Source organism: Paractinoplanes deccanensis, assembly GCF_016862115.1.
In the GTDB taxonomy this organism is placed as follows: domain Bacteria; phylum Actinomycetota; class Actinomycetes; order Mycobacteriales; family Micromonosporaceae; genus Actinoplanes; species Actinoplanes deccanensis.
The window spans coordinates 57,356-103,193 of the sequence record NZ_BOMI01000117.1 but is presented as its reverse complement, the minus strand read 5'-3'; the positions used below and the strand labels follow the sequence as shown (position 1 = coordinate 103,193).

Genomic DNA, 45,838 nt, shown 5'->3' with positions numbered 1-45,838 from the left:
TTGATCGGGCGTCCCTGAGGACGCCCGATCGATGGCGAGTCACTGAGCGTCGGGCTCGCGGTCCGCCGGCCGCGGCTCGAAGGTCTCCTCCCCCATCACCCGCTCCTCGTCCAGGGCCGATGTCTGCACCACCAGGACGTCGCAGACCGCGTTGCGGACCACGCCGGCGGGGACCGAGCCGAGCAGGGCGCCGTGGGAGGCGCCGAGGCCGCGGTTGCCGACGACGATCAGGTTGGCGGGGTTGTTGCCGACCGTGTCGAGCAGGGCCTGGGCCGGGTCGCCCTCGACGAGGCGCTGTTCGATGTAGCGGGCGCGTTCGCGGGTCAGGCCGGTGACCGATTTGTCCAGGGCCTCGCGGGCGGTGTCCATGCCGTACAGGTCTCGGTGGACGCCCTCGGCCGGCTGCGCCGAGGCAGCGCCGGTGCGGTACGCGGTGACGACGATCAGCCGGGCCTGCGCGGCCTGGGCGACCTCGGCCGCGCGGTCCACCGCGTACAGGCTGGTGGGTGTGCCGTCGGAGCCGACGACCACGCGGTCATAGACAGTGATGCTGCGCTTGCCGCCCAGCGGCACGATCGGGGACTCGTCCTGCTCGTCCGGCGGGTTGACCCACAGCATGGCGATCGCGCCCAGGCCGAGCAGGGCGCCGGCGAGGGTGATGGCGTTGGCGCCGCTGCTGTCGAGCAGGTGCTCGTAGATCCAGCCGAAGGTGACCGTCTGCACCAGCATCGGGACGACGATCATCATGTTGAGGATGCCCATGTAGACGCCGGTGCGCTTGGCCGGGACCATGCTGGCGACCATCAGGTAGGGCACGCCGACCGCGCTGGCCCAGAAGATGCCGACGCCGATCATCGGGACGAGCGTGAGCCACTGGTTGTCGATGCGCGCGAGCCAGACGAGCGACAGGGCCGCGAGGCCGAGCGCGATCGCGTGCACCCGCTTCGCGCCGATCCGCTGGGCGAAGCCGACCAGGAACAGCGCGGAGATCATGGTGACGAAGTTGTAGGCGCCGTTCGCCAGGCCGCTCCACGCGATCGCGTCGTCCCACGCCTGACCGCCCGTCTCCGGGCTCGAGCCGAACACGGTCTCGCCCAGGCTGACGGCGAGGAACTGCCAGTAGATGAACATGGCGTACCACTGGAACGCGAAGACCACGCCGATCTTGTGCATGGCGACGGGCATGGCGCGTACGGCGTCGGCGATCTCCCGGACCGCAGGGCCCACACCCTTCGGGGCGGCCCGCATCTCGGCGATCTCCTCGTCCGTGGGCTTGAGCTCCTTCGTCCGGGCCATGGCCGTCAGCACGGTCAGCAGGATGCAGAACGTGCCGATCATGAAGCACGCGAACATCCAGTACGGCACCCCGTTGCCCGCCGTACCCTGCAACGGCTCGACCTTCTGCAGCGCGAACAGCGACACGTTGGCGAGCACCGCGCCCGCGCCGGTGAACATGCTCTGGGTCAGGAAGCCGCGCGCCAGCTGTGATTTCGGCAGCCGGTCGGAGATGAAGGCCCGGTACGGCTCCATCGAGGTGTTGTTGCCGGCGTCGAGCAGCCAGAAGCAGATCACGCCGAGCCACAGCACGCCCACGAACGGGAAGAGGAACAGGATGATCGCGCAGAGGATCGCGCCGGACACGATGAACGGCCGTCGCCGGCCCCAGCGCGGATGCCACGTGCGGTCGCTGATCGCGCCGATGAGCGGCTGGATGATCAGGCCGGTGACCGGGCCGGCAAGGTTGAGGATGGGCAGCTGCTCGGGGTCCGCCCCGATGAGCAGGAAGAGCGGGTTCACCGCCGACTGGGTGAGCCCGAAGCTGAACTGAACGCCGAAGAACCCGAGGTTCATCATCAGCAGGGCCGTGCCCGTCATCAGGGGCCGTCGCTCCGAGGACGGGGGTTGCGTCGCGACGGTGTCCGATGTCGTGGTGGTCATGGGCTCCACCCCTTCGACCGTGATCCAAGTCACACTTATTCGCCGAAGCTAAACCGGGTGTAGAGGGGTCGCAACTCGGAGTGTCGATGCGTTCGGCAGGAGTTCGAACCGACCGCCGCCGTTGACCCTCCACCGCGTACGGCCATGTAATGACCTCGGAGGTGACCGTGATGAGCGCATGGAAGACCGTCGTCGTCGGCGTCGACGGATCACCCGCCAGCCGCAAGGCGCTGGCGTGGGCCGCCGCCGAGGCCGCCGACCACGGGGCCGACCTGGTGGTGGTCAACGTCTGGGAGCACACCCTGCTGCCGCCCGCCGGCAGCGTCAGCGTGTCGGAGCGGTACGTGCCCGAGCCGACCCAGCGCACGTCCGACGACCTCGTCCAGGTGATCAAGGAAGAGCTCGGCGACGAGCCGCCGATCCTGGTGCGGCCGCACGTGAAGCAGGGCCGCCCCGCGAAGGTGCTCATCGACGAGTCGGCCGGCGCCGATCTGCTCGTCGTCGGCCACCGCGGCCACGGCGGCTTCGCCGGCCTGGTGCTCGGGTCGGTCAGCCAGCACGTCGCGTCGTACGCCAAATGCCCGGTGACGGTGGTGCGCTGAGCGGTGTATCTTCCTTCCACTTTTCCGGGGAGGAAGATCGATCGTGTCCACTGCGCTGCGCGCGGCCGTGTCGGTCGCCATGCCGGCCGGGTTCTCTGTGCTCGGCCTGGTGCAGCTCGCGGTGGCCGGCCTTCTGCTCTACGAGATCTGGGGCCACCTGCGCGGCTACGGCGCCGCCAAGCTGAGCCGGCTGGTGATCATCGGCGTCGGCGCCGTGGTGCTCGGGATCGGCAAGGCGCTGTTCGCCAGGCCCGGCGACCCGGAGGGCGTGCTCGTCACGCCCCAGCAGGCGCCGGACCTGTGGCGGCTGGCGGGCGCCATGGCCACCGCCGCGGGCACCCGCGCGCCCGACGAGATCCGGCCGATCCCCGAGGGCAACGCGGCGGTCACCGAGGACGCACGGCTGCTCGGCCTGGTCGCCGGCGGCAGGAGCTCGAGGCCGACCAGGTCTCGGTGCGCGTGGTGCCGGACACCGAGACGTCACGCTGGGACACCCACCCGGCCCCGGGCGAGCGCATCACCGCGATGCGCGCGCTGCCGCCCGTGCACCACCCCGCCGACGACCGCCCCGCCGGCGTCCTCGTGCCGCAGCTCGGCCAGGCCGGTCTGGCGCTGCAGCGCGAGGTCGTCGACTTCGGCAACCGCACCGTGCTGCCCTGGCCCGACTTCGCCGGCGTCATGGACGCGCTGATCACCCTGGCGGCGGTGCGCGGCGGGCAGGCGCGCCGGCAGCGCTCGTGCTCCGCCCCGGCCCGGGTGGTCGACGAGGCCGCTGCACGCCGAGCTCGCCTTGCACGGCGACGCGACGCTGGTGCTGACGGAGCGCTGGTCGAGCGACACGATCGGGGACAGCCGCGACACCCTCACCGAGATCCTGCGACAGTTCGACTGAAGGGGAGACCGCATGCGTACGGCCCTGACGGACCTGCTCGGCGTCGAGCACCCGATCGTCGGCTTCAACCGGTCGCCGGCGGTGGTCGCGGCGGTCACCAACGCCGGTGGTTTCGGGGTGCTCGCCGCCTCGGCCTACTCCCCCGCCGAGCTGGACGCCCAGCTGACGTGGATCGAGGAGCAGGTCGAGGGCAAGCCGTACGGTGTGGACCTGCTCGTGCCGTCGAAGTTCGTCGCCGGTGATCCCTCCCGGCTGGTGGAAAGCCTGCGGGCGCAGATCCCGCCGAGCCACATCGCGTTTGTCCACAGCTTGCTCGACAAATACGACATTCCCGTTTCACCCCAGGTCGTCGACCACAGCGAGGTGGCCGCGGCGATCACGCCGGCCGGGGCGCCCGCGCTGCTCGACGTCGCGTTCCGGCACCCGATCGCGCTGATCGCGAACGCGCTCGGCACGCCGCCGCCCGACCTGGTCACCCGGGCCAAGGAGGCGGGCGTCGTGGTGGCCTCGCTGGTGGGCAAGGCGCAGCACGCCGAACGGCAGATCGAGGCCGGCGTGGACGTGCTGGTCGCGCAGGGCACCGAGGCCGGCGGGCACACGGGCACGATCGCCACCATGGTCCTCACCCCCGAGATCGTCGACATCGCCGGCGACCGGCCGGTGCTCGCCGCGGGCGGCATCGCGGACGGCCGGCAGATGGCGGCGGCGCTCGCGCTGGGCGCCGCGGGCGTCTGGTGCGGCTCGGTGTGGCTGTCCAGCGCCGAGGACGTCGCCGTGCAGGCCATCAAGGACAAGTTCCTGGCGGCCACCAGCGGCGACACCGTGCGCTCACCCACCCGTACCGGCAAGCCCGCTCGTCAGCTGCGCACCGCCTGGCACGACGAATGGGACGCGCCCGGCAGCCCCGAGCCGTTGCCGCTGCCCCTGCAGCTGATGCTCGTCGAGGAGGCGTGGCAGCACATCGACGCCGCCGCGCAGGCCGGCCACGAGGGCGCGCTGAAGCTCGAGTCGTTCTTCGTGGGACAGGTCGTCGGCTCGTTCCGCGACATCCGCCCGGCCGGGGAGATCACCCGGCGGATGGCCGCCGACTGCGAGCGCCGCATCGCCGAGCTGGGAGGTCTCCTTGCCGCTTCCTGACAGCACGCCCGTCCTCGTCGGAGTGGGCCAGGTCTCGGAGCGCCCCGGCGAGCCGGGCTATCGCGGCCGGTCACCGGTGGAGCTGGCCGCGGACGCCGCGCGCGAGGCGCTGGACGACGCCGCGGTCTCCCCCGCCGAGATCGACACCATCGCGGCGGTACGGCAGTTCGAGAACTCGCTGCCGTTCTCGCAGGCGCCGCTCGGCCGCTCCGACAACTTCCCGCGCTCGGTGGCCGGCCGCATCGGCGCCGCCCCGTACCGCGCCGTGCTGGAGGTCGGCGGCGGCCAGGGCCCGCAGCACCTGGTCAACGAGTTCGCCGCGACGATCGCCGCCGGCGACGCGCGCGTGGTGCTGCTGACCGGCGCCGAGGCCATCTCCACCATCGAGCGGCTGGCCGCCTCGGACAACCCGCCCGACTTCACCGAGCACGCGCCCGGGTCGCTGGAGGACCGCGGGTTCGGCCTCGACGGCATCATCACCCCGGAGCATTTCCCGTACGGGCTGACGGACACTCCCGCGTACTACGCGCTCTTCGAGAACGCCCGCCGCGCGCGCCTCGGCCTGTCCCGCTCGGCGTACGCCGCCGCCATGGGCGAGCTCTTCGCGCCCTTCACCCGCGTGGCGGCCCGCCATCCGCACGCCGCCGCCCCGGTCGAGCGCAGCGCCGCCGAGCTGGTCACCGTCACCGCGGCGAACCGGCCGATCGCCGACCCGTACACCCGGTATCTCGTGGCCCGCGACAAGGTGAACCAGGGTGCCGCGCTGCTGATGATGTCGCTCGCGGCGGCGCGCCGTCTCGGCGTACCGAAACAGAAGTGGGTCTTTGTGGCGGGCCACGCCGACCTGCGCGAGCGCGACCTGCTCGACCGCGCCGACCTGTCGGCCTCGCCCGCCGCCGTGGCCGCCACCCGGCACGCCCTCGACCTGGCCGGCATCGACATGGCCGGGCTCGCCACCCTCGACCTGTACAGCTGCTTCCCGGCCCCGGTCTTCGCCGTCACCGACGCGTTCGGCCTGTCGCCCGCCGACCCGCGCGGGCTGACCGTGACCGGCGGCCTGCCCTTCTTCGGCGGCGCCGGCAACAACTACTCGATGCACGCGATCGCCACCACGGCCGAGCGGGTCCGCGCCGAGCCAGGCAGCTACGGCTTCGTCGGCGCCAACGGCGGCATGATGAGCAAGTACTCCACCGGCGTCTACACGACCAGGCCGGTGACGTGGCGCCCCGACGACAGCGTCAAGCTCCAGGCCGAGCTGGACGCCCGCCCCGCACCCGGCGTGGCGCCCTCCCCCGACGGCCCCGCGATCATCGAGACCTACACCGTCAAGCACAGCCGCGGCGGCGACCGCAAGGGCATCGTCATCGGCCGCCTGGCGGCGGACGGCCGGCGCTTCCTCGCCCACGGCGACGACCTGCTCGACCTGCTCACCGAGGGCGAGCCGATCGGCGCCCGCGTGACGGCCCGCACGGACGACGACGGCAACCACGTGTCCGCGAGTTCCTGAAGGAGCATTTTCGTGGAGTCACTCGGCGCCCGCTTCCTCGCGGAGCCCACCTGGGGCCCATGACAGTCAGGACTTGCGCAGCCACAGCTCCGGGCCGGCGCGGAGCAGCCCCCGTGCCTGCCATTCGAGGAGGATGAACTCCTCCAGCAACGTCGTGGCCTGTTGCATGATGGGCTCGTCGGTGTTCCGGTTGCGGGGCACCGAGGAGATGATGGAAAGCGCGGCGGCCCGGCAGTCGTGCAGGATCTCCACGTCGCGCTGGCCGAGGCGGTGCCACTCCTCCCAGGCGCGAGAGAGCCGCTTGGCCATGGTGGTGGCCCGGTTGCTCCAAACCTTGCCCTCCATCTGCGCGGAGACCTCGGCGTGGAACCGCGCCCGGTAGTCCTGCACGTTGCGGCTCAGCAGGGTGATCTGCTGGGCGATGTCCGACGGCGGCGAGCCGACCAGCAGCTGGCCGTCGCCGGTCTCCAGGCTGGCGCTGATCGGCGTCTCCTCGACCTCGTCGTCGGCGAAGAGCCGGTCGACGACCTCCAGCTGCCACATCTTGAGGGCGACGAACTCCCCTTCCGCGTACGCCAGCGTCAGCGCGCGCAGCAACCGGGTGGCCGTCCACGCGTTGCCGTAGAGGCCGACCGCACCGATGCGCGAATCGTCGCGCTCGTGGGTGGCGAAGGCCGACCGCAGCTCGAGCCAGGCCGACTCCACCTCGTCCTTCTTGCGTCCGGCCAGCTCCGGTGACCGGGCGATCTCGTGGAGGAAGGCGGACGCGTGGACGACTTCGAAGGGTGCGAAGCGCCGTAGGGCCGCCCAGTCGACCAGGCTCGCCCACCGCTTCAGCACCGCGATGTCCGAGCGGTCCAGCTCGCCGCCGCCCGCGCCGGAGGGCGTCACCGGCTCGTACGTCCAGCCCTCGCTGAAGCTGAGCCACACGCCGAACGCCTGCGCGTCCTGGTCGGTGACCCCGTTGACCGGCATCGCCGCGGCCGAGTCGAGCAGCTGGCCGGCCCAGTGCAGGGGGCGCCGGTCGCGGCCGTAGACGATTTCCGAGCGCACGAACAGCGCATACTCGGCGTTCGTGATCGGCTCCGTGACCACCATGCCGTCCGGGCCGGGGTGGACGCGGCGGACCCGCCGGCCCAGCAGGATCTCGCCGATCACCTGGGCGCGGTCGGGATCGTCCGAGCGCGACTCGTCCGACATGGTGCGCGTCAGCCGCTCGCGGATCTCCGGGTCGAGCTCCCGGGCGATCTCGGCGCTGTCGAGCGCCAGCAGCAGCGTGCGCGAGGAGGTGGACTGGGTCAGGCAGGCCGCCACGATCGGCCCGGCGTCGGCCTGGGCGCAGTAGAGCAGGATCACCTCGCGCCACCACGGGTCGGAGACCCTCTCGAGCAGGGTGTCGACCAGGCCCTTCTCGCGGATCCGGGCGGCCGCCAGGAACTCCTGGAAGGTCAGGTGGGCGAACGAGAAGGTGCCGTCCTCGCGCTGGAGGATCAGGCCGCTGCCCTGCTCGGTGTCGACGAGGAAGGCCTCCGCGCTCTCGCTGGGCGCCACCCGGGCCAGTTGCTCCGAGATGATCGTCGCCGCCTCGGCGAGCGAGACGTCGCGCAGGCGGCGGTGCATCATCTCCAGCGCCAGGTGGCGCAGCACGGCCTCACGCTGCACGTACGTGAGGTGGTTGTGCAGGCCCTTGGCCTCCTGCCGCTGGCCCAGGAAGACCTGGAAGATCTCGCGGTAGAGCTCGGCGCGCCCGCCCGGGAGCACCCCGCGGTAGTTGTGCACGTGGGCGATCATGGTGAGCAGCAGCGGGTTGGCGCCGAGGTCGTAGAGCAGCGGCGCGTTGCGCAGCCGCCGCAGCAGGTCCTGTGCGCGGTCCTCGGCGTCGCTCAGCACCACCTCGTCCCGCCGGCCGGTGCGCCGGACCTCGGTGGCCAAATACCACCGGCGCAGGAAGGTCTCGATCTGGCGGTCGGTGAACGGCCGGATCTGGACGACGTCGGCGGAGGGCAGCGGATTCGCGAGGTAGCCCGAGGGCCGTGAGGTGGCGATGAACCCGTTGGCGCCGTACTGCGCGATCTGCGCCTGGAGCCACTCGACCAGGACCTTGCGGTGCTCGGGGTCGGCGACCTCGTCGAGGCCGTCCAGCATCACCAGGCAGTTGCCCTTGCGCAGCTGCCGCTCGATCCACGCCGTGCCCGGGCGCACCTGTTTGGGCAGCGACTCGGCGACCACCTCGGCGAGCGGCGCGTCGTCGGTCCCCACGATGCGATGCACGCTGTCGCGCAGCAGGAGCAGGAACGGGATCTTGCGCCGCGCCGGGCCCGCCTCCTGGGCCCGCCGGGAGGCCAGCTTGAGGGTGAGGTGCTTGAGCAGGGTCGTCTTGCCGCTGCCGGGCGGCCCGACGATCACGAGCGTGCGCGGCGGCCAGCGGTCCAGGTAGTCCCAGACCGGGCCGCGGCTGGTCACCTGCAGCGGCAGGCTCTCGATCGGGCCGAGTAGGCCGGCGGTCGCCGCGTGCGCCGGGACGAAGACCAGGCCGACGTCGACGAAGATGCTCTGGATGTCGAGCGAGAACGGCCCGTGCGTGCCGAGGCCGCGCACGTCGACGTCGTAGTTGCGCGCCACCGCGAAGCGCAGGTAGGCACGCCGCACGCGCAGGCTCGGCAAGCCCCGTCCGGGGACGGGCACCGGAGTGGCCGGATCGGCGGCCCGTGCCGCGTCCCGCGTCGCCCACCAGCCCAGCGGGGCGGCCACCAGGGTCGCCGCCACCGTGGCCACGCCGACCGCCGACTGCGTGTCGAGCTGTGCCTTGGCGTCGCAGAGCAGCCACGCCAGCGCGAACGCCGCGGAGGCGGCGGCCGACGTGAGCAACCAACGCAGCGCGTGCACGCCACCTACTGGACCACAAGATCCGAAAACACGGAAAGCGCCGTCCACCGGAAGTGGATCAGCGAGGCGCCGGCGCCCGGCTCGGCAGCCGGCTGCCCCACGGCAGCAGGGCGATGCCGGCGAGCAGGATCAGCGCGAGCACGGCCAGCGCCGTGCGCGCCGAGGTGACGGCGGCCAGGGCGCCCGCGGCCGCGATGAACAGGGGCTGCACCACCCTGTTGGTGATCGACCACGCCATCACCACCCGCGACATGTGTGCGTCGCCGGTGGCGTTCATCCGGTAGGTCGCGAAGGTCGGGCTGAACATGCCGGCGAAGAACACCAGCAGGATCTCGGACGCCAGGATCAGCACCAGCCCGGCCGTGGACGGCGTCGCCAGCGGGAGCAGGCCCAGCCACAGGTTGCGGCCGACGCCGGCGGCCAGCAGCATCCGCGATGGGCCGAGGCGCCGGGTGAGCGGCTTCACCAGCAGCGAGCCGAGGATGCCGGCCACGCTCGCCACGCCGATGACCAGCCCGTACTGCCAGGGCGCGAAGCCGAGGTCGCGCAGCACCAGCACGGTCAGCAGCGGCGAGGCGGCCATGATGCAGCCGCCGAAGACCAGCGAGTTGCCGAACAGCGCGGCCAGACCCCGGTCGGCGAGGATGTGGCGCCAGCCCTCGGTGAGGTCGCGCAGCCAGCGGTGCTCGGCGGCGTGCTTCGGCGGCTCGGGCTCCGGCACCCGCATGCCGCGCAGGGTGAGCGCCGAGACGAGGAAGCTGAGCGCGTCGAGCGCCATCGTGGCCGTCGCGCCCAGCCACGAGACCACCACGCCGCCCGCGGCCGGCCCGACGGCGTTGGCCGTCCACAGTGTCGTCTCGAAGCGGCCGTTCGCCTCGGCGCGGTGCGCCTGCGGCACCAGCGAGCGCAGCTGGGCGACGCCGGCCGCGTCGAAGGCGAGCCTCGCGGCCATCTGCACCACCGCGACGGCGCAGAGCTGCGCGTACGTGAGGACGCCGAACAGGGCGGCCACCGGCACCGATCCGACCGCTGCCACCCGTACGAGATCGGCCGTCACCATCACCGGAAGCTTGCGCCGATGCTCGATGAAGGGCCCGAGCGGGAGCGCCACCACGGCACTGACCACACCGGCGAGCACCGTCAGCAGGGAGACCTGGAAGTCCGACGCGCCGAGCACGAGCACCGCGACGATCGGCAGGGCCGCGTAGCCGAACGCGCTGCCGAACTCGCCGGCGGCGTAGGCGGCCCACCGCCGCTGGAAGTCCCGGCGCCACTCCACGATCACGGGACAATACCGGACAGGGCCTGTTGCATATCGCGGCCCGTCGATATGGTCGGTCGCGTGAGACATCGCATCGTGGCTGCCCTCGCGTCCCTGCTGATCGTCCTCTCCCCCGCCGCCGTGGCGCGCGCGGCCGAGGACCCGCTGCTGGAACGGCTCACGGCGATCCCCGGGCTGACCGTCGTCTCACAGACGCAGGGCACCGGCTACCGGTTCTTCGTGATGACGTACCGGCAGCCGGCCGACCACCGCCACCCCGGGCAGGGCAGCTTCGAGCAGCGCCTCACCCTGCTGCACCGGTCGAGCGACGGCCCCGTGGTGCTCTTCACGAACGGGTACGGCCTGGCGGCGAACCCGCGGCCGTCGCAGACCGAGCCGGCGGCGCTGCTCAACGCCAACCAGGTGTCGGTCGAGCACCGCTTCTTCACGCCGTCGCGGCCCTCGCCCGCCGACTGGTCCGACCTGACCATCTGGCAGGAGGCCACCGACGAGCACCGCATCGTGACGGCGTTCAAGACGGTGTACGACGGCAACTGGATCCAGACCGGCGGCAGCAAGGGCGGCATGACGTCCGTCTACCATCGACGGTTCTACCCGCACGACGTGGACGGCGTGGTCGCGTACGTGGCGCCCAACGACGCCGTCAACCCGGCCGACACGGCGTACGACCGGTTCTTCGACAAGGTGGGGACGGCGTCCTGCCGTACGGCACTCGACGACGTGCAGGCCGAGGCCCTGCGCCGCCGCGACCGGCTCGTCGCGCGACTGGAGGCCGACGCGGCCGAGAACGGCTGGACGTTCACCCGCACCATCGGCACGGCCGACCGCTCGTTCGAGATGACCGTCCTCGACTCGGTGTGGGCGTTCTGGCAGTACAGCCTGGAGGCCGACTGCGCGACGGTGCCCACGGCGGCCACGGCGACGGACGAGCAGCTGTACGGCTGGATCGACAGCGTCGCCGGGTGGAGCTTCTACACCGACCAGGCGCTGGAGTACTACTGGCCGTACTACTACCAGGCGGCCACCCAGCTCGGCTGGCCCAGCCTGCGATTCGAGCACCTGCGCGGCCTGCGCGACTATCCGGGCCTCTACACCGCCAACTCGTCGCTGCCGGTGGAGCTGCGCCGACCGCACAACCCGCTGCCGATGATCGACGTCGACCTGTGGGTGCGCACGGCCGCCCAGCGCATGCTTTTCATCTACGGCGAGAACGACCCGTGGGGCGCCGAGCGCTTCGCTCCGAGCCGCCGCGACTCGGCCCTCTACGTGGCACCGGGCGCCAACCACGGCGCCAACATCGCCCGGCTGGCCCCGGACGACGCCGCGGAGGCCACGGCCATGCTGCGGCGCTGGGCGGGCGTGCCCGCGACCGCCGCGACGGCTCAACTGGCGGCGCCGCTGCCGATCGACGACATGCTGCCGGACCGCCACCGCCTCACGGCAGCGAAGTGACCGTACGCGTCGCCGTGTCGTAGCTGCGCGCGGCGACGAAGTGGCCCCTCTCCTCGGCGGGCTCCCGCAGCGCCTGCCGCACGGCGTCGTGCTGCTCCGGGCGTACGCGTAAAGCCAGGCTGACGTGCGGGAGCCACTCGTCCGGTGGGGGCCACGCGCCGGTCAGCGACTCCCAGACCCGGCCGTGCAGGTCCCGCAAGGCGTTCGTGGGCATCACTTCGCGCACCACCGCGCGCCCCAGGAACCGCACCGGACCGAGCGTCGCCTCCAGCGGCAGCGCCAGCGGGGCAAGGCCGTCCAGCGCCGGGGCCGTGGCCACGGTGAGATGCGGGCGGTTGGTGGGGTGCCCATGCGTGGCCAGGCTGGGCAGGCCCGCTTCGCGCAGACGATCCCACAGCAGCCGTACGCCGGACTCGAGCGCCGGATCGAGGAGGAGCTCGACGGTGTGCACGTGCTCTTTATAGTGGCCTGCCCGCTTTATAGTGGCCTGATGGCGCAGAGCAGGCCGACGCTGGCCGATGTCGCCCGCCGGGCGGGGGTGTCCAAGGCGGCCGTGTCCCGGGTCATCAACGACGCGCCCGGGGTCGCGCCGCAGACCCGCGAGCACGTACGGCACGTCATCGAGGCCCTGGGCTTCCGGCCCGACCCGGTCGCGCGGGCGCTCGCCTCCGGGCACGGCGAGGTCATCGAGCTGGTCGTGGTGGACGACCCGGCCATCTTCGGCACGAGCCCCTACTACGGCCGGGTCACCGCGGGCATCCTGCAAGAGCTGGCCGGCGGCCACGCCCAGCTGCGGGTGCACGTGGTCGACGAGGCGGGCGCACGAGCGCTGCCGGCCCGCATGGCCGACGCGGTGACCCTCGGGGTGCTGCTCATCAACGTGCCACCGGCGCTGGCGAGCGAGTTCCACGACCGCTGCGCCCAGGTGGTGGCGATGAGCCCGTCGGCGCCCGGCGTCCCGTACATAGGCTTGGAGAACGCCGAGGGCGCCCGCGCGGCCGTCGCCCACCTGCACGAGACCGGCCGCCGCACCATCGCCGCCCTGCACGGCCAGGCCGGCAACGCGTGCGCCGAGGCCCGCCGCGAGGGCTACAGCCGGGCGATACGCGAGTTCGGCCTGCCCGACATCTCCGCGACGGGCAAGTTCCGCCGCGAGGACGGCTACCGGCTCACCCAGCAGCTCCTGGCCACGCACCCCGACATCGACGCCGTCTTCGTCGGCTGCGACCTGATGGCCACCGGCGCCATGCAAGCCCTGGCCGACGCGGGCAGGCGCATCCCGGCCGACGTCGCGGTCGTGGGCTTCGACGACAGCGTCATAGCCGAGTGCGCCACCCCGCCGATGTCCTCGGTCCACCAGCCGGTCGAGGCCATGGCGGCCGCCGCGACCCGAGCGATGGTCCGGCGCCAGCTGGCACCGCATTGGCGCTGCGTCTTCCCGGCCGACCTGCGGGTGCGGCAGAGCTCCGCGGCCTCATCACAGGACCGGTAGGCGCTCCGAAGCCAGCTCTCCCGCCCGGCGGGCCGAGACCACGCCTGAGCATCCACTTCGACTGGCTCGACTGGAGAAACCCGTCCCGGACCGTGTAGGTACCCGCGGGCGCTGTTGTGCCCACGCGCCACCCCGGGGCTGTCGGCCGAGCAGAGCCGTCAGCCCGCGGGGCGCGGCCGGGCGGGAACGGTGAGGAAGGCGAGGCCGCCGGCCAGAACCACCAAACCCGCCCACGAGACGCCCGGCAGGCGCTCGCCCAGCAGGGCGACCCCGAGCAGCGCCGCGACCGCGGCCTCGGCCAGCGACAGCACCGTGGCGGTCTGGGCCGTCGTGTGCCGGAGCCCGTAGCCGAACAGGATGTATGCGGCGAAGGTAGGCACGAGCGCGAGATAGGCGGCCACCGTCGCACCGCGCGCGGTGAGCACCCACTGCGGGCCGCCGGCCAGCAGCGCCGGAAGGACGAGCAGAGCCGCCAGGCCGAACATCGAGCCCATCACCGTCCGCGACGCGTGGCCGCGGGCGATGAGATGGCCACCCACCATGGTGTACGCCGCATACGACAGACCCGCGATCAATGCCAGCCCCACGCCGAGAACGTCGACGGGCTCGGCCCCGCCGCCCAGTTCGGGCCCCAGCACGAGAGCGAAACACCCGGCGACAGCGGCAACGGTGCCGATCGTCCACCGCCGTGTGGGCCGATGGCCCTGCACCAGCCAGCCGAGCAGACCGGCGAATACAGGGGCGCTGCCGAGCGTGATGACGGTAGCCACCGCCACACCGGAGCGAGCCACTGCCGGGTAGAAGCTGAGCGGATAGCCCGCCACGGTGACCGCCCCGAGCAGAAGCAGCCTCCACTCCCGCCGCGGAAGCAGCCGGCCGATCGGCGAGCGCCGGGACAGGATCGCCGGGCGGAGGTTGGTGAGGAAGAGCAGGAGGCCGCCGAGGAGGAGGCCGGCCGCGCCGATGGCCGCGGCGGGAGCGGATGCGGGGGCGAAGGAGCCGGCCGTGCCGGTGGTGCCCCAGAGGACCGCGGCGGCGAGGACCGGGACGGGACCGGCCAATGGGCTGGTGCGGTGGTGGGTCAGGTCAGGAGAACGGCGCGTCGTGACAGACAAGATGGTGAACTTCCGTGTCGAATTCCGGATGAGGGCTGGATTCGATACGGGCGCACGGAACAAGAACCCGGGGCCGATGCTCGGACCGGCGGGGCCGCGGAACAGGTCGTCAGCGGGTGCGCCCGGTCAGGCGCGCACCGGCGGGGACACGACGTGCCAGTACTTGTTCACGCGGCGATGCTACCCCGGCAGGGTCAGCGGGCGGCCAGCACGTGGTCGCGGGCTCCCAGGATGTGGGCGACGATCACGCGGGCGAGGGCGTCGGCGTTGCCGGCGCGGATGGCGTCGACCATCTGGCGGTGCTCGGCGTCGATGCGGTGGAGGTCGCGGCCGGAGCGGACCCACTGGCGGCTGTACGGCTCGACGAGATGCAGCAACTGGTCGACGAAACGCGTGGTCAGCGGCCGGTCGGCGAGCTCGTAGACGCGTGCGTGGAACTGGTAGTTGAGCGCCGCTCTGGCCGCCGCGTCGGCGCCCTTGAGGTGGATCTGCTCGGCCAGGTCGGCGAGCGCGTCGGCGTCGCGGGGGCGGCAGCCGCGCACGATCTGCTCGGCGAGGCCGGGCTCGAGCTGCAGGCGCAGGTCGAACAGCTCCTCCAGCTGATCACGGCCGAGCTCGGCGACCACCATGCCGCGGTTGGGCGTGCTCACCAGCAGGCCCTCGGCGGCGAGCATGTGCAGCGCCTCGCGCAGCGGGATGCGGCTCACGGCGAGGTCGGCGGCCAGCTTCTCCTGCACGAGACGCGCGCCGGGCAGCAGGTCGCCGCGCCGGATGGCGGAGCGCACGCGGTCGGCGATCAGGTCGGCACTCACCGCGGAATCATATCGTGTACAGACGCAGCGCCTGTATACATTTACTACAGCCGCAGCGTCTGTATACATTCGCTGCGTGAATGTCGATGTCGCGATCATCGGGGGCGGGCTGCTCGGTCTCGCCACGGCCCGGGCTCTGCTGCGCGAGCGGCCCGGCCTGAGCGTCACGGTCCTCGAGGCCGAGGACCGCTGGGGCGCCCACCAGTCGGGCCACAACAGCAACGTGATCCACTCGGGGCTCTACTACAAGCCCGGCGGCCTCAAGGCCCGGCTGGCCCGCGCCGGCGGCGAGGCGATGATCGGCTACTGCGAGGCGAACGGCGTACCGGTCAAGCGCACCGGCAAGCTCGTCGTCGCGACCGCCGAGCGGCAGTTGCCGCGGCTGGAGGCGCTGGCCGAGCGGGGCCGGGCCAACGGCGTGACCGTCGAGCGCCTCGACCGCCGCGAGATCAACGAGCGCGAGCCGAACATCGCCGGCGTCGGCGCCCTCTGGGTCGCCGAGACCGCCATGACCGACTTCGGCGCGGTGTGCCGCACGCTCGCGGCGGAGTTGACCGAGCTCGGCGCGGACCTGCGCCTCCGTACCCCCGCCAGCACTTTCACCACGCACGGCGAGCGCACGGTGATCAACGGCGAGGTCAGCGCCCGGATCGTCGTCAACTGCGCCGGCCTGCACAGCGACAAGATCGCCGAGGCACTGGGCGAACGCCCGCCGGTGCGGATCATGCCGTTCCGCGGCGAGTACGCGGAGCTGCGCCCCGGCCTGCGCAACCTGGTCACCAACCCGGTCTACCCGGTGCCGGACCCGGAGCTGCCGTTCCTCGGCGTGCACGTGACCCCGATGCTCGACGGCACCGTGCACATCGGCCCCAACGCCGTGCCCGCGCTGTCCCGGCACGGCTACCGCTGGCGCGACGTCGACGCCAGGATGGTGCGCGAGCTGCTGGCCGACCCCGCCCTGCGCGGCCTGGCAAGACGCTTCTGGAGGTACGGCGTGAGCGAGATCAGCCGTTCCCTGGTCTGGCCGCTGTTCGTGCGCGAGGTGCGCAAGATGGCCCCCACCGTCCGCGGCAAGGACATGCGCAAGCACGGCAGCGGCGTCCGGGCCCAGGCCGTCACCCACGACGGCGCCCTGGTCGACGACTTCGTCATCCAGCGCACCGAACGGGCGGTCCACGTCCTCAACGCCCCCTCCCCCGCCGCCACCTCCAGCCTCCTGATCGGCAGCCGCATAGCCGGCGACGTCTTCGACCAGCTCGGCGACGAGGACGCTTCCCGCGCAGCGCTGAAAGAGGTGCCGTAGGGCGCTGGTGCGAGGAACGCCGCGCGGGATTCCTCCGTCAACGCGCCGAACGGCGAGCATGGCTGCCCGCCCGGGACGGCGCTTCTTGCTGCCGGGTGGCAAGCTCGGGTCCCGTGATCAATGAAGCCGCGATGGCGGACCCGCACGGCCGGCTCGGATCGGCATGCCGCGCGCGGGTGCGGAAGCACGACGGCCTGTCCGAGGACCACGTCCGACCGGCACCGGCACGACGGCAGAACGGCCCGTCCGGGAACCGCGGCCGTCAGGCACCGGCACGACGGCAGGACGGCCCGTTCGAAGACCAGGTCCGACGCCTTCGGGCAGCGACGGGCAGCCGCGTCCGTGGTCTGGGCGCGCGCATGGCGGCGGTGGGCACCGGCCGGTCCGGCGCGCCTTGGCGCAGTGGGGGCCGCGTTGGGGGAAGTTGCGGGCTTGGGGAGGTGCGCGCGTGAGGGCGGTCATCGTCGCGGCAGCGGTCGCGTTTCTTGTCTCGTTGTTCGGGACGCCGGTGGCTATCCGGGTGTTCACCGCGCTCAAGGCGGGCCAGCCTATTCGGTCGATCGGGCCGGCCAGCCATCTGGCCAAGAAGGGCACGCCGGCGATGGGTGGCGTCGCGTTCATCGTGGCGACCGTCTTCGCGTACGTGGCGGGGCATTTCGCCCTGACGACGCTGCCCGACCGGCAGATCGCGCAGGAAGGGCCGACCATGACGGCCCTGGTGCTGCTCGGGCTGTTCGTCTTCTGCGGGGTGGTCGGGTTCCTCGACGATCTGCTCAAGGTGCGCCGGCGCAACTCCGACGGGCTGTCCGCCAAGGGCAAGCTGCTCGGGCAGGCGATCGTCGGCAGTGGGTTCGGCATCGCGGCGCTCTATGTGGCCAGCACCAACGGTGAGACGGTGGCGAGCGAGCACATCTCGTTCATCCGCGACATCAGCTGGCTGGACGTCGGCAAGGTCGGGTCGGTGCTCGTGTTCGTCTTCGTGATCACGGCGATGTCGAACGGTGTGAACCTCACCGACGGCCTCGACGGCCTGGCCACCGGCGCGTCGATCCTGGTGCTGGGAGCGTACGCGCTGATCGGCTTCTGGCAGTACCGGCACTGGTGCGCGGACGAGGCGTACGCGCGGGCGAACGACTACTGCTACCAGGTCCGCGATCCGCTGGAGATCGCCATGATCGCGGCCGCGGCGGCCGCCGCCTGCCTGGGCTTCCTGTGGTGGAACACGTCCCCGGCGCGGATCTTCATGGGGGACGTGGGCTCGCTCGGGCTCGGCGGGCTGATCGGCGGGCTCGCGGTGGCCACCCGCACCACGCTGCTCTCGATCATCATCGGCGGGCTCTTCGTCCTCATCACGACGACCTGGGTGATCCAGATCGTCTCGTTCCGGACCACCGGTAAACGGGTCTTCCGGATGGTGCCGTTGCACCACCACTTCGAGTTGGCCGGGTGGAGCGAGGTCAACATCGTGGTCCGGTTCTGGATCGTGGCGGGCGCCTGCGTGGCGATCGGCCTGGGCCTGTTCTACTCGGACTTCTTGGCTGCCGTCGGATGAGGCATCGCGCCGCCGGAGGCCCCGCGCCGCCCGATGAGGCCCCGCGCCGCCCAATCAGGCCCCGCGCCACCCAATGAGGCCCCGCGCCGCCGGACGCAAGCCCGCGACGGAACGCGATCCGCACGATCAATTCGGGCGCAGGGCGGGGGCGCTCAGGGCCACGAAGAGGGACAGGACCACCGGGATGGCCAGGGCCACCGGGAGCGTGACCACGGTGGCGGCCGCGCCGATCAGGATGGGGCCGAGCAGGAAACCCAGGTAGCCGATGCTCACGACGGTGGAGAGGGCCTGGCCGGCGCGGGACGGATCGAGGTTGCCGGCGGCGGTGAAGACCTGCGGCGCGATGCAGGAGAGGCCGGCGCCGAGCAGGCCGAAACCGATCACGCCGGCGGCGGGGGTGTCGATGAGCAGGGCGGCGCCGAGGCCGGTGGCGGCGAGGAGGCCGCTCAGGCGTACCAGCAGGACGGGTCCCCACGCGGCGACCAGGCGGTCGCCGACGAGGCGGCCGGCGGTCATCATCAGGGCGAAGGCGGCGTAGCCGTAGGCGGCGAAGGAGGAGCTGGTGCCGAGGTTGTCGCGCAGGTAGACGGCGCTCCAGTCGGCGGCGGCGCCCTCGCCCACGAGGGTGCAGAGGACCAGCACGCCGAGGAAGACGAGAAGCAGCGAACGGCGCCCGGCGGACAGGGAAGCTGCGGGGGACAGACCGGCAGGCGAGGATGACGCCGCCGGAGATGGACCGGCCGGCGAGGAACCGGACGAAGAGACGGCCGGCGAAGAAGTGGTCAAGGAGTCCGCAACGGCGGGCTGCCGGCGGAGAATCCCGAAGGCTGACCAAACGGCAAGCCCCACGACCAAGGCCCCCACCGCAAGCAGGTTGACCCCCACCCCCGCACCGATCCCGGCGAAGAAGCTGCCCAGCACCGCGCCGAGGAAGCCGCCGATGCTGTAGACCGCGTGGAACGACGACATGATGGGGCGGCCCGCGGCGCGCTGGACCTCCAGGGCGTTCGCGTTCATCGCGATGTTGAGCGTGCCGTGCGTGGCGCCGAACAGGAACAGCGTGACGGACAGCGCGGCCAGCCCCGGGGCGAAGCCGGGCGGCACCAGCAGGACGCCCTCCAGCAGCATCGCCGGCACGAGGACGCGGGCGCTGCCGAAACGGTCGGTCAGGCGGCCGATCAGGGTCATGCCCGCGATGCACCCGGCCGCGAAGGCCAGCAACGCGATGCTGAGGCGGCCGTCGCTGAGCCCCAGGTTGCTCTTCACCGCGGGGATCCGGGCCGTCCACACCCCGAGCGCCGCCCCGAACCCGAGGAACACGAGGGACGCGGAGACCCGGGCGCGGCGGACGCTTCGATCGATCAGCATCGGTTCCACACAGACCACCCAAGGTCACATCGGACCTTAAATCAAGGGGCGAGCCGCAAGGGAGGGCGGCAGGGCAGGGTGCGAAAGAGGGGCGAGCCGCAAGGGAGGGCGGCAGGGAAGGGTGCGAAAGAGGGGCGGGCCGCGAGGGAGGAGGACGGGCGCAAGAAAGGGCGGGAGGCGCGAAAGGGACCGCGAGGGGCGGCGGCACGACTCAGCGGAGGCCGAGCTCCCGGGCCACCGACCCGGACTCCGGGCCGGCGTGGACCGACGCGAGGCCGTCGCGCAGCGAGGCGTCCGGGTCCTTGAGCCCGTTGCCGCTCAGCGTGATCACGATGCGCAGGCCCGGCGGTACGGCGCCGGCCCGATGCTGCTTCAGCAGGCCCGCGACGCCGGCCGCCGAGGCGGGCTCGGCGAAGACGCCGTCGTGGCGGGCGATCAGGCCGTACGCCTGGAAGATCTCATCGTCGGTGACCGAGCCGATCAGGCCGCCCGACTCGTCGCGCGCGGCGAGTGCCGGCTCCCACGTGGCGGGGCTGCCGACGCGGATGGCACTGGCCTCGGTTCGCGGCCGGGCCACGGCTTCCCCGCGTACGAACGGATCGGCCCCCGACGCCTGGAAGCCCCAGATCCGCGGCAGACCGGACGGCCCGGCGTAGGCGCGGTAGCCCTGCCAGGTGGCGGTGATGTTGCCGCCGTTGCCGACCGGCAGGCAGTGGAGGTCGGGGGCCGCGCCGAGCACGTCGACGATCTCGTACGCCACGGTGCGCTGGCCGGCCAGCCGCAGCTCGTTGCCGACCGAGTTGACCAGCGCGACGGGGTGGTGCGCGGCGAGGTCGCGCGCGATGCGCAGGCAGTCGTCGAAACCGCCGGCGATCTCGACGATGCGCGCGCCGTAACGGACGGCCTGGCCGAGCTTGCCCTTGGCGACGCCGGCCTCGGGGATCAGCACGGCGGCCGCGATGCCCGCGCGGGCGGCGTAGGCGGCTGCCGACGCGCTCGTGTTGCCCGTCGACGCGCAGAGGACCAGCTCGGCGCCGTCGGCGGCGGCGTGGGTGAGGGCAACGGTCATGCCCCGGTCCTTGAAGGAGCCGGTCGGGTTGGCGCCCTCGACCTTCAGCCACACGTCACAGCGGGTCACGTCGGACAGATACGCGGAGTGCAGCAGCGGCGTGTTGCCCTCATGGAGCGTGACGGCCGGCGCCGAGGCGGGAACGGGGAGGTGCTGCCGGTACGGACTGTCGATCAAGCCACGCCAAGGGGTCATGGGCAGCAATCTAACATTTGTTTCGTCGGGCGCAAGGCGTGTAACGTTTGTCATTGTGATCGAGAAGCTGACCGAGATCTATCAGGAGCTGCCGCACGGCGAGCAGGCGATCGTGCGGGTGATCCTCGACGATTACCCGTACGCGGCGCTGGGCTCCCTGCGGTCCCTCGCCGATCGCGCGGGCGTGAGCCCTCCGACCGCGTCGCGCCTGGTGACAAGGCTCGGCTTCGAGCGCTTCGCCGACTTCCAGGCGGCCGTGCGCGCTCAGGACCGCTCCCGCCTGCGCGCCTTCGTGAGCGAGCCGTCCGGTTTGGACGGCGCCGCGGAGAGCCTGCGCGCGGGCCTCGACGGCACGCTCGCCGCCGTACCGGACGAGCTGCTCCAAGAGATCGCCGGGGAGCTGGCGGCGGCCGGGAGCGTGTGGGCGCTCGGTGGCCGGCTCAGCGAGATCGCCGCCGAATACCTGGTCAGGCAGCTGGCGAGCCTGCGACCGAACGTGCGGCACGCGCCCGCGGCGGCGCCGGCCCGCGCGCGGGTGCTGCTGGACCTGCGCGCCGGTGACGTCGTGGTCGCGTACGACTTCCGGCGCTACTCCCCCGCGACGGCACGCTTCGTCGCCGCCGCCCGAGAGCGCGGGGCACGACTGATCCTGATCACTGACACGCAACGGGCTGAGGCCGACGTGCTGGTCCGGCTGCCGCGCGAGGCCGCCGGCCCGATCGACCCCATCACGCACGAGGTGGCCGTCACCGAGCTGATCCTGGTCGCGGTCGCGGCCCGCCTGAGCCCGGCGAAGCGCCTGGCCGAGCTGGAGGATCTCACGCGCCGGCTGGAGGGCTAGGGCTGGGCTAGGGCACCGGCGTCGGCTTGTCGGCGACCACCTCGTACACCAGGTCTGTGGTGATCGGGCCGATCTGGGCGAGGTCGTCGGTGATCTCCTCGAGGTCGCGCATGCCGGTGGCGACGACCTCCATCATGTAGCAGGACTCGCCGGTCACCCGCAGGCACCGCACGATCTGTGGCCGCTTCTCGAGCACCGCCGTGACCTGGCTGTCGAGGAGCGGGCCGTTGACCCTCATGCGCACCACGGCACGCAGCGCGTAGCCGACCCGCTCGGGATCGATGTGTGCCGCGTACGACGTGATGATGCCCTGCCTCTCCAGGGTCTGGAGCCGCGCTCGCGTCGCGGAGACGCCGAGCCGGATCGTGGCGGCCAGATCGGACAGGGTCGCCCGGCCGTCGCGCTGCACGGCCTCGAGAAGCGCGTGGTCCACCTCGTCCAGCTCTCGCAGAGCACCGCCGTTCGTCACCCGGCGATGATGCCGCAGAAGAGTCGCCGTGTCGGTAAATATTCGGCAAATGTGCGGCGCCGCGTGGGCCGGATCACGGGCCTGAACCCCGGCGCCCGGGACGCGTCATCGCAGATATGAAGATCGGAATTGGACTGCCGAACCACGTCCGCGACGTCGACGCCTCGATCATCCCGTCGTACGCGGCCCGGGCCGAGCGGGCGGGCTTCGCGACGCTCGGCACGATCGGGCGCATCGCGTACCCCGGCGTGATGGACACCGTGGCGCTCGCCGCCGCCGCGGGCGCCACCACCACGATCGGGCTGCTCAGCAACGTGCTGCTCGGCACCGTGTGGCCGCCGGTGCTGCTCGCCAAGGAGATCGCGTCGATCGACGGCGTCTCCGGCGGGCGGCTCACCATGGGCGTCGGCATCGGCCTGCGGCCGGACGATTTCGTCGTCGAGGGCCGCGGCCCGCGCGGGCTCGGCAAGCGTATCGACGCGGACCTCGAGGTCTACCGCTCGGTCTGGGACGGCGAGCCGGTGGGCGGCGGCGAGAACGGCGCCGTGCCGATCGGCGCGCGCCGCGTACCGATGATCTTCGGTGGGACCAGCCCGGCGTCGTACCGCCGGATGGCGACCTGGGGTGACGGCTACATCGCCCCGGCCACGGCACCGGCGTACCTTGCGCAGAACTTCGACAACGCGCGCAAGGCCTGGACGGAGGCCGGCCGTGACGGCTCGCCGCGGCTGGCGGCGATCGCCTACTTCGCCTTCGGCGACATCGAGCGGGGCCGGGCCGGGGTGGCGGACTACTACTCCCCCGCGCCCGCGGAGTATCGCGAGGTCGTCGTGGGCAGCATCGCCGGCGGCGCCGAGGCCGCGCGCGCCGCGGTCAAGGCGTTCGCCGATCTCGGCGTCGACGAGCTGGTCTTCCAGCCGGCCACCGCCGACGAGGACGAGGTCGAGCGGCTAGCCGAGGCCGTCCTCTAGCGGCGCCATGGGGTGGCGCTCCTCCTCGCGGAGGGCGAGCCACTCCATGGCCCGCACGTACTGCGCACGGGTGATCGCCCCCGCCGCCAGCTGAGTGGCGAGGGCGCCCTCCAGGCTCTCCGGCTCGGCGACGGGTTGCGGCTCCGGATCCGGCGCGGGCTCCTCGCGGAACCACGAGACCATCACCCCGAGCATCAAGCCCACCAGGACGACCAGCACCCCGACCACCATCGTCGACACCTCCACCCCCGAGCCTCGTCGGCGGGCGAGAGCCACGACAGGGTCCTAAGTCCCGGCCGCCAGGTGCGCAACGGCCCTGCCCGCGCTCCCGTCCCGCGATCGACGATCAAGGGGACGGAAGGGACTGCGATCATGAGCAAAGCACCGGTTGTCGTCGGCACGGACGGCACGGCCTGCGGCACCACGGCGGTCGAGTGGGCGGCGGGCGAGGCACGGCGGCGGGGTGCCCCGTTGCGGATCGTCCTCGCATACGACTGGGACGTGCACGAGTCGAGCTTCGGCAGCGAATACGCCGACGTGGCCCGCAACCTCGCCGAGACGACTGTCGCCGCCGCGCACGAGCGGGCCCGGCAGGTCGAGCCGGGCATCACGATCGAGACGGACGTGCTTCCCGGGTACGCCGTACCGACGCTCCTGGAGGCCGCCGAAGGCGCGGCGCTGCTGGTCGTGGGCAGCCGCGGGCACGGCGGGTTCGCGGGGATGCTGCTCGGCTCGGTCGGCCGCAGGATGGCCCTGCAGGCGCCGTGCCCCGTCGTGGTGGTGCGCGGCCGCGCCGCCCCCGCGGGCCCGGTGGTGGTCGGCCTGGACGACTCCGGCGAGATGCTGGAGGCCGCCTTCGAGGCCGCCGCCGCGCGGGAGACCAGCCTGACCGTGGTACGTGCGGTCCTGCCGGCCGTCCCGCTGTGGCTCGGCGTGCCGGCCGCGGCCCTCCCGCTGCCGCTGGACGACGACGCCGAGCGCAAGCAGGTCGCCGAGCAGCTCGCGCCGTGGCTCGACCGGTATCCGCGGGTACACGCCGACACCGTGCTGTCGCACGACAGCGCCGCCGCTGCTCTGGTCACCGCGTCCGCCAAGGCACAGCTCGTGGTGATCGGCAGCCACGGGCACAGCACCGTCGGCGGGGCGCTGATGGGCTCCACCGGCCTCCAGCTGCTGCACCACGCGCACTGCCCGGTGCTGATCGAGCGCCGCGCTCAGAGCTGACGGAGCAGGGCCTCCGCGACCGCCTCGGACGACTGCGGGTTCTGGCCGGTGACCAGGTTGCGGTCGACCTCGACGTGGGAGGACCACGGCGCGCCGGCCTCCACCTTGACGCCGGCCTCGTTCAGCCGGTCCTCGAGCAGCCAGATCGCCTTGTCGGCGTTGCCCGCCTGGGTCTCCTCGGCGTTGGTGAACGCGGTCACCCGGTAGCCCGCGAACGCGTTGCGGCCGTCCGCGTCGACGGCGGCCAGCAGCGCGGCCGGGCCGTGGCAGACCACGCCGAGCGGGGTGCCGGCGCGCAGCGCCGTGGCCAGCAGCTCGCCGGAGCGGGCGTCGACCGCGAGGTCCTCCATCGGGCCGTGCCCGCCCGGCACGTAGACCGCGGCGTAGTCGGCCAGGTCGACGTCGGCCAGCGCGATCGGGTCGCGGAACTCGGGCGCGGCCTCGAGGATCGCGCGGAACTTCGCGTTCTCCCCGGCGAGGCTGCCCTCGTCGACGGGCGACACCACGCCGCCCGGTGTGGCGACGACGATCTCGTGGCCCGCCTTCTTGAACTCCTGGTAGGGAACGGCGGCCTCCTCGGCCCAGAAGCCGGTCGGGTGCTTCGAGCCGTCCTTGAGCGTCCACGCGTCGGCGCCGGTCATGATGAACAAGATCTTCGACATGCCTCCACGCTAGGCCGCCGACCCATCGGCCGGCCAATAGTCGCCGCGATGCCCGCCATCGGATTCCTGATGACCTCGTGACGGCGGGCCCGCGGGTTGCGACAATGCGGCCATGGACGACGAAGAGCGGATCGGCCGGCGAGCCTTCTTCGGCCGGGTGCTGCTGGCGGCGGGTGGCGTGGCCACCGTGCTCACGCTGTCGGGCTGCCCGGGCGGCGACGGGGACGACGACGATGACGACGGCGGTGACAACGAGGACGACGACTGACCGGCTACAGCCAGATGTTGTCGTGCTCCAGGTAGAAGGCGGCCTTCTCCTCCTCGGTCATCTCGCCGAGGTGGGCGAGCCCCTCGAAGTAGCCCTCCCGGGGCGCGCCCGGCGCGAAGTGCAGCAGCATCTTGACCGGCGCGCCCGAGCGGTTCTTGAACGCGTGGATGCCGCCCGGCGGGACGTGCACGTACTCGCCGGGTGACGCCTCGATCCAGCGCTCGCCGTCGTAGATGCTCATGACGCCGTCGAGGATGTAGAACGACTCGGCGAGCGTGTGGTGGAAATGCGGGTCGGGGCCGGTGACGCCGGGACCGCATTCCCAGCGGTAGAGGCCGAACAGGCCGTTGGTCGAGGCACCCGACGACAGGTAGTGCACGCGGGTGCCGTTCGGATAGACGAGCTCCGGGGCGGTGCCTTCCGGGCGGTAGGTCGCGCTGACCTCGCCCTTGTCCCCGTGATACAGCGGCGGAGGATACGTCATACCTTCATTGTCGCTGATGGATCACCGCAGCGCGGGGAAGACCGTGCCGGCGATGAGCGCGCCGACCAGGGTGCCGGCTACGACCTGCGCGGGCGTGTGCGCGGTCAGCCGCACCCGCGACCAGCCGATCAGCGGCAGCAGCAGGACGCTCACCAGTGCCCACGGGCCGTAGACGGCCACCAGCACCGCGACCGTGCCGGCCGCCACTCCGGCATGGATCGACATCTTCCAGTAGGCGGTGACCGCGCCGAACACGAGCAGCCCGGCCACCCCCGCGATCATCAGGGCGAGCAGCGAGCGCGGCGCCCCGAGCAGGATCAGCGCGGTCAGGCCCACCGCCACCGAGCCGATGCCGAAGAGCAACGGGGCCCGCCGGTGCGCCCGCTCGGGGATGTGGTGATCGGCCCAGTCACCGCGGCGGACACCCCGCACGACGTACGCCATGGGAATGCCGGCCGTGAAGACCGCCGCCGGCACGCCCCACCAGCGGCCCACCACCAGCAGCAGCACGGTGACCAGCACCGCGGGCGCGAAGATCTCGGTGATGATGCGGGCCAGTCGGGTCACACCCGCGACTGTAGATCTTGCCGGCTTCGCAGCGACAAGGCACGCTCCAGAAGTGGCAGGGCTCGCAGCACCTGACCGGATCGGATCAGCGCGTCCCAGAGCGGCTCGAACTTCTTCCAGCCACCCGCGTACGCGAGGTGCCGCAGCCGGTCGCGGGCCGGCTTGCCGGAGGCGCCGCGCCAGATCGAGCCCCAGCGGTAGAAGTCGCGGTAGGCGCGCCAGTAGCCGTCGGAGAGCTGCTCGGCCGTCATGCCGCGCGGCTCGTACACGACGTGGCGGGTGTCGTAGAGGTCCCAGTCCTCGTGCAGGATCCGGCTCGCCATGCGCCGGTGCAGAGCCGTTCCCGGGTACGGCGTCATGATGTGGAACGTCGCCGTCTCCAGGCCGTGCTCGACGCCCCACGCGACGGTACGGTCGAAGACGTCCGGCCCGTCGCCGTCCATGCCGAAGACGAAGCTCGCGTTGATCATCACGCCGGCGTCGTGCAGGCGGCGCACCACCGCCCCGTAGTCGCGCCCCACGTTCTGCCGCTTGCGCTGCTCCGGCAGGTTGCCCGCGTTGATCGTCTCGAGCCCGACGAACATGCTGCGCAGCCCGGCGGCCGCCGCCTTCTCGAGCAGGTCGGGCGCCAGGATCGCATCCACGGTGCTCGCCGCCTGCCAGACCCGGCCCATCCCGCGCATCCCGTCGAACAGCGACGCCGCGAACCGCTTGTTGCCGAACAGGTGGTCGTCGAGGAAGTAGAGGTGCCGTCCGGGCAGCCGGTCGATCTCGGCGAGCGCGTCGTCCACGAGCTGGGTGTAGAACGACTTGCCGCCGGTGAAGAACGCGTCCTTGTAGCAGAAGTCGCAGTGGTGCGGGCAGCCGCGCGTCACGACGATCGAGTTCGGCACGAGGTACCGGCCGCGCTGGATGAGGTCGCGCCGGATCGGCGGCAGCCCCACCAGCGTCCGCTCCGACGAGACGTAGCGCGACGCGTACGAGCCTCGCCGGAAGTCCGCCAGGAACGAGGGCCAGGTGTCCTCGCCCGGCCCGATGAAGATCACGTCCGCGTGTGCGGCGGCCTCCTCCGGCAGCGACGTCACGTGCAGCCCGCCCAGCGCCACGGTCACCCCGCGCGCCCGATAGGCGTCGGCCAGCTCGTACGCCCGCCGCGCCGACGTGATGTAGACCTGGATGACCACCAGGTCGGGCGTGTCGTCGTCCACGATCCCGTCGAGGCGCTGCACGTGCTCGTCGAGGATCCGCACGTCGTCGTCCGGCCCGAGATAGGCCGCGAGCGTCGCCAGCCCCAGGGGCGGGAAGAGCGAGTACTTGATCGGCCGGAACAGCGGGCTGGTCGCCTCGGTCAGAGCTGGCAGAATCATCGTGACGCGCATGGCCGGAACGCTAGGGACCGGACGCGGAGGGTGGGTGGACGACTTGTGAAGGGTTGGCCAGAGCGGCACGTCCTCCGCTTCGAGACGCCGACCGGCGCTTTCGCATCGGGGCGGTGGACCGTCTCGGGCGCCGGGCCGGACACCTGGCTGTCGGCGTTCGTCAGCTTCCACAAGGCGCATCACGCGGGACTCAACTTCTCGACCGCCTGGGGCCGGCTCCTCCAGGCGATGTGGCTGGTGCGCGGGCGGGACCGGGCGGTGTCGGCCCTGGTCGGTTGTTGCGCCCTCACCCATGAGGCGTACGCGACGCACGGCGCGCTCCTGCGCATAGCGGGACGCTCGGGCGCCCCCACCGCCGCGGAGATCCTCGCCCGTTACCCGGCATACCGGGCACATTCCGCCACCGCCCTGCGCGTGCGGCCGCGCGGGCGAGCCGGCCGGCTGTGGCGCGCCGTCGCGGCGGAGTACGCGCTGCTCGGCTGCACGCAGGCCGACGTGCTGGACGCCGTGCTGCAGCCCTTGCACCGGGTCCGTGCCCGCGACTATCCGGACAGCCGCCTCAAGGCGATCGGCGAAGGCTTCTGGAGTGACTTCGAGCCGGCCGCGCGCCGGGCCTTCGGCCGGGACGGCTGGGCCGCCGTGAGCGCCGCCGGCCTGCGCACCACGCTCGACCCCGAGCAGCAGCGGCGGCTCGACGCGCTGTGCTCCGCGTACGTGGTGGACCGCTTCCGCGCGATGGGCTGTCCCACGGTGGACACTGCGGCAGTTCTCGCGGCGCTGCCCGGCCTCGCCGACCGGCTCGGGCAGCTGACCGGCGAGCGGGTGACTGTCGACCGTGACCCGGGGACCCTCTTCGACCTGGAGACCCTTCGGCTCCGGCAGCCGCCGCGCGGCGAGGTGGGCGACCTCGCCGCGGGCGCCGATCCCCTGCTGGTCGTGCGCCGGGCCGGCGTGCTCAGGCGTCAGTACGACCTCGTGGCGGATCCGCTGCCGGACGACAGCGCGCCGGTCTGTGTGCTGCGCGCCCGGGCCGGCGACGCGGTGCGGCTCCAGCCCGTGACGTCGCCGGGCGCCGTGCCCCGGGTCCGGCTGGCCAGCGTCGCGCTGACGTGCGCGCGTGACCCGGCGTGGCGGGCGGGCTGGGCGGACGCCCTCGATCGGGCGGAGCACGTGTCGGTCCTCGTCGACACCCCGTTCGGCGAGAGCCTCGACGCGCTTCTGCGCGGCGCGTCGGGTTTCCGGTACGCGGTCGAGCCGCTTCTCGACGGGACGGGCCTGTGGGCGTACGTCTGTGTGGTCGACGGTTTTCCGCCCTGGGTGCTGCCGTGCACCATGACCCGAGCGTCCGCGCTCCGGCTCCGCACCCGGTCGCGCACCGGTGGGCAGGAGCCGGAGGAGGAGCTGCCCGGTCTCGGGGCGCTGCTGGAGACGGCCCGCCGGATCGTGGCGGAGGAGTCGATCATCGGGCCGGAGATCTGAAGGTCACCGTCACTCCCGAGGACGCGGTCACGGCTTTCCCGGCCGCGGCCGCGGCGAGCGCATCGGCGAACTCGCCGAAGTCCTGCGGGTTGATGTCCTCGGCGAGGTGCTCGGGCATCGTGGGTGAGGGCTTCAGCCGTACGGCGACATGCAGTCTTTGATCCTCGAACGTGATCGCCTCGACGGTCGCGACGGCCGGGAGCACCGCGGCGATCCATGACAGCGTCGCAAAGAGCCCGAGGGCCTCGGCGATCGCGTCCGCCGTCAGCAGGGTGCGCAGATAGTCCTTCCCGGCCGGGCCGCTCGCGTCGATCCACCACTCGCGGTCGTGGATCTCCAGGAAGCCGGGTGACCGTTGCTGATCCTCGGCAAGGCCGGGCATCAGCGACGGGACCAGCATGAACTCGGCGGTGTCGTCGCGGCCCGTCAGGCGGCCCAGCTCGCCGGGCCCGAGGTGCCGTGGGTCGACGCCGGCCACCTCGAACACCGCGTCCAGATCGTCATCGGGCATGGCTGCTCCCCAAGGCGTCGAAGCTGGTGAACGACTCGGTCGCCAGCACGTCGGTGATGACGGCGCGCGCGGGCCCCGCGATCGCGGCGAAGGCGCCGCCGTCGATGACCAGCGCGTCGCCGAGGTGACCGCGCAGATATTCGATCATCAGGCGCACGGTGACGTCGTCGGCCACGACCAGCCACCAGATGCCGGTGTCGTCGGCGCGCAACAGCAGAGCGGTGCGCTCGCCGCCGGTGTCCGAGACCCGCACCGGCACCGCGACGACGGTGGTGTCCTCGGCGGCCCAGCGCGGCACGAAGCGATCGGGCTCGATGTCCACCAGCACGAAGGCGGGGCGGGCGGCGGCCGGGAACCACCGCTGCGCGAAACCGGGATCGGCCAGGCAGCTCGCGCCCACGCAGAGAAGGGCCGAGCCCAGCGCCACCGGATCGGCGACCGGCACGTGCCCGACCGCCGGGCCGTCGCCGTCCTCGACGATCACGCGCACCGCCACCGGCGGCGGCTGCACGCCCGGCGGCCATCGGTAGAGCCCGGCCAGCCGTCCCGGCGGCCGGGCGTGCACGATCACCGGTTCGCCGGCCCTCGGTGCGCTCGCGGCCAGCGGCACGGCCCGATGCCGTTCGCCGCCGGTGAAGTCGTGGCGGACCTGCTGGAGGACCGCCGCCGCGATGTCGGCGTCGGTGCGCCGTTGCTCCGCCGTCATCGCGGCACGCAGGCCGAGGTCGCCGTGGCGGGACTGCGCCAGCTCCAGCAGCCGGGCCGTCCCGCGCTGGTGGCCGGTCAGATCGAGGGTGCCGGCCCCGGTGCGGGCGAGCCGGTCGCGCAGGTGGTCGTAGGCGGCCAGTTCCCAGCGGTCCCAGGCGGCGTCGTGGTCGCGGTCGGTCGCGGTGTACAGGTCGCCGCCGGGACCGTCGCTCGTCAGGACGGCGGGGCCGAACTCGCCGGTCACGACGCGGTCGGCGGACGCGGCTGCCGCGGCGACCGGCCCCGGGCCGCCGCGGACGAACCAGTTCCAGCGCGCGTCGGGCCGGTCGTGCGAGCGGACCGAGGCCATGGTGAACTCGCCCAGGCCGGCCTCGGCGACCGTGTCGAGGATCGGCGTCTGCATGCACAGCCGGGCCAGCGCGGTGACGATCTGCTGACGGCGGTTGGCGCCGGCGACCCCGGTGGTCAGCGCCTCGGTGGCCCGGTAGAGCGGCACATAGCGTGGGTACGCGGCGAGCACGTCGTCGAGGGCGCCGTGCCGGGCGGTGGCGATCTGCACGCTGGCGAAGGTGGCGAGCGACTCGTGGACCGTACGGCAGCCGTCGAGCAGGCGGCCGAACACCGCCGCCGCGGCCGGCAGGCGCGCGAAGACGTGCAGGGCGGTGCCCCACGCGGTCACGTCGTTCAGCCCGGCGTGGTGCACCTCGTGCAGATAGACGATGTGGTCGGTGGCCTGCCGCGCCCCGAGCAGACGCAGGTCGAAGGCGTGCGGCGTGTAGTGGCCGGTGCTGCCCGCTCCCTGCAGGCAGAGCCGGGCCAGATGGCCGGTCATCCGGCCGCCCCCGGTGCCGCGGCGAGGATCTGCTCGGCCTCGCGCCGCAGGACGGCGGCCTCCGGGTCCGCGCCCACCAGCACGCTGAGATTGTGCAGCGTGCGGCCCAGCGCCACGCGATAGGTGTCCGGCCGGGCCGCGGCGAGGAGCCGGCGCAGCTCCAGCGCCTCGCGGGCGAGCGGCACGCTGCGGGTGCGCACGGCGATCAGATCGGTCGCGTCGGCCAGCAGCGACCGGTATCGGGCCGGGTTTCGCGCGTCCAGATCGCGCAGGATCTCGTATGCCTCCTGGGCCGGCGCGGCGTCCGCCGGGTCGCGGTGAGCCTGGTTCACCAGCGCCGTCGCCAGCGCGCCCCGGGTGCGATCATCGTCGGCGCACTGCCGGAACATCTCGATCGCCCGCCGCCCGGCGTCCAGGGCGCGCGGGCCGCGACAGGCCAGGGCGAGGGTCGCGTACGCCTCGGCACGCTCGGCGCCGGGCTCGGGAAACCCGGCGAGCGCGGCCTCGGCCTCCTCCACGGCCTCCTCCGACGGTCCGCTCCAGGACACCAGCCGGACGGCGAGCAGCCGGTGGAGCCGTGGCTCCGGGCGGCTCCGCACGGCACGCCGGGTCAGCTCGACGGCGAACTCGGCGAGCGGCGTGCTGCGCAGCGGGAGAGCGTCGACGATCTCCTCCGCGCGAATCAGGGGAAGCGCCGCGGTCATCGCGCCGAGCAGCAGGCGCGGCTCGGGTGCCGTCATCGCCGCCCGCAGCAGCCGGCCGCCGCCGGCGGCGAGCAACTCCCCCACCGGCTCGGTCAGGCCGGAGCGGCGGTCCAGGCACTGGCCGAGGGCGACGACGGCGGTGCGGGCCTGCCCCTCGCTGATGCCCGCGAGCACCCCGGCCAGCCGGTCGCCGGTGGCGAGGTGCTGGGCGATGACCTCGCCGGCGAGTGGCTTCGGCTCGACCGGGTTGACGGCGAGCGGACCGGGCAGCAGGACCCGCACGAGCGCCAGGGCGTTGTCGATCTCGGCGGGGCGCGCCCCCGCGAAGGTCCGCAGCCCGCCGATCAGCGCGCGGGCCTCGGGTTCGGTGGCCGCGCCGAACACTGTCACGGCGGCCAGGATCTCGGTGATGTGGTGCGGCCGCAGCGCCGGGAGATCGCGGGCCCGCGCGGTGTCGCGCCAGCGGGCCCGCTCGATCGCGGCGATCCGCGTCCACGGTGTCCCCCCGCCGCCGTCGCCCCGGTCGAGCGTCGCGAGGGCCGCCGCCTGCACCTCCAGCAGCGCCCCGGCCGGCGGCGGCACCGGCGGTGCGGCGTGCCCGCCCGCTCCCAGCCGGTCGGCGAGCGCGGTCCAGGCGACGCGGAAGTCGTCCGGCCGGGGCACCAGTGGGGTGAGGGAGGTGGTCTCCGCCCGGCTCGCCATGGCCGCCACCCGGTCGTCCGGGTCGTCGAGAAGGTCGCGCCACCAATCGCCGCCCGAGCGGGCCGTCAGGAGCAGCCGGGCCGGGGTGCGCCCGGCGGCGAGCGCGCGGACGGCGGCGGCGACCGTGGCCGGCCGCGACTCGGCGTCGTCGATCACCACGAGGAAGGGGGACGTGACGCCGGACAGCCGGGACATAGCGGCCGGCTCGGCCGAGGAGGGGACGAGGACGGCGGGCCGGTCGGCGGTCGCGAGCAGCCGGCGGGCAAGGCGCGTCTTGCCCGCGCCGGGCGGGCCGACGACCAGCCTGACCGGGGCGCCGCCGGACGACCGGGTCCAGGCCTCGATCTCCCCGAGCTCGGCCGGGGCGCGGAAGGGAAGGATCTCGTGCTCGGCGCGCAGCCACGCGGCCGGTGTCGCGGCCTCGTACACCGGCTCGTGCACAGCGGCCAGCACGAGGTCGGCCGCGATCTGCTCGAGCCGGCCGACGAGCCGCCGCAGGTCGGCGGCCGCGCTCGCGCTCGCCAGGGGCAGGCCGATCCATCTCGTGAAGGCCGCCAGCTCGGCCGGCAGACTCCGTTTCGGCGGCATCTCCTCGCCGTCCATCAGCACGGGGAGGATCGGTTTGCGGGCGTCGAGGAAATGCAGGATCTCCCGGCGCACCCAGTCGTTCTCGTCTGCCAGGAGATCGCGGTTCTCCCGCCAGTGCCGGTTGACGAAGACGACGAGAACCGCGCATCGGTCCAGGGCCCGCCCGATCGCATCGGCGAACTGGACGCCGGGCTCATTGTCGTGGCTCGCCTCGAACACGAGGCCGTCGCCGAAACGCTGCCGCAGCACCCACGCCGCGAACATCGGGGCGTACGAGTGGTGCATCCCCCGGTAGCTGAGGAAGACCCCCGTCACAGCCGGCCCCGCAGATCGAGGTACGGCTCGGTGGACAACAGGTCGATCAGGACCCGGCGGATCACCGGAAGCAGCGGAGACCAGTCGGCCCCGGCCATGCGCAGATCGACGCCGGAGAGATCGTCCACCTGCTCGGTGATGAGCTCGACGCCGAGCTCGTCGGCGACGGCCAGCCAGACACCGGCGACGCCCTCCACCTTGAAGACCACGGCCCGCGTGATACCCGCCGGCGCCGCCGAGAGATCGAGGTGGAGGCCATGGACCGTGCGGCCGCCACCGAACTCGCCGGCCAGGGCGGAGACGCCGACGTCGATCAGCCACACGATCGGGCCGGCCGCGCTCAGCGTGGGCAGCCACGCCGTCCGCCAGGCGGGGTGCCCGAGACAGCTGACGGCGACGCAGCAGGAGAGGTCGCCCCGGCCGTCCCACGCCGTCGCCAGCGCCTCGACGTCGGCCGGCGAGGGCAGCCGGGCGAACCAGACCGCGTCCGCGGTGCCGGACCCGTCGTCCGCGACCGTGCGCACCCCGACGACCGGGCCGCTCGCTTCCCCGCCCTGTCCCGCGCCGGGCAGCCGGCCGGAGAGACGGGCGCTGACTACGAGATTGGCGCGCCCGGCGAGCCGGGAGTTCGCTTCGGCCACCTCCACCACCTGGTCGAGACCGACGTCGGTGCCCACCGTGACGAACCGCGCCGGCCGGGACGCCGCGCCGAGCCAGAACCGGGCCTGCTGAAGGACCATGCCGATCAGGCGCTCGTCCCCCTCCTCCGCCGCGGCGACGGCCAGCCTGGTCTCCGGCACGACCTCCGCCACGCGCGCCACCAGCGAGGCCGCCGGCGGCAGGTGACCGGCGTTCCCGTCGGGCGGGACGGTGGCGCCTGCCGCGCGAAGCACACCGGCGAGCCCGGCGAAGACGGTGTCCTCCCACACGGCCCAAGCTTCGTCGTACGCGTCGTCCAGCGCGCTGCTGTCACCGGCCTCGTCCGCGTCCAGCGCGGCCGGTCCGAACCGTTCCCGCAGCGCGACGTCGGCGGACGAGGCGGCGGACGCCACGGCGCCGGCCGATCGCAGCAGAAGGGCGAAACGTTCGTCCGGCACATCGAGCCGGCGGAGCCGGCCGAGGCCGATCGGCGACGGCCACGCCTCGATCATGACGTCGAGAACCGGTGTCTGCATGGCGGCCCGGGCCATCGCGGTCACGGCCAGCGCCCGCCGGTGGGCGCCGCCGGCCGGCCGGAGAAGACGGTCGAGCGTCTGGGCCAGCCGGGCATAAGCGGGGTAGGCGGCGAGCGCCGCGGCGGTGCCGCCGCCGAGGTAGGTCGCGAACGCCTCGTGGGTCGTCCGGCACCGGTCGAGCAGCCTGCCGAACAGCGGCTGCCAGCCGGGCATCTGCGAGGCGACGAGCAGCGCCGCCCCCCACGCGGTGGCCGAGGTCAGCATGGCGTGATGGGCCTCGTGCAGGTGGACCAGCCGGTCGCCGCCGCGCAACCACAGGTCGTACCGGCCCGGAACGTAGGCGCCCGTGCCGGCCGAGGACACCAGCGCCGCCAGATGATCCGTCACGCACCTGCCCTTCCGGGAGTCGTGCGCCCCACCGTACTGCGACTACGACACCTGATCGAGGTCGGCCCGCACGTCGTCCGCCTTGGCCGAGCCGATCGCCGTCAGCATCGCGTGGGCGCCGGTCCAGCATTCCCGGGCCCGGCCGAGGTCACCGCGGGCCGCCGCGACCGCGCCGAGGCCACGCCGGGCGAGGGCCTCCTCGAAGCGGCTCCCGCAGGCCCGCGCCGCCGTGGCCGCGGCCTCGTAGGCCTGCTGCGCCCCCTCGGCCCGGCCACCCGCCAGCAGCGCGCCGCCGAGCGCGTTCCAGCCGCGGGCCAGGTCCATCGTCATGCCGAGCTCGGCGCAGAGGGCGATCGCCTCGCGGAGCCGGTCCTCGGCCCGGTCGTACGCACGCCGTTCCGTCTCGATCAGGGCGATCGACCGCAGGGTGATCGCGATGTAGCGACGGGAGCCGGGATGGTCCACGGCGGCTGTCCGGTAGAAGGCGAGCGCCCGCTCGTTGAGGGCCAGCGCGCGGTCCACGTCGCCACGCCGGCGATGCACGACGGCCTGGCTGGCGAGGGCGTTGCTGACCCCGTGCGGGTCGCCCACCGCCGCGAACAGCCGCTCCGCCTCCTCGTACTGGGGCAGGGCGCTGTCGTCGTCGCCCCGCTCGTGGCACGCCAGGCCGAGATTGTTCCTGGTCATGGCCTCGCCTCGGCGGTCGCCGGCCCGGATCGCGGCCTCCAGCGCCGCCTCGTGGGTCAGCAGCCACTCCCGCGTCCGCTTGGTCAGGAAGTAGAAGCTCTTCAGCTGGAACGCGAGCTGCCAGCGGGTCTTCTCGGCGAGGCAGAGCGCCACCAGGGTCTGGCTCTCCGCCTCGAGCCAGCGCAGGGCTCCGGCGTAGTCGCGGAAGGGCGCGGGCACCGGGGTGTGACCCGGAAGATCGAGCTGGTGGCGGTGCGGCGCGATCCAGCGGTCGGCCTCCCGGGCGGTGTGCAGGTAGTAGTCGAACAGGGCGTCACCCTCGGGGGCGGCCAGCTCCACGGCGTAGTCGCGGATCAGGTCGTGCATCGCGAAGCGCCCGTCGGGCTCCGGGTGCACCAGGCTCGCCCGGGCGAGGGTTCGCAGCCGCGCGGATGCCTGCGCCGGCCGCAGACCGGTCAGCGCCGCGGTCGCGTGGGCGTCGAAGGCCCGCCCCGGGAAGTGCCCGAGCAGCCGGAACGCCTCCTGGGCGGTGCCGGCGAGCCGCCGGTACGACCACGAGATCACCGTACGCACGTCCGTGCGCGGGTCGTCGCTGCTCAGCCGGTCGAGCCGGGCATCGCCGCCGAGCTCGCCGATCAGCGCCGCCACCTCCGCGGGCGACGCGGAGCGGATCGACCGGGCCGCGACCCGCAGGGCGAGCGGCAGGTGGCCGCACAACCGGGCGATCGTCGCCGCGTCCTCGCCGAGCGACGAGCCGGCGATCTCGCTCAGCAGCCCGGCCGACTCCGCGGGATCCAGCGGATCCAGCCTGATCACCTGGGCGCCGTGGTGGATCGCGAGGCCCTCCAGTTCCTGACGGCTGGTCACGACGACGGCGCAGCCGGCCGTCCCGGGCAGCAGCGGCCGCGCCTGCTCCTCGGACCGGACGTTGTCGAGCACCAGGAGCATCCGCCGGTCGGCGAGGGCGCCACGCAACGCGGCCGAGCGGCTGGTCGGGTCGGCGGGCAGCGCCGCCGGGTCGAGACCGAGGTCCCGCAGCCACGCCGGCAGGATCTCGTCGGCCGTCAGCTCGCGGCCCGGCCCCCAGCCTTGCAGATCGGCGTGGAGGACGCCGTCGGGGAACCGGGCGAGCGCCCGGTGGGCCCAGTCGACGGCCAAGGCGGTCTTGCCCACGCCGGGCGGCCCGGCCAGGACCACGATCGGGGTTCCACCACTGCCGGTCAGCTCGCCGAGGAGCCGCGACTCGGCGGCGCGGGCGACGAACGGCCGGGTGCGCGGCGGCAGGTGACGAGGGCCCGGCGTGGCTGCCCGCCGGCCGGTCTCCGCGCACGCCTGGCGGTAGAGCTCCGCCCAGTCGGTCACCCCGGTGATCCGGGCCGGAACGGACTCCAGGAGCGCGCGCATGGCGGGCCAGTTGGCCCGTTCGCCCGGTACGGACCGGCCGGTCTTCGCGTCGTACCAGACCGCCTTGCTCACCCCGCTGCGCCTCTCGGCGGTGCGGTCGCCGCCGAGCGCGGTGACGGCCTTCGCGACTCCTTCGCGGAAACGGGTCCTCGGCCGCACGACCGCACCTCCCGGACGACTTCGGCCGGACAACGCCGGCCGAAGACCCTGGTGAACGATGTGGACCGGCGCTGTCCGGCGCCGGACGGCAGTCGCCGGACCCGGGCCCGGTGTGCAGGCTGGCCGCATGTCCACCATCGCACAGACGCCCCCGGCCCGGCCTGTCCGCTCCATGACGGCTCCGCTGAACTGTTCGATCTTCCTCACCGACATCGCCGGGTTCGGCGATCCCCGCCGCGACGACCACGACCGGCTCGCGCTGCGGACCGCCCTGCTGCGCGTGCTCGTCGAGTCGTTCGGCGAGGCCGGCCTGCCGTGGCGGCGCTGCCGGCATCAGGACCGCGGCGACGGCCTGCTCACCGTGGTCCCCCCGACGATCTCCACGACGCCGCTGGTCGATCCGCTCCTGCCCGCGCTCGCGGCGCGCCTGCGCGAGCACAACGGCAGCGCCGACGTCCCGCTCCGGATCCGGCTGCGGTGTGCCCTGCACGTCGGGCCGGTGCTGGCCGACGGCACCGGATATCCCAGCGCCTCGGTCATCCACACGACCCGCATGCTCGACTCGCGGCCCCTGCGCCGCGCGCTGGCCGTTCCCGGTCCCGACCTCGCGGCCATGGTCTCGACCTCCGTGTACGAGACGGTGGTGCGCCATCTCTGCGAGCCGGCCGCCCGCGACGCCTTCCGCCCGGTCCGCTACCGCGCCAAGGGTGTGCCGATCAGCAGCTGGCTCTACCGGGGGGAAACCTGACTGGCTTATTCATCGACGTTGATGCAAGGTGAGGCGATGGAGGGAATCTTCCGGCGCAAGCCCGTCGAGGACGTCGAGGACGAGCACGACACCGACCTGCAGCGCTCGCTCGGGCTGTGGCAGCTCACCGCGATCGGGGTCGGCGGCATCATCGGGGCGGGGATCTTCGCGCTCGCCGGGGCCGTGGCACACGAGACGGCCGGGCCCGCGGTGCTCGTGTCGTTCCTCATCGCGGGCGTGGCGTCGGCCGCCGCGGCGCTGTCGTACGCGGAGTTCGCCGGGCTGATCCCCAAGGCCGGGTCCGCCTACACGTACGGCTACGTGGTGCTCGGCGAGGTGGTCGGCTGGTTCATCGGATGGGACCTGCTGCTGGAGTACACGGCGATCGTCGCGGTCGTGGCGATCGGCATCTCGGGCTACTTCTCGTTCCTGGTCGGCGAGCTCGGCCTCGACCTGCCCGCCTGGATGCTCGGCGCGCCGGGCAGCGGCGACGGGCACGTGGTCGACCTGTTCGCGGTGATCCTGTGCCTGCTCATCGCGTACCTGCTGAACCAAGGCATCCGCGCCGCCGCGCGCGCCGAGACCGCGGTGGTCGGCATCAAGGTCTTCGTGGTGCTGCTCGTGGTCGTGGTCGGCTTCTTCCACATCAACACCGACAACTACTCGCCGTTCTTCCCGTTCGGGTGGAGCGGCGCGGTCACCGGCGCGGCCACGGTCTTCTTCGCCGTCTTCGGCTACGACGCGATGAGCACCGCCGCCGAGGAGTCGCGCGACGCCCGGCGGCACCTCCCCCGCGCGATCATCTATTCGCTGGCCATCTCGATGGTGCTCTACGTGCTGGCCACCCTGGTGCTCACCGGCATGCAGAACTACCAGGACATCGACCCGGAGAGCGGCTTCTCGTCGGCGTTCGCCGCGGTCGGCCTCAGCGGCCTCGCCGACGTCATCGCGGTCGGCGCGATCATCGGCATCCTCACGGTCATGTTCACGTTCATGCTCGGCGTGACCCGGGTCTGGTACTCGATGAGCCGCGACGGCCTGCTGCCCGCCTGGTTCGCCGGCCTGCACCCGCGCCGGCGCGTGCCCACCCGGGTCACCTGGATCGCCGGCGTCGCCTCGGCGATCATCGCGGGCTTCCTGCCGATCCGGGAGGCCGCCGAGCTCACCAACATCGGCATCCTGCTCGCCTTCGTCGTGGTCTGCGTGGCGGTCATCGTGCTGCGCTACCGGCGCCCGGACCTGCCCCGCTCGTTCCGCCTGCCCGGCATGCCGATCGTCCCCGCCGTCGGCGTCATCTTCTCGATCTGGCTGATCACGTTCCTCGATCCGGTCACCTGGCTGCGCTTCGCGGTCTGGTTCCTGCTCGGCGCGGTCGTGTACTTCTTCTACGGACGCCACCATTCCAAGCTGAACACCCATAATTAGCGCGTGACCGACGTTGTCTCCTTCGGACCGGACAAACCGCCCTGGCGCCCCTCCCGCCGCCTGATCGCGTCCGGGGTCGTCGTCGCCGCCGCGCTCGCGCTGTTCGTCGCCACCCGCGGCGAGGACCAGGCTGCCGCGCCGGTCACTCCCACGCCCTCATCGTGTATGGGCACCGCGCCGCCCCTCCGCACGGGCACACCCGCTCGGGTGATCGGCTCGGCTCCGGTCGCGGGCTCTGCTCGGGTCGCGGGCTCTGCTCGGGTCGCAGGCTCGGCTCCGGGCGCCGGCTCTGCTCCGGGCGCCGGCTCGGCTCCGGGCGCCGGCTCGGCTCCGGGCGCCGGCTCGGCTCCGGTCGCGGGCTCTGCTCGGGTCGCGGGCTCGGCTCCGGGCGCCGGCTCTGCTCCGGGCACCGGCTCGGCTCCGGACGCCGGCTCTGCTCCGGGCGCCGGCTCTGCTCCGGCGGCGGTGACCGGCTCGGCTCCGGTCGCTGTGGTCATCGACGGCGCCTGCTCCATCGGCTCCGGCCTGGAGCGGCGCGACACGACGGCGGCGTCCGGCCCCTGGACCGTGGTCGTGCGGCGCGACGGCGGCTCGTTCGGCCACGACGGCGCGGTGGTGACCTACCCCGTCCCGCGGGAGACAGCGGCACCCGGCAAAGTCGTGAAAGCCTTCGGCCGGTCGTACGCACGCATCCGGGGTGACCTTCCCGCGCCCGACCTGCGCGCCATCGCCGACCGGCTCACCATCGCCGGCGGCCGCCCCGTCGTGCGCCCACCCGAGGGCATGTCGGTCGTCGCCACCGGCACCTACCGCCCGGCATCCATCCACGAGATCCGGTACGGCACGGCCACCCTCGGCGAGCAGGACACCCTCGGCGGCGGCCTCACCTACACCGGCGTGGCGGCGGCCGGCGGCTACGAGGACCACCTGTACGCGTACGGCAACCTCACCGCGGCCCTCGGCGGCAACGGCGCGCTGGCCTGGGAGCCGAAACCCGGCCTGATCGCCTTCATCGGCTACAGCGGCGCCCAGCAGAACGACGCCACCTCATCGGCCCTGACCCGCCTCGCCGCCCGAGCCCGCCCCATCAACGGCGACGGCTGGCGAGCCCTGAACCCGACCGTTGCCGTGCAGAGCAACGACATCCCCTGACCGCTCATCGCGGCGCCGCTTCACGTCATCCCGGCTCGCCGTACCTCGTGACGAGGCCGTCGCGGAGGCGAGCCAGGCCCCGACGGCGTGTCGGCCCGATGCTGCCGACACTCCCCCTCGCCGCGGACGGCCAAAACGGCGATCAACGTTCTCGGCCGCGCGCCCCTCAGCCGGCACGCTGTGCCCCGTCGGCTTGCGCCGCACCGACCTCCGCGGAACGGACTTCTCGAACGGCCCGTTCTCCGGGACGTCGCTGCGAGAATCCCGGCTGACCGGGGCTCACCTCCGGGGAACGGACCTGCGCGGCGCCCGGCCGCACACCTCGACGGCGCCGACCTCGACTCGGCAGACCTGGAAGGCACCCGGCTGCGCGGCGCGGGCCGGGCGCGACCACATTATGGCGGGCTGCGCGGCGAAACGGTTCCGGACGAGGCAATCCTGAAAGGTGCGAACCTCGCCGAAGCCGACCTCGAGGCGACGTCACTCAAGGGCACGTGGCCGGCGGGCGCGAAGCCTCACCGCGACCAGTTGACCTCCGCGCAGAAGTCGGAGGCGAATGGCATACGCACCATCGCCTGGCACGACGCTCGTTGATACGCTGCCCGCGATCTTCGACCGAGGGGAACGGCATGAGCGACGGCGTAACGGGAGTCAACAAGGTCTCCCGCGAGGTGGTAGAGAAGATCGCAGCCGCGGCGGCCCGAGAGGTCCCCGGCGTGGCAGACCTCGGCGGCGACGTGGCCCGCTTCTTCGACAGAGTCCTGGACCGCATCGGCCTCGACGAGGTAGGAGACGCCACCCGAGGCATACACGCCGCGGTGAAGGGCGCCACAGTAGACATCACGGTCGTCGTGGTCATAGCCGCCGGGGCGACGGTAGCCGACGTCATCAAGGCGGTGCAGGCGAAGGTGGCCTCGGCCGTCTCGGGCTTCGGCCTGACCGTGACAGCCGTCCACGTGAAGGTCGACGACATCGCCATGCCCCGGGAGCAGACGCCTACGCTGTAGCACTGGGTTCCTGCCGCTTCCTCTCACCGCCGCCGCTCCCACTGCTCCCTCAGCGCCGCCACTCCCACCGCTTCCTCAGCGCCGCCACTCCCACCGCTTCGTCAGCGCCGCCTGTCCCACCGCTTCGTCACCGCCGCCTTCGTCACCGCCGCCTTCCTCGCCGCCGCCTTCCTCGCCGCCGCCTTCCTCGCCGCCGCCTTCCTCGCCGCCGCCTTCCTCGCCGTCGCCTTCCTCGCCGTCGCCTTCCTCGCCGTCGCCTTCCTCGCCGTCGCCGGTCTACAGCCCTTCCTCGCCCTCCCCTGGCTTCCCCCGCGACCGCCCCGGCCGCATGCCGGCGGCGTTTCCCGAAATCGCGTCCTGCTTGCTCATCGACACGCCCACACACAGTGCCGGGAAAACACCTTTGTCGCATCCTCGAATCGCCGCGCACACGTGCCGAAGAATGGCATGATCGATACTTAGCAGACGATCTCCGCGGTGCGGGATAATGGCTTATGGCACAGCCGAGTCTATTCTCCAGGTCGCAACTGGCCGCGATGCGTGACCGGACCAAGTCACGCCGCTATTCGCCGGGCCGAGAGGCCTTTCGGCTAGATCATGCGCGCCGGCGGCGATGGGGTCTCCGGCAGCGTCACGCTGAAAAGCTGTGCCGGTTGCGCGGCTGCTCCCAGGAGTGCGGGGCGGTGGGCCTGCACGATCCGGCCGAGCGGTTGCCCCCGCTGATCTGGGACGACGAGGTCACATGCGCCGAACGCCCGACCGCTCTCGATCGGATCGGTGAGACGCCGTCCATTCAGGCGGCCCCGGCAGCCCCAGCCAGGACACGCCCCGAACCGAAGCCAACGGCCCAAGCCGACCCGGCAGCCCAGGCGAAAGAACCGGCCGCAGCGGAACCAGCAGCCCAAGCCCACCCGGCAGCCCAGGCCAAACAACCAGCCGAAACGAAACCAGCAGCCCAAGCCCACCCGGCAGCCCAGGCCAAACAACCAGCCGAAACGAAACCACCAGCCCAAGCCCCACCAGCACCAAAGGCCCGGACGGATCCAACAATCCGAAGCGACTCGGTAGCTCAGCCCGAGCAACCAGCCGAGACGGAGTCGGCAGTCCAAGGAGCCCTTGTAGCGCACGCATATCCCGCAGTCTCTGCTGGACCGGTGGTGCAACTCGAGTGCGAGGCTCGCCGAGACCGCCAGTCGAGTCGGTCTCCGCGGCAGCGCGTTCGATCAAGAGCAACGGCGGCGCCATCTCGGCTTGCGCGTCGCTCAGGACGCCGCGCGCAAGTGACGTCCGCGGCTCTCGTCAACAAGCCACCGCCGGGCCACCGGGCCACCGGGCCACCGGGCCACCGGGCCACCGGGCCACCGGGCCACCGGGCCACCCCAATTCATTTTCCACCTGCGTCAAAAAGGAGGAATCGGGCGCTACCAAATAGCCCAAGCCGCAGTCGGCACTGCCGCTATGGACGCCCGCCAGCGACCCGGAATGCGGACGAGAAATTGCATGCCGCAGCCCGATCTCGGCGGTGCGCATATCGCGCCGGGCGGCCGGGCGCCTTTCAGGGCAATGAATTGCGCGCGGACCGGTGGATTTCGAAGCGGCGGTGGCTCGTGTCCGGGCCGGGGGCGATCTCTGTCATGCCTAGGGTTTGCAGTATTCGGACCGAGGCGGTGTTGGTGGTCAGCGCCTCGGCCCAGATCGACGTCAGGCCGGCCTGGGCGAAGGCGTGGGTGAGGCCGGCCCGAGCCGCCTGGGTGCCGAAACCTTGGCGCCAGCGGGTGGAGTCGCCTATGACGTAGCCCAGTTCGCGGCGGCGGGGTTCCGTGCCCTGCAGGTCCACGTAGCCGATCAGGGTGTCCTCGTGGATGGCTCAAGCGGATCAAGTCCGCCGGCGGGTCGGTGATCAGGCGGAGTTGGAAGGCGACGTGCTGGGCCGGCGACAAGCCGGGTGTCCAGTCGGCTCCGGCGACGAAGCGCGGGTCGAGCGACCACGCGGCGATGGTCTTCGCATCCTCGGGGACCAGTGGGCGAAGGCTCACCGCGGGGCCGCTCGGCGAAGCGGGGCTTGCTGCCGAGGCGGAAAGCCCGGCGAAGCGGAAGAGCCCGGCGAAGCGGAAGAGCCCGGCGAAGCGGAAGAGCCCGGCGAAGCACGGCGAGCCGCCGAAGCGGGGCGGTTCAGCGGAGCAGGGACGGCATGGCCTCCTTCAGCATCGGGCGCCAATCCGGCAAAGGGGCGATCCCGGTTTCCGACCAGCGGTTGTGGCCGAGGACGCTGTATGCGGGGCGGCGGGCCGGGCGGACGAAGCGGTCGCTGGTGGTGGGGCGCACGCGGGACGGGTCGAGGCCGGCCTCCGCGAAGACCGCCCGGGCGAGACCGAACCAGGTGGTGGAGCCGGCCGCCGTGCCGTGGTAGATGCCGGGTGCGGCCGATGATCGGGCCAGGGCAGCCAGTTGGCGCGCCAGCGCGTACGACCATGTGGGTGGGCCGGTCTGGTCGTCGACCACGTCGACGGTGTCGCGGGTGGCGGCCAGGCGCAGCATCGTGCGGACGAAGTTGGTGCCGTGTTGCCCGTAGAGCCAAGCCGTGCGGACCACGTAGCCGCCGGCGGCCAGGACCGCGCGCTCGCCCACCGCTTTGCTGCGGCCGTAGGCGTTGACGGGCGCTGTTGGGGCGTCCTCGGGGTACGGGGTGGTGGCCGTGCCCTCGAAGACGTAGTCGGTGGAGATGTGGATGAGGCGCTTGCCGGCGGCCGCCGCGAGGTTCGCCACCCCGTGGCCGTTGATGGCGGTCGCCGCCTCCTCGGCCGTCTCGGCGCCGTCGACGTCGGTCCAGGCGGCGGCGTTCACGACCACGTCGACGCCCTCGACCGCCGCCTCGACCGCCGCCCGGTCGGTGATGTCAAGCTCAGCCCGCGTGAGCGCCACGACGTCGGCGCCGGACAACACCGTGACCAGGTCGCGGCCGAGCATGCCGCCCGCGCCCGTGATGAGCCAGCGCATCAGAGGCCGGCCCGCGACTTGAGCGGCTCCCACCACTGGCGGTTCGACCGGTACCACTCGACCGTCGAGGCGAGCCCGGCCTCGAGCGTCACCTCCGGCGCGTACCCCAGCTCCTGGGAGATTTTGGTGATGTCGAGCGAATAGCGCCGGTCGTGCCCCTTGCGGTCCTCGACCGGGCGCACCATGTCCCATCCGGCGCCGCACGCCTCCAGCAGCCGCTCGGTCAGCGAACGGTTGGTGAGCTCCGTGCCGCCGCCGATGTTGTAGACCTCGCCGGCACGCCCCTTCTCGAGCACGAGCCGGATGCCGCGCACGTGGTCGGAGACGTGCAGCCAGTCTCGGACGTTGCCGCCGTCGCCGTAAAGGGGCACCGGCTTGCCGTCGAGCAAATTCGTGACGAACAGCGGGATGACCTTTTCCGGGAACTGGTAGGGCCCGTAGTTGTTGGAGCAGCGCGTCACCACCACGTCCAGCCCGTGTGTGCGATGCGCGGCCAGCGCCATCAGGTCCGAGCCGGCCTTCGAGGCGGCGTACGGGGAGTTCGGCGCGAGCGGCCACGTCTCGGTCCACGAGCCCTCGTCGATCGACCCGTACACCTCGTCGGTCGAAACGTGCAGGAACCGCCCGATCCCGGCGCGCCGGGCCTCGTCGAGCAGCACCTGGGTGCCCAGCACGTTCGTGGTGACGAACGGCGTGGCGCTCTGGATCGACCTGTCCACATGGGACTCGGCCGCGAAATGGACGATCGCGTCGTGTCCGGGAAGAAGCTGACGAAGCAAGTCAGCGTCGCCGATATCGCCCTGAACGAAGCGGAGTCGCTCATGTGACACCGGCAGATTGGCCCGATTGCCCGAATAGGACAGCAGGTCCAGCACGGTGACGTCGGCGTATTCATCCTGAAGGATGGCGCGGACGTACTCCGATCCGATGAAACCGGCACCCCCGGTCACGAAAATCTGCACGGCTGGCGAGTGTAGACGTGCACCGCACTCTGCGTAACCTGCGCGAGTGCGAGGAATTCTGCTCGCCGGGGGAACCGGCTCACGTCTCTGGCCCATCACCATGGCCATGTCCAAGCAACTCATGCCCATCTTCGACAAGCCGATGGTCTACTACCCGCTGACCACCCTGGTGTCGGCGGGCATCCGCGAGATCCTGGTCATCACGACCCCGGAGGATCAGCCGCACTTCGAGCGCCTGCTCGGCGACGGCTCGCAGTTCGGCCTGGAGTTGTCGTACGCGGTGCAGCCGCGCCCGGAGGGCATCGCCCAGGCGTTCCGGATCGGGGCCGATTTCATCGGCGACGACCCGGTGGCCCTGATCCTGGGCGACAACATCTTCCACGGGGTGGGACTGGGCCGGCAGCTGGCCCGGTTCGCCGACCCGCAGGG

Annotated in this window: 41 protein-coding genes and 1 pseudogene (1 of these 42 only partly in view); 20 read left to right on the top strand and 22 right to left on the bottom strand. The window is 72.6% G+C overall.

Features of this window, described 5'->3' with window-relative positions; translation table 11 throughout:
* Positions 1-39 precede the first annotated feature (39 nt).
* Positions 40-1,938 (bottom strand): MFS transporter, encoded by a 1,899-nt coding sequence (locus Ade02nite_RS29960; RefSeq protein ID WP_203771219.1) that lies wholly within the window; start codon positions 1,936-1,938, stop codon positions 40-42.
* A 170-nt stretch (positions 1,939-2,108) separates the two neighbouring features.
* Here Ade02nite_RS29960 and Ade02nite_RS29955 point away from each other — a divergent pair, with 170 nt between their 5' ends.
* From Ade02nite_RS29955 to Ade02nite_RS29940, 4 genes are all read left to right on the top strand, one after another.
* Positions 2,109-2,540 carry a universal stress protein gene (locus Ade02nite_RS29955; protein ID WP_203771217.1) on the top strand — a complete coding sequence of 144 codons (432 nt, stop codon included), beginning with the start codon at positions 2,109-2,111 and terminating at the stop codon, positions 2,538-2,540.
* Positions 2,541-2,583: 43 nt separating this feature from the next.
* On the top strand, positions 2,584-3,231 hold the full coding sequence (locus Ade02nite_RS29950) for a M48 family metalloprotease (RefSeq protein WP_203771215.1): 648 nt from the start codon (positions 2,584-2,586) through the stop codon (positions 3,229-3,231).
* A gap of 213 nt (positions 3,232-3,444) precedes the next feature.
* Positions 3,445-4,569 carry an NAD(P)H-dependent flavin oxidoreductase gene (locus tag Ade02nite_RS29945; protein ID WP_203771214.1) on the top strand — a complete coding sequence of 375 codons (1,125 nt, stop codon included), beginning with the start codon at positions 3,445-3,447 and terminating at the stop codon, positions 4,567-4,569.
* Positions 4,556-6,076, top strand: a complete 1,521-nt coding sequence (locus Ade02nite_RS29940; protein ID WP_203771212.1) for an acetyl-CoA acetyltransferase — start codon at positions 4,556-4,558, stop codon at positions 6,074-6,076. Before Ade02nite_RS29945 ends, Ade02nite_RS29940 begins: the two co-directional genes overlap by 14 nt.
* A 66-nt stretch (positions 6,077-6,142) precedes the next feature.
* Here Ade02nite_RS29940 and Ade02nite_RS29935 read toward each other — a convergent pair whose 3' ends face one another.
* Together Ade02nite_RS29935 and Ade02nite_RS29930 are read right to left on the bottom strand one after the other, a co-directional pair.
* The gene (locus tag Ade02nite_RS29935) at positions 6,143-8,962 is read right to left on the bottom strand and encodes an NACHT domain-containing protein (RefSeq protein ID WP_203771210.1); all 2,820 of its coding nucleotides are present in this window, start codon (positions 8,960-8,962) and stop codon (positions 6,143-6,145) included.
* Positions 8,963-9,020: 58 nt separating this feature from the next.
* Positions 9,021-10,241 carry an MFS transporter gene (locus Ade02nite_RS29930; protein ID WP_239169166.1) on the bottom strand — a complete coding sequence of 407 codons (1,221 nt, stop codon included), beginning with the start codon at positions 10,239-10,241 and terminating at the stop codon, positions 9,021-9,023.
* A gap of 63 nt (positions 10,242-10,304) precedes the next feature.
* Between Ade02nite_RS29930 and Ade02nite_RS29925 the strand changes: the two genes are divergently transcribed.
* Positions 10,305-11,696, top strand: coding sequence for a S28 family serine protease (locus Ade02nite_RS29925; RefSeq protein ID WP_203771206.1), 1,392 nt, complete (start codon positions 10,305-10,307; stop codon positions 11,694-11,696).
* Here Ade02nite_RS29925 and Ade02nite_RS29920 read toward each other — a convergent pair.
* On the bottom strand, positions 11,680-12,147 hold the full coding sequence (locus Ade02nite_RS29920; RefSeq protein WP_203771204.1) for a 2'-5' RNA ligase family protein: 468 nt from the start codon (positions 12,145-12,147) through the stop codon (positions 11,680-11,682). The two genes, Ade02nite_RS29925 and Ade02nite_RS29920, sit on opposite strands and share 17 nt — an antisense overlap.
* A gap of 39 nt (positions 12,148-12,186) precedes the next feature.
* Here Ade02nite_RS29920 and Ade02nite_RS29915 point away from each other — a divergent pair, with 39 nt between their 5' ends.
* On the top strand, positions 12,187-13,188 hold the full coding sequence (locus Ade02nite_RS29915) for a LacI family DNA-binding transcriptional regulator (protein WP_203771202.1): 1,002 nt from the start codon (positions 12,187-12,189) through the stop codon (positions 13,186-13,188).
* Positions 13,189-13,346: 158 nt separating this feature from the next.
* On the opposite strand, the gene Ade02nite_RS29910 is transcribed toward Ade02nite_RS29915, so the two are convergent.
* Together Ade02nite_RS29910 and Ade02nite_RS29905 are read right to left on the bottom strand one after the other, a co-directional pair.
* Positions 13,347-14,303: a DMT family transporter gene (locus tag Ade02nite_RS29910; protein ID WP_203771200.1), complete on the bottom strand. Its 957-nt coding sequence runs from the start codon at positions 14,301-14,303 to the stop codon at positions 13,347-13,349.
* Between the two features lie 194 nt (positions 14,304-14,497).
* Positions 14,498-15,115, bottom strand: a complete 618-nt coding sequence (locus tag Ade02nite_RS29905) for a GntR family transcriptional regulator (protein WP_203771198.1) — start codon at positions 15,113-15,115, stop codon at positions 14,498-14,500.
* Positions 15,116-15,191: 76 nt separating this feature from the next.
* Here Ade02nite_RS29905 and lhgD point away from each other — a divergent pair, with 76 nt between their 5' ends.
* Positions 15,192-16,418, top strand: coding sequence for an L-2-hydroxyglutarate dehydrogenase (gene lhgD / locus Ade02nite_RS29900; protein ID WP_239169165.1), 1,227 nt, complete (start codon positions 15,192-15,194; stop codon positions 16,416-16,418).
* A gap of 448 nt (positions 16,419-16,866) precedes the next feature.
* Complete coding sequence (gene mraY / locus Ade02nite_RS29895) at positions 16,867-17,970, top strand: phospho-N-acetylmuramoyl-pentapeptide-transferase (RefSeq protein WP_203771194.1); 1,104 nt, start codon at positions 16,867-16,869, stop codon at positions 17,968-17,970.
* Between the two features lie 126 nt (positions 17,971-18,096).
* Here the strand turns inward: mraY and Ade02nite_RS29890 are convergent, their stop codons facing one another.
* Positions 18,097-19,338, bottom strand: coding sequence for an MFS transporter (locus Ade02nite_RS29890; protein ID WP_203771192.1), 1,242 nt, complete (start codon positions 19,336-19,338; stop codon positions 18,097-18,099).
* A gap of 211 nt (positions 19,339-19,549) precedes the next feature.
* The gene (gene thrC / locus Ade02nite_RS29885; RefSeq protein WP_203771190.1) at positions 19,550-20,602 is read right to left on the bottom strand and encodes a threonine synthase; all 1,053 of its coding nucleotides are present in this window, start codon (positions 20,600-20,602) and stop codon (positions 19,550-19,552) included.
* A gap of 55 nt (positions 20,603-20,657) precedes the next feature.
* Here thrC and Ade02nite_RS29880 point away from each other — a divergent pair, with 55 nt between their 5' ends.
* The gene (locus tag Ade02nite_RS29880; protein ID WP_203771188.1) at positions 20,658-21,443 is read left to right on the top strand and encodes a MurR/RpiR family transcriptional regulator; all 786 of its coding nucleotides are present in this window, start codon (positions 20,658-20,660) and stop codon (positions 21,441-21,443) included.
* 7 nt (positions 21,444-21,450) lie between these two features.
* Here the strand turns inward: Ade02nite_RS29880 and Ade02nite_RS29875 are convergent, their stop codons facing one another.
* Positions 21,451-21,912, bottom strand: a complete 462-nt coding sequence (locus tag Ade02nite_RS29875) for an Lrp/AsnC family transcriptional regulator (RefSeq protein WP_203771186.1) — start codon at positions 21,910-21,912, stop codon at positions 21,451-21,453.
* A 116-nt stretch (positions 21,913-22,028) separates the two neighbouring features.
* Between Ade02nite_RS29875 and Ade02nite_RS29870 the strand changes: the two genes are divergently transcribed.
* Positions 22,029-22,883: an LLM class flavin-dependent oxidoreductase gene (locus Ade02nite_RS29870; RefSeq protein ID WP_203771184.1), complete on the top strand. Its 855-nt coding sequence runs from the start codon at positions 22,029-22,031 to the stop codon at positions 22,881-22,883.
* Here Ade02nite_RS29870 and Ade02nite_RS29865 read toward each other — a convergent pair.
* Positions 22,863-23,159, bottom strand: coding sequence for a hypothetical protein (locus Ade02nite_RS29865; protein ID WP_203771182.1), 297 nt, complete (start codon positions 23,157-23,159; stop codon positions 22,863-22,865). The two genes, Ade02nite_RS29870 and Ade02nite_RS29865, sit on opposite strands and share 21 nt — an antisense overlap.
* A 96-nt stretch (positions 23,160-23,255) precedes the next feature.
* Between Ade02nite_RS29865 and Ade02nite_RS29860 the strand changes: the two genes are divergently transcribed.
* A complete protein-coding gene (locus Ade02nite_RS29860; RefSeq protein ID WP_203771181.1) occupies positions 23,256-24,107 on the top strand; it encodes a universal stress protein in 852 nt (283 codons plus the stop codon).
* On the opposite strand, the gene Ade02nite_RS29855 is transcribed toward Ade02nite_RS29860, so the two are convergent.
* Positions 24,098-24,769, bottom strand: coding sequence for a type 1 glutamine amidotransferase domain-containing protein (locus Ade02nite_RS29855; RefSeq protein ID WP_203771179.1), 672 nt, complete (start codon positions 24,767-24,769; stop codon positions 24,098-24,100). The two genes, Ade02nite_RS29860 and Ade02nite_RS29855, sit on opposite strands and share 10 nt — an antisense overlap.
* Before the next feature lie 112 nt (positions 24,770-24,881).
* On the opposite strand from Ade02nite_RS29855, the gene Ade02nite_RS29850 reads away from it, so the two are divergent.
* Positions 24,882-25,037, top strand: a complete 156-nt coding sequence (locus Ade02nite_RS29850) for a hypothetical protein (protein WP_203771177.1) — start codon at positions 24,882-24,884, stop codon at positions 25,035-25,037.
* A 4-nt stretch (positions 25,038-25,041) separates the two neighbouring features.
* Here the strand turns inward: Ade02nite_RS29850 and Ade02nite_RS29845 are convergent, their stop codons facing one another.
* The 3 genes from Ade02nite_RS29845 to Ade02nite_RS29835 are packed head-to-tail and all read right to left on the bottom strand — an operon-like array spanning position 25,042 to position 27,467.
* Positions 25,042-25,521: a cupin domain-containing protein gene (locus tag Ade02nite_RS29845; RefSeq protein ID WP_203771175.1), complete on the bottom strand. Its 480-nt coding sequence runs from the start codon at positions 25,519-25,521 to the stop codon at positions 25,042-25,044.
* A 21-nt stretch (positions 25,522-25,542) separates the two neighbouring features.
* Positions 25,543-26,088 (bottom strand): phosphatase PAP2 family protein, encoded by a 546-nt coding sequence (locus Ade02nite_RS29840; protein WP_203771173.1) that lies wholly within the window; start codon positions 26,086-26,088, stop codon positions 25,543-25,545.
* On the bottom strand, positions 26,085-27,467 hold the full coding sequence (locus Ade02nite_RS29835) for a B12-binding domain-containing radical SAM protein (protein ID WP_203771171.1): 1,383 nt from the start codon (positions 27,465-27,467) through the stop codon (positions 26,085-26,087). Before Ade02nite_RS29835 ends, Ade02nite_RS29840 begins: the two co-directional genes overlap by 4 nt.
* 45 nt (positions 27,468-27,512) lie before the next feature.
* Here Ade02nite_RS29835 and Ade02nite_RS29830 point away from each other — a divergent pair, with 45 nt between their 5' ends.
* Positions 27,513-28,946, top strand: a complete 1,434-nt coding sequence (locus Ade02nite_RS29830) for a hypothetical protein (protein ID WP_203771169.1) — start codon at positions 27,513-27,515, stop codon at positions 28,944-28,946.
* On the opposite strand, the gene Ade02nite_RS29825 is transcribed toward Ade02nite_RS29830, so the two are convergent.
* The 5 genes from Ade02nite_RS29825 to Ade02nite_RS29805 are packed head-to-tail and all read right to left on the bottom strand — an operon-like array spanning position 28,927 to position 37,118.
* Complete coding sequence (locus tag Ade02nite_RS29825) at positions 28,927-29,457, bottom strand: hypothetical protein (protein WP_203771167.1); 531 nt, start codon at positions 29,455-29,457, stop codon at positions 28,927-28,929. The genes Ade02nite_RS29830 and Ade02nite_RS29825 overlap by 20 nt on opposite strands.
* A complete protein-coding gene (locus Ade02nite_RS29820) occupies positions 29,447-30,997 on the bottom strand; it encodes a hypothetical protein (protein WP_203771165.1) in 1,551 nt (516 codons plus the stop codon). Before Ade02nite_RS29820 ends, Ade02nite_RS29825 begins: the two co-directional genes overlap by 11 nt.
* Positions 30,994-33,306, bottom strand: coding sequence for a toll/interleukin-1 receptor domain-containing protein (locus Ade02nite_RS29815; protein WP_203771163.1), 2,313 nt, complete (start codon positions 33,304-33,306; stop codon positions 30,994-30,996). The genes Ade02nite_RS29820 and Ade02nite_RS29815 overlap by 4 nt, the downstream gene beginning before the upstream one ends.
* Positions 33,303-34,868, bottom strand: a complete 1,566-nt coding sequence (locus tag Ade02nite_RS29810; protein WP_203771161.1) for a hypothetical protein — start codon at positions 34,866-34,868, stop codon at positions 33,303-33,305. The genes Ade02nite_RS29815 and Ade02nite_RS29810 overlap by 4 nt, the downstream gene beginning before the upstream one ends.
* A gap of 42 nt (positions 34,869-34,910) precedes the next feature.
* Entirely contained in the window at positions 34,911-37,118 is a 2,208-nt protein-coding gene (locus tag Ade02nite_RS29805) for an ATP-binding protein (protein ID WP_203771159.1), read from the bottom strand.
* Positions 37,119-37,245: 127 nt separating this feature from the next.
* Between Ade02nite_RS29805 and Ade02nite_RS29800 the strand changes: the two genes are divergently transcribed.
* From Ade02nite_RS29800 to Ade02nite_RS29780, 6 genes and pseudogenes are all read left to right on the top strand, one after another.
* A complete protein-coding gene (locus Ade02nite_RS29800; protein WP_203771157.1) occupies positions 37,246-37,866 on the top strand; it encodes a hypothetical protein in 621 nt (206 codons plus the stop codon).
* 36 nt (positions 37,867-37,902) lie between these two features.
* Entirely contained in the window at positions 37,903-39,291 is a 1,389-nt protein-coding gene (locus tag Ade02nite_RS29795) for an amino acid permease (protein WP_239169164.1), read from the top strand.
* 3 nt (positions 39,292-39,294) lie between these two features.
* Entirely contained in the window at positions 39,295-40,443 is a 1,149-nt protein-coding gene (locus tag Ade02nite_RS29790) for a hypothetical protein (protein WP_203771155.1), read from the top strand.
* A pseudogene (locus Ade02nite_RS50795) lies at positions 40,415-40,738 on the top strand (pentapeptide repeat-containing protein); the annotation flags it as partial. The gene Ade02nite_RS29790 and the pseudogene Ade02nite_RS50795, both read left to right, overlap by 29 nt.
* Positions 40,624-41,037: a pentapeptide repeat-containing protein gene (locus tag Ade02nite_RS50790; protein ID WP_369076673.1), complete on the top strand. Its 414-nt coding sequence runs from the start codon at positions 40,624-40,626 to the stop codon at positions 41,035-41,037. The pseudogene Ade02nite_RS50795 and the gene Ade02nite_RS50790, both read left to right, overlap by 115 nt.
* 35 nt (positions 41,038-41,072) lie before the next feature.
* Positions 41,073-41,450, top strand: a complete 378-nt coding sequence (locus Ade02nite_RS29780) for an Asp23/Gls24 family envelope stress response protein (RefSeq protein ID WP_203771153.1) — start codon at positions 41,073-41,075, stop codon at positions 41,448-41,450.
* A gap of 1,555 nt (positions 41,451-43,005) precedes the next feature.
* On the opposite strand, the gene Ade02nite_RS29775 is transcribed toward Ade02nite_RS29780, so the two are convergent.
* The 3 genes from Ade02nite_RS29775 to rfbB all read right to left on the bottom strand — a co-directional run bounded on the left by Ade02nite_RS29775 (position 43,006) and on the right by rfbB (position 45,409).
* Positions 43,006-43,299, bottom strand: coding sequence for a GNAT family N-acetyltransferase (locus Ade02nite_RS29775; protein WP_307871236.1), 294 nt, complete (start codon positions 43,297-43,299; stop codon positions 43,006-43,008).
* Positions 43,300-43,622: 323 nt separating this feature from the next.
* On the bottom strand, positions 43,623-44,447 hold the full coding sequence (rfbD, locus tag Ade02nite_RS29770; protein ID WP_203771149.1) for a dTDP-4-dehydrorhamnose reductase: 825 nt from the start codon (positions 44,445-44,447) through the stop codon (positions 43,623-43,625).
* The gene (gene rfbB / locus Ade02nite_RS29765) at positions 44,447-45,409 is read right to left on the bottom strand and encodes a dTDP-glucose 4,6-dehydratase (RefSeq protein WP_203771147.1); all 963 of its coding nucleotides are present in this window, start codon (positions 45,407-45,409) and stop codon (positions 44,447-44,449) included. Before rfbB ends, rfbD begins: the two co-directional genes overlap by 1 nt.
* Positions 45,410-45,455: 46 nt before the next feature.
* Here rfbB and rfbA point away from each other — a divergent pair, with 46 nt between their 5' ends.
* Positions 45,456-45,838, top strand: the beginning of a protein-coding gene (gene rfbA, locus Ade02nite_RS29760) for a glucose-1-phosphate thymidylyltransferase RfbA (RefSeq protein WP_203771145.1). It continues 493 nt past the right edge of the window; the window shows 383 of its 876 coding nt (coding positions 1-383); it begins with the start codon at positions 45,456-45,458; its stop codon lies off the right edge, out of view.

What these genes read in the sequence shown, in the direction of transcription:
- Ade02nite_RS29960 (WP_203771219.1), bottom strand. Translation starts at nt 1,938, where the DNA reads ATGACCACCACGACATCGGACACCGTCGCGACGCAACCCCCGTCCTCG.
- Ade02nite_RS29955 (WP_203771217.1), top strand. Translation starts at nt 2,109, where the DNA reads ATGAGCGCATGGAAGACCGTCGTCGTCGGCGTCGACGGATCACCCGCC.
- Ade02nite_RS29945 (WP_203771214.1), top strand. Translation starts at nt 3,445, where the DNA reads ATGCGTACGGCCCTGACGGACCTGCTCGGCGTCGAGCACCCGATCGTC.
- Ade02nite_RS29915 (WP_203771202.1), top strand. Translation starts at nt 12,187, where the DNA reads ATGGCGCAGAGCAGGCCGACGCTGGCCGATGTCGCCCGCCGGGCGGGG.
- Ade02nite_RS29890 (WP_203771192.1), bottom strand. Translation starts at nt 19,338, where the DNA reads ATGCTGATCGATCGAAGCGTCCGCCGCGCCCGGGTCTCCGCGTCCCTC.
- thrC (WP_203771190.1), bottom strand. Translation starts at nt 20,602, where the DNA reads ATGACCCCTTGGCGTGGCTTGATCGACAGTCCGTACCGGCAGCACCTC.
- Ade02nite_RS29870 (WP_203771184.1), top strand. Translation starts at nt 22,029, where the DNA reads ATGAAGATCGGAATTGGACTGCCGAACCACGTCCGCGACGTCGACGCC.
- Ade02nite_RS29860 (WP_203771181.1), top strand. Translation starts at nt 23,256, where the DNA reads ATGAGCAAAGCACCGGTTGTCGTCGGCACGGACGGCACGGCCTGCGGC.
- Ade02nite_RS29855 (WP_203771179.1), bottom strand. Translation starts at nt 24,769, where the DNA reads ATGTCGAAGATCTTGTTCATCATGACCGGCGCCGACGCGTGGACGCTC.
- Ade02nite_RS29850 (WP_203771177.1), top strand. Translation starts at nt 24,882, where the DNA reads ATGGACGACGAAGAGCGGATCGGCCGGCGAGCCTTCTTCGGCCGGGTG.
- Ade02nite_RS29845 (WP_203771175.1), bottom strand. Translation starts at nt 25,521, where the DNA reads ATGACGTATCCTCCGCCGCTGTATCACGGGGACAAGGGCGAGGTCAGC.
- Ade02nite_RS29835 (WP_203771171.1), bottom strand. Translation starts at nt 27,467, where the DNA reads ATGCGCGTCACGATGATTCTGCCAGCTCTGACCGAGGCGACCAGCCCG.
- Ade02nite_RS29825 (WP_203771167.1), bottom strand. Translation starts at nt 29,457, where the DNA reads ATGCCCGATGACGATCTGGACGCGGTGTTCGAGGTGGCCGGCGTCGAC.
- Ade02nite_RS29820 (WP_203771165.1), bottom strand. Translation starts at nt 30,997, where the DNA reads ATGACCGGCCATCTGGCCCGGCTCTGCCTGCAGGGAGCGGGCAGCACC.
- Ade02nite_RS29800 (WP_203771157.1), top strand. Translation starts at nt 37,246, where the DNA reads ATGTCCACCATCGCACAGACGCCCCCGGCCCGGCCTGTCCGCTCCATG.
- Ade02nite_RS29795 (WP_239169164.1), top strand. Translation starts at nt 37,903, where the DNA reads ATGGAGGGAATCTTCCGGCGCAAGCCCGTCGAGGACGTCGAGGACGAG.
- Ade02nite_RS29780 (WP_203771153.1), top strand. Translation starts at nt 41,073, where the DNA reads ATGAGCGACGGCGTAACGGGAGTCAACAAGGTCTCCCGCGAGGTGGTA.
- rfbD (WP_203771149.1), bottom strand. Translation starts at nt 44,447, where the DNA reads ATGCGCTGGCTCATCACGGGCGCGGGCGGCATGCTCGGCCGCGACCTG.